This is a genomic window from Streptomyces sp. NPDC016851, assembly GCF_055562795.1.
The window spans coordinates 197,869-254,418 of sequence record NZ_JBVHEP010000008.1; the positions used below are offsets into that span (position 1 = coordinate 197,869).

At 71.9% G+C, this 56,550-nt stretch carries 51 protein-coding genes (2 of these 51 cut by a window edge); 25 read left to right on the forward strand and 26 right to left on the reverse strand.

The features are described 5' to 3' along the window. The 4 genes from rhaS to ACZ3I3_RS15465 form a co-directional block, all read right to left on the reverse strand. A protein-coding gene (gene rhaS / locus ACZ3I3_RS15450; RefSeq protein WP_467365287.1) for a rhamnose ABC transporter substrate-binding protein crosses the window boundary here: on the reverse strand, window positions 1-392 show its beginning. Its footprint begins 691 nt before the window's first position; only the first 392 of its 1,083 coding nucleotides appear in the window; it begins with the start codon at window positions 390-392; its stop codon lies beyond the left edge, outside the window. Between the two features lie 79 nt (window positions 393-471). Next, entirely contained in the window at window positions 472-1,446 is a 975-nt protein-coding gene (locus ACZ3I3_RS15455) for an ABC transporter permease (protein WP_467365289.1), read from the reverse strand. Further along, a complete protein-coding gene (locus ACZ3I3_RS15460; RefSeq protein ID WP_467365291.1) occupies window positions 1,439-2,479 on the reverse strand; it encodes an ABC transporter permease in 1,041 nt (346 codons plus the stop codon). The genes ACZ3I3_RS15455 and ACZ3I3_RS15460 overlap by 8 nt, the downstream gene beginning before the upstream one ends. Beyond that, the gene (locus ACZ3I3_RS15465; RefSeq protein WP_086846001.1) at window positions 2,476-3,993 is read right to left on the reverse strand and encodes an ATP-binding cassette domain-containing protein; all 1,518 of its coding nucleotides are present in this window, start codon (window positions 3,991-3,993) and stop codon (window positions 2,476-2,478) included. The genes ACZ3I3_RS15460 and ACZ3I3_RS15465 overlap by 4 nt, the downstream gene beginning before the upstream one ends. Before the next feature lie 270 nt (window positions 3,994-4,263). On the opposite strand from ACZ3I3_RS15465, the gene rhaI reads away from it, so the two are divergent. The 6 genes from rhaI (at window position 4,264) to ACZ3I3_RS15495 (ending at window position 11,966) form a co-directional block, all read left to right on the forward strand. Then, the gene (rhaI, locus tag ACZ3I3_RS15470; protein WP_467365293.1) at window positions 4,264-5,424 is read left to right on the forward strand and encodes an L-rhamnose isomerase; all 1,161 of its coding nucleotides are present in this window, start codon (window positions 4,264-4,266) and stop codon (window positions 5,422-5,424) included. A 111-nt stretch (window positions 5,425-5,535) separates the two neighbouring features. Next, window positions 5,536-7,575 (forward strand): bifunctional aldolase/short-chain dehydrogenase, encoded by a 2,040-nt coding sequence (locus tag ACZ3I3_RS15475; protein ID WP_467365295.1) that lies wholly within the window; start codon window positions 5,536-5,538, stop codon window positions 7,573-7,575. Then, window positions 7,572-9,020, forward strand: coding sequence for a rhamnulokinase (locus ACZ3I3_RS15480; RefSeq protein WP_467365297.1), 1,449 nt, complete (start codon window positions 7,572-7,574; stop codon window positions 9,018-9,020). Before ACZ3I3_RS15475 ends, ACZ3I3_RS15480 begins: the two co-directional genes overlap by 4 nt. 71 nt (window positions 9,021-9,091) lie before the next feature. Beyond that, the gene (locus tag ACZ3I3_RS15485; RefSeq protein ID WP_193507635.1) at window positions 9,092-9,847 is read left to right on the forward strand and encodes a (Fe-S)-binding protein; all 756 of its coding nucleotides are present in this window, start codon (window positions 9,092-9,094) and stop codon (window positions 9,845-9,847) included. After that, window positions 9,844-11,322: a LutB/LldF family L-lactate oxidation iron-sulfur protein gene (locus tag ACZ3I3_RS15490; protein WP_467365300.1), complete on the forward strand. Its 1,479-nt coding sequence runs from the start codon at window positions 9,844-9,846 to the stop codon at window positions 11,320-11,322. The genes ACZ3I3_RS15485 and ACZ3I3_RS15490 overlap by 4 nt, the downstream gene beginning before the upstream one ends. Further along, entirely contained in the window at window positions 11,319-11,966 is a 648-nt protein-coding gene (locus ACZ3I3_RS15495) for a LutC/YkgG family protein (RefSeq protein WP_467365302.1), read from the forward strand. The genes ACZ3I3_RS15490 and ACZ3I3_RS15495 overlap by 4 nt, the downstream gene beginning before the upstream one ends. 1 nt (window position 11,967) lies before the next feature. On the opposite strand, the gene ACZ3I3_RS15500 is transcribed toward ACZ3I3_RS15495, so the two are convergent. Further along, window positions 11,968-12,762 (reverse strand): SDR family NAD(P)-dependent oxidoreductase, encoded by a 795-nt coding sequence (locus ACZ3I3_RS15500; protein ID WP_467365304.1) that lies wholly within the window; start codon window positions 12,760-12,762, stop codon window positions 11,968-11,970. 274 nt (window positions 12,763-13,036) lie between these two features. On the opposite strand from ACZ3I3_RS15500, the gene ACZ3I3_RS15505 reads away from it, so the two are divergent. From ACZ3I3_RS15505 to ACZ3I3_RS15530, 6 genes are all read left to right on the forward strand, one after another. Then, entirely contained in the window at window positions 13,037-15,763 is a 2,727-nt protein-coding gene (locus tag ACZ3I3_RS15505; RefSeq protein ID WP_467365306.1) for a glycosyl hydrolase family 65 domain-containing protein, read from the forward strand. A 221-nt stretch (window positions 15,764-15,984) separates the two neighbouring features. Then, window positions 15,985-17,652 (forward strand): GMC oxidoreductase, encoded by a 1,668-nt coding sequence (locus tag ACZ3I3_RS15510; RefSeq protein WP_467365307.1) that lies wholly within the window; start codon window positions 15,985-15,987, stop codon window positions 17,650-17,652. A gap of 24 nt (window positions 17,653-17,676) precedes the next feature. Then, on the forward strand, window positions 17,677-18,597 hold the full coding sequence (gene iolE, locus ACZ3I3_RS15515) for a myo-inosose-2 dehydratase (protein ID WP_467365309.1): 921 nt from the start codon (window positions 17,677-17,679) through the stop codon (window positions 18,595-18,597). Then, a complete protein-coding gene (locus ACZ3I3_RS15520) occupies window positions 18,594-19,880 on the forward strand; it encodes an FG-GAP repeat domain-containing protein (RefSeq protein WP_467365311.1) in 1,287 nt (428 codons plus the stop codon). Before iolE ends, ACZ3I3_RS15520 begins: the two co-directional genes overlap by 4 nt. Before the next feature lie 153 nt (window positions 19,881-20,033). Next, window positions 20,034-20,891, forward strand: a complete 858-nt coding sequence (locus ACZ3I3_RS15525) for an AAA family ATPase (RefSeq protein ID WP_467365511.1) — start codon at window positions 20,034-20,036, stop codon at window positions 20,889-20,891. Next, window positions 20,888-22,246, forward strand: coding sequence for a vWA domain-containing protein (locus ACZ3I3_RS15530; protein ID WP_467365313.1), 1,359 nt, complete (start codon window positions 20,888-20,890; stop codon window positions 22,244-22,246). The genes ACZ3I3_RS15525 and ACZ3I3_RS15530 overlap by 4 nt, the downstream gene beginning before the upstream one ends. 30 nt (window positions 22,247-22,276) lie before the next feature. Here ACZ3I3_RS15530 and ACZ3I3_RS15535 read toward each other — a convergent pair whose 3' ends face one another. From ACZ3I3_RS15535 to ACZ3I3_RS15545, 3 genes are all read right to left on the reverse strand, one after another. Then, on the reverse strand, window positions 22,277-22,636 hold the full coding sequence (locus ACZ3I3_RS15535) for a cupin domain-containing protein (protein ID WP_356925741.1): 360 nt from the start codon (window positions 22,634-22,636) through the stop codon (window positions 22,277-22,279). A gap of 61 nt (window positions 22,637-22,697) precedes the next feature. Beyond that, window positions 22,698-23,678: a pyridoxal-phosphate dependent enzyme gene (locus ACZ3I3_RS15540; protein WP_467365316.1), complete on the reverse strand. Its 981-nt coding sequence runs from the start codon at window positions 23,676-23,678 to the stop codon at window positions 22,698-22,700. Beyond that, window positions 23,675-24,367 (reverse strand): helix-turn-helix transcriptional regulator, encoded by a 693-nt coding sequence (locus ACZ3I3_RS15545; protein WP_467365318.1) that lies wholly within the window; start codon window positions 24,365-24,367, stop codon window positions 23,675-23,677. The genes ACZ3I3_RS15540 and ACZ3I3_RS15545 overlap by 4 nt, the downstream gene beginning before the upstream one ends. A 172-nt stretch (window positions 24,368-24,539) precedes the next feature. On the opposite strand from ACZ3I3_RS15545, the gene ACZ3I3_RS15550 reads away from it, so the two are divergent. From ACZ3I3_RS15550 to ACZ3I3_RS15560, 3 genes are read left to right on the forward strand one after another with little or no spacing between them, the layout of a single operon-like run. Continuing rightward, window positions 24,540-25,460 (forward strand): metal ABC transporter solute-binding protein, Zn/Mn family, encoded by a 921-nt coding sequence (locus ACZ3I3_RS15550; protein ID WP_467365320.1) that lies wholly within the window; start codon window positions 24,540-24,542, stop codon window positions 25,458-25,460. Beyond that, a complete protein-coding gene (locus tag ACZ3I3_RS15555; RefSeq protein WP_467365322.1) occupies window positions 25,457-26,305 on the forward strand; it encodes a metal ABC transporter ATP-binding protein in 849 nt (282 codons plus the stop codon). Before ACZ3I3_RS15550 ends, ACZ3I3_RS15555 begins: the two co-directional genes overlap by 4 nt. Then, window positions 26,302-27,183: a metal ABC transporter permease gene (locus ACZ3I3_RS15560; RefSeq protein ID WP_467365324.1), complete on the forward strand. Its 882-nt coding sequence runs from the start codon at window positions 26,302-26,304 to the stop codon at window positions 27,181-27,183. The genes ACZ3I3_RS15555 and ACZ3I3_RS15560 overlap by 4 nt, the downstream gene beginning before the upstream one ends. Window positions 27,184-27,215: 32 nt before the next feature. Here the strand turns inward: ACZ3I3_RS15560 and ACZ3I3_RS15565 are convergent, their stop codons facing one another. The 4 genes from ACZ3I3_RS15565 to ACZ3I3_RS15580 are packed head-to-tail and all read right to left on the reverse strand — an operon-like array spanning window position 27,216 to window position 32,503. Continuing rightward, window positions 27,216-28,913, reverse strand: a complete 1,698-nt coding sequence (locus tag ACZ3I3_RS15565; RefSeq protein WP_467365326.1) for an amidohydrolase — start codon at window positions 28,911-28,913, stop codon at window positions 27,216-27,218. 34 nt (window positions 28,914-28,947) lie between these two features. After that, the gene (locus ACZ3I3_RS15570) at window positions 28,948-29,931 is read right to left on the reverse strand and encodes an ABC transporter permease (RefSeq protein ID WP_467365328.1); all 984 of its coding nucleotides are present in this window, start codon (window positions 29,929-29,931) and stop codon (window positions 28,948-28,950) included. Next, window positions 29,928-31,481 (reverse strand): sugar ABC transporter ATP-binding protein, encoded by a 1,554-nt coding sequence (locus tag ACZ3I3_RS15575; RefSeq protein WP_467365330.1) that lies wholly within the window; start codon window positions 31,479-31,481, stop codon window positions 29,928-29,930. The genes ACZ3I3_RS15570 and ACZ3I3_RS15575 overlap by 4 nt, the downstream gene beginning before the upstream one ends. An 11-nt stretch (window positions 31,482-31,492) precedes the next feature. After that, window positions 31,493-32,503, reverse strand: a complete 1,011-nt coding sequence (locus tag ACZ3I3_RS15580; protein WP_467365332.1) for a sugar ABC transporter substrate-binding protein — start codon at window positions 32,501-32,503, stop codon at window positions 31,493-31,495. A gap of 239 nt (window positions 32,504-32,742) precedes the next feature. On the opposite strand from ACZ3I3_RS15580, the gene ACZ3I3_RS15585 reads away from it, so the two are divergent. Continuing rightward, a complete protein-coding gene (locus tag ACZ3I3_RS15585; protein WP_467365334.1) occupies window positions 32,743-33,774 on the forward strand; it encodes a helix-turn-helix transcriptional regulator in 1,032 nt (343 codons plus the stop codon). 15 nt (window positions 33,775-33,789) lie between these two features. Here the strand turns inward: ACZ3I3_RS15585 and ACZ3I3_RS15590 are convergent, their stop codons facing one another. Beyond that, window positions 33,790-34,728 (reverse strand): TIGR03619 family F420-dependent LLM class oxidoreductase, encoded by a 939-nt coding sequence (locus ACZ3I3_RS15590; protein ID WP_467365335.1) that lies wholly within the window; start codon window positions 34,726-34,728, stop codon window positions 33,790-33,792. 103 nt (window positions 34,729-34,831) lie between these two features. Here ACZ3I3_RS15590 and ACZ3I3_RS15595 point away from each other — a divergent pair, with 103 nt between their 5' ends. After that, a complete protein-coding gene (locus ACZ3I3_RS15595; RefSeq protein WP_467365337.1) occupies window positions 34,832-35,404 on the forward strand; it encodes a MarR family winged helix-turn-helix transcriptional regulator in 573 nt (190 codons plus the stop codon). A gap of 14 nt (window positions 35,405-35,418) precedes the next feature. Here the strand turns inward: ACZ3I3_RS15595 and ACZ3I3_RS15600 are convergent, their stop codons facing one another. From ACZ3I3_RS15600 to ACZ3I3_RS15645, 10 genes are all read right to left on the reverse strand, one after another. Beyond that, on the reverse strand, window positions 35,419-36,111 hold the full coding sequence (locus tag ACZ3I3_RS15600) for a gamma-glutamyl-gamma-aminobutyrate hydrolase family protein (protein WP_467365339.1): 693 nt from the start codon (window positions 36,109-36,111) through the stop codon (window positions 35,419-35,421). Beyond that, window positions 36,108-37,598, reverse strand: coding sequence for an aldehyde dehydrogenase (locus ACZ3I3_RS15605; RefSeq protein WP_467365341.1), 1,491 nt, complete (start codon window positions 37,596-37,598; stop codon window positions 36,108-36,110). The genes ACZ3I3_RS15600 and ACZ3I3_RS15605 overlap by 4 nt, the downstream gene beginning before the upstream one ends. Before the next feature lie 91 nt (window positions 37,599-37,689). Next, on the reverse strand, window positions 37,690-39,150 hold the full coding sequence (locus ACZ3I3_RS15610) for an APC family permease (RefSeq protein WP_467365343.1): 1,461 nt from the start codon (window positions 39,148-39,150) through the stop codon (window positions 37,690-37,692). A 144-nt stretch (window positions 39,151-39,294) separates the two neighbouring features. Beyond that, window positions 39,295-39,897, reverse strand: coding sequence for a TetR/AcrR family transcriptional regulator (locus ACZ3I3_RS15615; RefSeq protein ID WP_467365345.1), 603 nt, complete (start codon window positions 39,895-39,897; stop codon window positions 39,295-39,297). Between the two features lie 55 nt (window positions 39,898-39,952). Then, a complete protein-coding gene (locus ACZ3I3_RS15620) occupies window positions 39,953-40,798 on the reverse strand; it encodes a fumarylacetoacetate hydrolase family protein (protein ID WP_467365347.1) in 846 nt (281 codons plus the stop codon). Further along, window positions 40,791-41,711 (reverse strand): 3,4-dihydroxyphenylacetate 2,3-dioxygenase, encoded by a 921-nt coding sequence (locus ACZ3I3_RS15625; protein ID WP_467365349.1) that lies wholly within the window; start codon window positions 41,709-41,711, stop codon window positions 40,791-40,793. Before ACZ3I3_RS15625 ends, ACZ3I3_RS15620 begins: the two co-directional genes overlap by 8 nt. After that, window positions 41,704-43,164 (reverse strand): aldehyde dehydrogenase, encoded by a 1,461-nt coding sequence (locus ACZ3I3_RS15630; RefSeq protein WP_467365351.1) that lies wholly within the window; start codon window positions 43,162-43,164, stop codon window positions 41,704-41,706. Before ACZ3I3_RS15630 ends, ACZ3I3_RS15625 begins: the two co-directional genes overlap by 8 nt. A 96-nt stretch (window positions 43,165-43,260) precedes the next feature. Then, window positions 43,261-44,073, reverse strand: coding sequence for an acetoacetate decarboxylase family protein (locus ACZ3I3_RS15635; RefSeq protein ID WP_467365353.1), 813 nt, complete (start codon window positions 44,071-44,073; stop codon window positions 43,261-43,263). Then, on the reverse strand, window positions 44,070-45,281 hold the full coding sequence (locus tag ACZ3I3_RS15640; protein ID WP_467365355.1) for an NAD(P)/FAD-dependent oxidoreductase: 1,212 nt from the start codon (window positions 45,279-45,281) through the stop codon (window positions 44,070-44,072). Before ACZ3I3_RS15640 ends, ACZ3I3_RS15635 begins: the two co-directional genes overlap by 4 nt. Window position 45,282: 1 nt before the next feature. Then, the gene (locus ACZ3I3_RS15645) at window positions 45,283-45,471 is read right to left on the reverse strand and encodes a ferredoxin (RefSeq protein WP_059420853.1); all 189 of its coding nucleotides are present in this window, start codon (window positions 45,469-45,471) and stop codon (window positions 45,283-45,285) included. A 340-nt stretch (window positions 45,472-45,811) separates the two neighbouring features. Between ACZ3I3_RS15645 and ACZ3I3_RS15650 the strand changes: the two genes are divergently transcribed. Continuing rightward, window positions 45,812-47,161, forward strand: coding sequence for a glutamine synthetase family protein (locus ACZ3I3_RS15650; protein ID WP_467365356.1), 1,350 nt, complete (start codon window positions 45,812-45,814; stop codon window positions 47,159-47,161). Window positions 47,162-47,180: 19 nt separating this feature from the next. After that, the gene (locus ACZ3I3_RS15655) at window positions 47,181-48,467 is read left to right on the forward strand and encodes a cytochrome P450 (RefSeq protein WP_467365358.1); all 1,287 of its coding nucleotides are present in this window, start codon (window positions 47,181-47,183) and stop codon (window positions 48,465-48,467) included. A 280-nt stretch (window positions 48,468-48,747) separates the two neighbouring features. On the opposite strand, the gene ACZ3I3_RS15660 is transcribed toward ACZ3I3_RS15655, so the two are convergent. Together ACZ3I3_RS15660 and ACZ3I3_RS15665 are read right to left on the reverse strand one after the other, a co-directional pair. Continuing rightward, complete coding sequence (locus ACZ3I3_RS15660) at window positions 48,748-49,383, reverse strand: sigma-70 family RNA polymerase sigma factor (RefSeq protein ID WP_467365360.1); 636 nt, start codon at window positions 49,381-49,383, stop codon at window positions 48,748-48,750. A 174-nt stretch (window positions 49,384-49,557) separates the two neighbouring features. After that, a complete protein-coding gene (locus ACZ3I3_RS15665; RefSeq protein ID WP_467365362.1) occupies window positions 49,558-50,250 on the reverse strand; it encodes a hypothetical protein in 693 nt (230 codons plus the stop codon). A gap of 161 nt (window positions 50,251-50,411) precedes the next feature. Here ACZ3I3_RS15665 and ACZ3I3_RS15670 point away from each other — a divergent pair, with 161 nt between their 5' ends. Next, on the forward strand, window positions 50,412-51,209 hold the full coding sequence (locus ACZ3I3_RS15670) for an SDR family NAD(P)-dependent oxidoreductase (RefSeq protein WP_467365364.1): 798 nt from the start codon (window positions 50,412-50,414) through the stop codon (window positions 51,207-51,209). 24 nt (window positions 51,210-51,233) lie between these two features. On the opposite strand, the gene ACZ3I3_RS15675 is transcribed toward ACZ3I3_RS15670, so the two are convergent. Further along, entirely contained in the window at window positions 51,234-52,082 is an 849-nt protein-coding gene (locus ACZ3I3_RS15675) for a class I SAM-dependent methyltransferase (RefSeq protein WP_467365513.1), read from the reverse strand. 190 nt (window positions 52,083-52,272) lie between these two features. Between ACZ3I3_RS15675 and ACZ3I3_RS15680 the strand changes: the two genes are divergently transcribed. The 5 genes in view from ACZ3I3_RS15680 to ACZ3I3_RS15700 are tightly spaced (at most 42 nt apart) and all read left to right on the forward strand, a layout consistent with a single transcriptional unit that may run on beyond the window. Next, window positions 52,273-53,070: a VOC family protein gene (locus tag ACZ3I3_RS15680; protein ID WP_467365366.1), complete on the forward strand. Its 798-nt coding sequence runs from the start codon at window positions 52,273-52,275 to the stop codon at window positions 53,068-53,070. Window positions 53,071-53,112: 42 nt separating this feature from the next. Further along, on the forward strand, window positions 53,113-53,535 hold the full coding sequence (locus tag ACZ3I3_RS15685; RefSeq protein ID WP_467365368.1) for a nuclear transport factor 2 family protein: 423 nt from the start codon (window positions 53,113-53,115) through the stop codon (window positions 53,533-53,535). Window positions 53,536-53,555: 20 nt separating this feature from the next. Continuing rightward, window positions 53,556-54,092, forward strand: a complete 537-nt coding sequence (locus ACZ3I3_RS15690; RefSeq protein ID WP_467365370.1) for a GNAT family N-acetyltransferase — start codon at window positions 53,556-53,558, stop codon at window positions 54,090-54,092. Between the two features lie 26 nt (window positions 54,093-54,118). Further along, window positions 54,119-56,005 carry an ABC transporter permease subunit gene (locus ACZ3I3_RS15695; RefSeq protein WP_467365371.1) on the forward strand — a complete coding sequence of 629 codons (1,887 nt, stop codon included), beginning with the start codon at window positions 54,119-54,121 and terminating at the stop codon, window positions 56,003-56,005. Further along, window positions 56,002-56,550 carry the 5' portion of an MDR family MFS transporter gene (locus ACZ3I3_RS15700; RefSeq protein ID WP_467365373.1) on the forward strand. Its footprint extends 780 nt past the window's final position, so 549 of the gene's 1,329 nt are visible here — the first part of the coding sequence; the start codon lies at window positions 56,002-56,004; its stop codon lies off the right edge, out of view. Before ACZ3I3_RS15695 ends, ACZ3I3_RS15700 begins: the two co-directional genes overlap by 4 nt.

Genomic DNA, 56,550 nt, shown 5'->3' on the forward strand with positions numbered 1-56,550 from the left:
GCGGTGCACAGGGCGCCCGGGTCCTGCGCGGAGACGGCCATCGCGTCGACCTGCTGCTGGGTGAGCGTGTTGACGTAGCTGACCTGCCCGGAGGTGTCGGTCGCGCTGGACGGACCGACCTCCTTGTAGCTGGAGCCGAGCTCCTTCAGCGCCTTCTCGCCGCCCTTGTCGGCGGAGGTGAAGTACGGGTTGTTGACCTGCTTGGGCAGGAACCCGACGGTCAGCCCCTTCTTCAGCTCGGCGTTCGGGTCGGCCTTGCCGGCGGTGGCGGCGGAGCCGCCCTCGTTGGCGACGTCCTTCTTGGTGGTGCCGCCGCAGGCGGTGAGCGCCAGCGCGAGAGAGGTGGCGGTGGCGAGCGCCGCGCAGCTGCGGCGGAGGGTTGACTTACGCATGACGGTTTCCTTTGACGAGGTGAGTGTGGTGCGCCCCTCTAGGGGCGCGGGGAACTGCGCGACCAGCCACAGACAACGGTCAGCCGGCAGATTGAGCACGCAAGACGGCGATCTGCCGAGCCACCCGAGGCCCGAGCACGGAAAGAACGAGCAACACACCGGTGACGACGATCTGCGACTGCGCGGAAACGTCCTGGAGGCTCATGACGTTCTGCAAGGCCCCCAGCAGGAACACCCCGGCGATGGCGCCACCGAGCGTGCCCTTGCCACCGTCGAAGTCGATCCCCCCGAGCAACACCGCGGCCACAACCGACAGTTCGAGCCCCATCGCGTTGTCGTACCGCGCACTCGCGAAGTGCAGCGCCCAGAAGATGCCGGTGAGCGACGCCATCAGGCCCGTCACCGTGAACAGGATCAGCTTCTGGCGCTTGACCCGGATGCCGGCGAACCGCGCCGCCTCCTCACTCGCCCCGATCGCGAACAGCGACCGCCCGAACGGGGTGGCGTGCAGCGCGACCACCGCGACGGCGAGCAGGACGAGGAACGGCAGGAAGGCGTACGGGATGAACGTGTCACCGATGCGCCCGGCCGCGAACTCCAGGTACTGGGTGGGGAAGTCGGTCACCGCGTCCGACCCGAGCACGATCTGCGCGACACCCCGGTACGCGGCGAGCGTGCCGATGGTGACGGCGAGGGACGGCAGTCCCAGCCTGGTCACCAGCAGGCCGTTGATCAGCCCGCACACCACGCCCAGCAGCAGGCAGATCGGGATGATCGTCTCGATGGCCATGCCCTGGTTCCACAGGGCGCCCATCACGGCACCGGACAGACCCGCCGTGGACGCCACCGACAGGTCGATCTCCCCGGAGACGACCAGCAGGGTCATCGGCAAGGCGATCAGCGCGATCGGCAGCGTGTTGCCGATGAGGAACGACAGGTTGAGCGCGTTGCCGAACCCGTCGACGAAGCCGAAGGAGAACAGCAGGACGACGATGAGGAGTGCGCCGACGACCGTGTCCCAGCGGACCGCTCGGCTCAGGGAGATGTCAGCCATGGCGGGCGTTCCTCTTCTTCAGGGCGGAGGCCACGCGCAGCGCGACGATCCGGTCGACCGCGATGGCGAGGATGAGCAGGATGCCGTTGATGGCGAGCACCCAGACGGAGCTGACGCCGAGGGCGGGCAGCACGCTGTTGATGGAGGTCAGTAGCAGCGCGCCGAGGGCCGCGCCGTAGACGCTGCCGGAGCCGCCGGTGAAGACGACACCGCCGACCACGACCGCGCTGACGACGGTCAGTTCGTAGCCGTTGCCGGTGCCGGAGTCGACGTTGCCGAACCGGGCGAGGTACATCGCGCCGGCGAGTCCGGCGAGGGCGCCGCAGAAGGTGTACGCGGCGAGGATCCGCTTGCGCACGGGAATGCCGGCGAGGCGGGCGGCCTCGGGGTTGGAGCCCAGCGCGTACAGCTCGCGGCCGCTGGCGAAGTGCTTGAGGTAGTAGGCGGTGGCGATGAGGACCGCGACGGCGATCAGCGCCAGGTACGGCACCGCCGAGATGCCGCCGGAGCCGAAGTCGACGAACCCGCCGGGCAGATCGGCCGCGGTGATCTGGCTGGAGCCGACCCAGATCGAGTCGATGCCCCGGATGATGTAGAGCGTGCCCAGGGTGACGACGAGGGCGGGCACCTGGCCGAGGCTGACGAGCAGGCCGTTGAGCAGTCCGAAGCCGATGCCGAGCAGGACCGCCAGCGCGATCGCCACGACCGGGTTGCCGCCGCCCTGGAGATACGTTCCGGCGGCGAAGGCGCTGATGCCGAGCGTGGACCCGACCGACAGGTCGACGTTGCGGGTGATGACGACGAGGGACTGGCCGGTGGCGACCAGCACGAGGATCGTCGCGTTCAGCAGCAGGTCCTTGATGCCCTGTTCGGACAGGAACTGGCTGTTGCCGGCCTGGGTGACGGCGATCATCACCAGGAAGACGACGAGGATGGCGAGTTCGCGCATCTTGAAGACGCGGTCGACGAGGCGGGTGCCGCTCGACTTGGGCACGTCGGCCACGGGGGCCTCTTGTGGGGTGACGACCGTCATGCGGCGGCCCTCCCGGTGGCTGCGGCCATCACGGTTTCCTCGGTGGCGTCGGAGCGTGGGATCTCGGCGGTGAGCCGGCCCTCGTGCATGACCAGCACGCGGTCGGCCATGCCGAGGATCTCGGGCAGGTCGGAGGAGATCATCAGGACGGCCACGCCGTCGGCGGCCAGCTGGGACAGCAGCCGGTGCACCTCTGCCTTGGTGCCGACGTCGATGCCGCGGGTCGGCTCGTCGACGATCAGCACCCGGGGCGCGGTGGCGAGCCACTTGGCGAGCACGACCTTCTGCTGGTTGCCGCCCGAGAGGGTGTTGACGGTGTCGGCGATCCGGGCGTACTTGACCTGGAGCTTGACGGCCCAGTCGAGGGAGCGGCTGCGCTCGGCGCCGCGGTCCATCAGGCCCGCCTTCACGGTCGTGCGCAGCCCGGTGAGCCCGATGTTCCGCTCGATGGACATGTCCATCACCAGGCCCTGGGCGCGCCGGTCCTCGGGGACCAGGGCGAGTCCGGCGGACATCGCGGTGGACGGGGCGCCGTTGACCAGGGCCTTGCCGTCGACGGTGACCTCGCCGGCGTCCCAGCGGTCGATGCCGAACACGGCCCGGGCGACCTCCGTACGCCCGGCGCCGACGAGTCCGGCGAGGCCGACGATCTCGCCGTGCCGTACGTCGAAGGAGACGTCGGTGAACACGCCTTCGCGGGTCAGGCGGCGCACGCTCAGGGCGACTTCGCCCGGCTGCACGTCCTGCTTGGGGTAGAGCTCGTCGAGGTCACGGCCGACCATGCGACGCACGAGGTCGTCCTCGGTCATGCCCTCCAGCGGCTCGCTGCCGACCAGGGCGCCGTCGCGCAGGGTGGTGACCCGCCGGCAGATCTCGAAGATCTCCTCCAGCCGATGGGAGATGAACAGTACGGCGGCCCCCTGGTCGCGCAGGGTGCGTACGACGCCGAAGAGGCGGGCGACCTCGCTGCCGGTGAGCGCGGCGGTCGGCTCGTCCATGATCAGGACGCGGGCGTCGAAGGAGAGGGCCTTGGCGATCTCGACGATCTGCTGGTCGGCGATGGACAGGCCGCGGGCGGGCCGGTCGGGGTCGAGTTCGACACCGAGGCGCTCCATGAGGGCGGCGGTCGCGTTGTGCGTGGCCTTGTGGTCGATCCGGCCGAGGGCGCGCCGGGGCTGGCGGCCCATGTAGATGTTCTCGGCGATCGACAGGTCGGGGAAGAGCGTGGGCTCCTGATAGATCACGGCGATGCCGGCGTCGCGGGCGTCGCCGGGGCCGTGAAAGGTGACGGGCGCACCGTCGAGCAGCACCTGGCCGGCGTCCGGCCGGTGCACTCCGGCGAGTGCCTTGATGAGGGTGGACTTGCCGGCACCGTTCTCACCGGCGAGCGCGTGCACCTCCCCGGGGAACAGCTCCAGGGAGACGTCCCGCAGTGCGCGGACCGCGCCGAAGGACTTGGAGACGTCCTTCAGTGCCAGAACCGGGGCCGGACCCGTGGTGGACGGGTGGGTCATGGGGGCTCCTCGACGACGCCGGCGTGGCCGCCTCTCGGCGTCGTGGGCGTCGTGAAAGGTTTCAACTGGGTTGCCGGGACGTTAGGCGGGTCGCGCATGTCACGTCAATGGGTTCCGGTCGAAAATGTTTCGAGGACAGAAGGTCACGCCCTGGTCACGAGTAACCGTGTCGACCGGAGGGGTTGACACCCCTTCGGGGGGCCCATAACTTCGCGTCCTGAATCGTTTCATTCGGTGGTCGATACGACCCGATGCCTCAGGAGCCCTGACGTGACCGAGCTCGCCGCGGTGAAGGCCGCTCTCAAGACCCAGGCCGTCGAGACGCCGTCGTGGGCGTACGGGAACTCGGGCACACGCTTCAAGGTGTTCGCGCAAGCCGGTGTGCCGCGCAATCCGTACGAGAAACTGGACGACGCGGCGAAGGTGCACGAGTTCACGGGGGTCGCCCCGACGGTTGCCCTGCACATTCCGTGGGACAAGGTCGACGACTACGCGGCGCTGGCGAAGCACGCGGAGCAGCGGGGCGTGAGGTTGGGGGCGATCAACTCCAACACGTTCCAGGACGACGACTACAAGCTCGGGAGCATCTGCCACCCGGAGGCTTCTGTGCGCCGGAAGGCCGTCGATCACCTGCTGGAGTGTGTCGACATCATGGATGCGACGGGTTCGACGGACCTGAAGCTGTGGTTCGCCGACGGGACGAACTATCCCGGGCAGGACGACATCCGGGCCCGGCAGGACCGGCTCGCCGAGGGGCTCGCGGAGGTCTACGAGCGGCTGGGCGACGGGCAGCGGATGCTGCTGGAGTACAAGTTCTTCGAGCCGGCCTTCTACTCGACCGATGTGCCGGACTGGGGCACGGCGTACGCCCACTGCCTGAAGCTCGGGCCGAAGGCTCAGGTCGTCGTCGACACGGGGCATCACGCGCCGGGGACCAACATCGAGTTCATCGTCGCCACGCTGCTGCGGGAGGGGAAGCTCGGGGGGTTCGACTTCAACTCGCGGTTCTACGCGGATGACGACCTGATGGTGGGTGCGGCGGACCCCTTCCAGCTGTTCCGGATCATGTACGAGGTGATCCGGGGCGGGGGGTTCTCGGCCGAGGTCGCGTTCATGCTCGACCAGTGCCACAACATCGAGGCGAAGATCCCGGCGATCATTCGGTCGGTGATGAATGTGCAGGAGGCGACGGCGAAGGCGTTGCTGGTCGACCGGGAGGCGCTGGGTGAGGCGCAGAGGTCGGGGGACGTGCTCGGGGCGAATGCGGTGGTGATGGACGCGTACAACACCGATGTCCGGCCTCTTCTTGCCGAGGTGCGGGAGGAAATGGGGCTCGACGCGGATCCGATCGGTGCGTATCGCCGTTCCGGGTGGGCGGAGAAGATCGTTTCTGAGCGGGTTGGTGGGGAGCAGGCGGGGTGGGGTGCGTAAGCGTCTGCCGAGATCTGTTGTCTGCGGGGTGCGGGCCGAGTGTGGCTGGTCGCGCAGTTCCCCGCGCCCCTGAGTAAGTCACCCACCGTCCCTTGAGAGGAACACGTATCCATGGCAACCCATCCCGAAGCTGCCGCCCTGCTCGCTCGGTCGCATCGGCTCGGCTCCGATCCCCGTAACACCAACTACGCCGGCGGCAACGCCTCCGCCAAGGGCACCGAGACCGACCCCGTCACCGGTGGTGACGTCGAGCTGATGTGGGTGAAGGGGTCCGGCGGTGACCTCGGCACGCTCACCGAGGCGGGACTCGCCGTGCTGCGGCTGGACCGGATGCGGGCGCTCGTCGACGTGTATCCGGGTGTCGAGCGCGAGGACGAGATGGTCGCCGCGTTCGACTACTGCCTGCACGGGAAGGGCGGTGCGGCTCCCTCCATCGACACCGCGATGCACGGGCTGGTCGAGGCGGCGCACGTCGACCACCTTCACCCCGACTCCGGTATCGCGCTGGCCTGTGCCGCCGACGGGGAGAAGCTGACCGCCGAGTGTTTCGGGGACAGCGTCGTGTGGGTGCCGTGGCGGCGGCCCGGGTTCCAGCTGGGGCTGGACATCGCGGCCGTGAAGGAGGCCAACCCGCAGGCCATCGGGTGCGTTCTGGGCGGGCACGGGATCACGGCCTGGGGTGACACGTCCGAGGAGTGCGAGCGGAACTCGCTGCACATCATCCGGACCGCGGAGAAGTTCCTCGCCGAGCGGGGCAAGGAGGAGCCCTTCGGGCCGGTGATCGAGGGGTACGCCGCGCTGGGTGCCGGGGAGCGCCGGGAGCGGGCCGCCGCGCTCGCGCCGTACGTCCGTGCCCTCGCGTCCCAGGACCGGCCCCAGGTCGGGCACTTCAACGACTCCGAGGTGGTTCTCGACTTCCTCGCGAGCGCCGAGCATCCGCGGCTGGCCGCGCTGGGCACCTCCTGCCCGGACCACTTCCTGCGGACCAAGGTGCGGCCGCTGGTCCTCGACCTGCCGCCCACCGCTCCGCTCGACGAGGCCATCGCCCGGCTGAAGGAGCTGCACGCCGAGTACCGCGAGGAGTACGCCGCCTACTACCAGCGGCACGCCGAGCCGGACTCCCCCGCCATGCGCGGCGCCGACCCGGCGATCGTGCTGGTCCCGGGCGTGGGCATGTTCAGCTTCGGCAAGGACAAGCAGACCGCCCGGGTGGCCGGCGAGTTCTACGTCAACGCCATCAATGTGATGCGCGGGGCGGAGGCCGTGTCCACGTACGCGCCCATCGAGGAGTCGGAGAAGTTCCGCATCGAGTACTGGGCGCTGGAGGAGGCCAAGCTCCAGCGGATGCCGAAGCCCAAGGCGCTCGCGACGCGGGTCGCGCTGGTCACGGGTGCGGGCAGCGGCATCGGCAAGGCGATCGCGCACCGGCTGGCCGCCGAGGGCGCCTGTGTCGTCGTGGCCGATCTGAACGGGGAGAACGCGGCCGCGGTCGCCGAGGAGCTGGGCGGTCCGGACAAGGCCGTCGCCGTGACCGTGGACGTGACGAGCGAGGAGCAGATCGCCGAGGCGTTCCGGGCGGCCGTGCTGGCGTTCGGCGGTGTCGATCTGGTCGTCAACAACGCCGGTATCTCGATCTCCAAGCCGCTGCTGGAGACCTCGGCCAAGGACTGGGACCTCCAGCACGACATCATGGCGCGCGGGTCCTTCCTGGTGTCGCGGGAAGCGGCGCGGGTGATGATCGCGCAGGAGCTGGGCGGCGACATCGTCTACATCGCCTCGAAGAACGCCGTGTTCGCCGGGCCCAACAACATCGCCTACTCGGCCACCAAGGCCGACCAGGCCCACCAGGTGCGGCTGCTCGCCGCCGAGCTGGGCGAGCACGGCATCCGCGTCAACGGGGTCAACCCCGACGGTGTCGTGCGCGGCTCCGGGATCTTCGCCGGCGGGTGGGGCGCCAAGCGGGCCGCCGTGTACGGGGTCGAGGAGGAGAAACTCGGCGAGTTCTACGCCCAGCGGACCATCCTCAAGCGTGAGGTGCTGCCCGAGCATGTCGCCAACGCGGTCTTCGCCCTCACCGGCGGCGACCTGACCCACACCACCGGGCTGCACGTCCCGGTCGACGCCGGCGTCGCGGCCGCCTTCCTGCGGTGAGCGCGGCCGTGAAGTCGTACGCCGCGGTCGACCTCGGCGCGTCCAGCGGGCGCGTCATGGTCGGCCGCGTCGGCCCCGACAGCCTGGAGCTGACCGAGGCGCACCGCTTCCCGAACCGGCCCGTGCGCGTGCCCGAGGGGCTGCGCTGGGACGTGCTCGGTCTGTACGCGGGAGTGCTGGAGGGGCTGAAGGCGGCCGGGCAGGTCGACTCCGTCGGGATCGACAGCTGGGCCGTGGACTACGGGCTGCTCGACGCGGACGGGGCGCTGCTCGGCAATCCCGTGCACTACCGGGACTCCCGGACGGAGGGGGTCGCGGAGAAGGTGTGGGCGACCGTCCCGGCGGAGGAGCTGTACGCGGCGACAGGGTTGCAGTACGCGCCCTTCAACACCCTGTACCAGCTGACGGCCGCCCGGTCCTCGGCCCAGCTGTCCTCCGCCGAGCGGCTGCTGCTCATCCCCGACCTGCTGACGTACTGGCTCACCGGTGAGCAGGGCACCGAGCTCACCAACGCCTCGACGACCCAGCTGATCGACCCCCGGACGCGCGACTGGGCGTATGACATCGCCTCGCGGCTGGGTGTCGACCTGAGCCTGTTCGCGCCGCTGCGGCAGCCCGGTGATCCGGCGGGTGTGCTGCGGGACGCGGTGCTGGAGGAGACCGGGCTGACCGGTCCCGTGCCCGTGACGGCGGTCGGGTCGCACGACACCGCGTCGGCGGTGGCCGCCGTACCCGCCGGGCAGGAGCGGTTCGCGTACATCTGCACCGGCACCTGGTCCCTGGCCGGACTTGAGCTGGACGCGCCGGTGCTGACCGAGGAGAGCCGCGCGGCCAACTTCACCAACGAGCTGGGGCTGGACGGCACCGTCCGGTACCTGCGCAACATCATGGGGCTGTGGCTGCTCCAGGAGTGCGTGCGGGCCTGGGGCGAGCCGGACCTGGGCGCGCTGCTGCTGGAGGCCTCCAAGGTGGAGGCACTGCGGTCCGTGGTGGACGCGGGCGACGCGGCGTTCCTCGCGCCGGGGCGGATGCCGGAGCGGATCGCCGAGGCGTGCCGGGTCTCGGGGCAGCCCGTGCCCGAGTCGCCGGCCGAGGTGACGCGCTGCATCCTCGACTCCCTCGCCCTCGCCCACCGCAAGGCCGTCCAGGACGCGCAGCGGCTCGCCGGGCATCCGGTGGACGTGGTGCACGTGGTGGGCGGCGGTACGCGCAACGCTCTGCTGTGCCAGCTGACCGCCGACGCCTGCGGGCTGCCGGTGGTGGCGGGGCCGACGGAGGCCGCCGCCCTCGGGAACGTGCTCGTGCAGGCGCGGGCCCACGGTCTCGCCGGTGACCTGGCGGGGATGCGGCGGCTGCTCGTCCGCACCCAGCCGCTCACGCGGTACGAGCCGCGCGGCGGGACCGAGCGGTGGCGCGCCGCGCAAGACCGGCTCGCCGAGGGCTGACGGGGTCTCCCCCGGGCCCCGTCCCCGGACTACGCTGCAACTCATCCGATGATCGACCACAAGGAGCCGCGATGCGTGTCGCCCTGTTCCTGACCTGCGTCAACGACACGCTGTATCCGGACACCGGGCGCGCCGTGGTGAAACTGCTGACCAGACTGGGCGTCGACGTCGACTTCCCGATGGCGCAGACCTGCTGCGGCCAGGCGCACTACAACACCGGATACCGTCACGAGGCCGAACCGCTCGCCCGGCACTTCTCCGATGTCTTCGGCGAGTACGAGGCGATCGTGACGCCGTCCGGGTCGTGCGGGGCGATGGTCCGGGAGCTGTATCCGCGGATGGGCGAGCGGGCCCGGGCCGAGGGGCGCGGGGACACCCTCGCGGCCACGCTGGCGCCGGTGGTGCCGAAGACGTACGAGCTCACCGAGTTCCTCGTGGACGTGCTGGGCGTGACGGACGTCGGGGCGTACTACCCGCACAAGGTGACGTACCACCCGACCTGTCACGGACTGCGGGGACTCGGGCTCGGCGACCGGCCGCGGCGGCTGCTCCAGGCCGTGAAGGGGCTGGAGCTGGCCGAGCTGCCGGGGGCCGACGAGTGCTGCGGGTTCGGCGGCACCTTCGCCGTGAAGAACGCCGACGTCTCGGCGGCCATGGGCGCCGACAAGGTGCGCAACGCCGAGTCGACGGGCGCCGAGGTGCTGTGCGCGGCCGACAACTCCTGCCTGATGCACATCGGAGGGACGATGACCCGGCTGCGGACCGGCATGCGGCCGGTGCACATCGCGGAGATCCTGGCGAGCACGGAGGAGGAACCGGCCGTATGAGCGGGACGTTCGTCGGGATGCCGGCGTTTCCGGATGCCGCGCGGGAGGCCGTGGGCAACAAGACCCTGCGCGGCAACCTGCGGCACGCCACGCACACCATCCGCGCCAAGCGGGCCAAGGCCGTCACGGAGGTGTCCGACTGGGCCGAGCTGCGCGAGGCGGGCAAGCGGATCAAGGACCACACGCTGCGTCACCTCGACCGCTACCTCGAGCAGTTGGAGGAGGCGGTGACGGCGTCCGGCGGCATCGTCCACTGGGCCGCCGACGCGGCCGAGGCCAACGAGATCGTCACCCAGCTCGTGAAGATGACGGGCGAGTCGGAGGTCGTCAAGGTCAAGTCGATGGCCACGCAGGAGATCGGGCTCAACGAGGCGCTGGAGGCCGAGGGCATCCGCGCCTACGAGACCGATCTCGCCGAGCTGATCGTGCAGTTGGGCAAGGACCGCCCCTCGCACATTCTCGTCCCGGCCATCCACCGCAACCGCGGCGAGATCCGCGACATCTTCTCCCGGGAGATGAGCGAGTGGGGCCGCCCGGCACCCGAGGGGCTCACGGACACGCCCGCCGAACTCGCCGAGGCGGCCCGGCTGCACCTGCGGGAGAAGTTCCTGCGCGCCAAGGTCGGCATCTCCGGCGCCAACTTCATGGTCGCCGAGACGGGCACGCTGGTGGTGGTGGAGTCGGAGGGCAACGGCCGGATGTGCCTGACGCTGCCCGAGACGCTGATCTCGGTCGTCGGCATCGAGAAGATCGTGCCGACGTGGCGGGACCTGGAGGTGTTCCTCCAGACCCTCCCCCGCTCCTCGACGGCGGAGCGCATGAACCCGTACACGTCGACGTGGACCGGGACGACCGACGGGGACGGGCCGAGCACCTTCCACCTGGTGCTGTTGGACAACGGCCGCACCGACACCCTGGCCGACGAGGTGGGCCGGCAGGCGCTGCGCTGCATCCGCTGCTCGGCGTGCCTCAACGTGTGCCCGGTGTACGAACGGGCCGGGGGCCATGCCTACGGCTCGGTGTACCCGGGGCCGATCGGCGCGATCCTCAGTCCCCAACTGCGGGGCACGGGCAGTGAGATCGACGCCTCGCTGCCGTACGCGTCCTCGCTGTGCGGCGCGTGCTACGAGGTGTGCCCGGTCGCCATCGACATCCCCGAGGTGCTGGTGCATCTGCGGGAACGGGTCGTGGAGGGCGGGGAGGTCACCCGCGAGGGCAACAGGGTGGTGCTGCGGCCGGCGAAGGGGCATGCCGCCGAGCGGGCGGCGATGCGCGCGGCCCGCTGGGCCTTCACGCACCCGGGCGCGCTGCGCACCGGCCAGCGCGCCGCCTCCCGGACCCGGCGCTTCCATCCCCGGACGCTGCCCGGGCCCGGGCGGGCCTGGAGCGGGACCCGGGATCTGCCGCCGGTGCCCGCCGAGCCGTTCCGGGACTGGTGGCAGCGGACTCGTGGTGGGAAGGACGGGGACAGGTGAACAGCAGGGAGCGGATTCTCGGGCGGGTGCGGCGCGCCCTGGCGGACGTGCCACGCGATGACGTGCCGTACGAACAGGCCGTCGCCCGCGACTATCTGCGGGAGCACGGGGACCGGAGCGTCTCGGAGACGGTGGAGCTGCTCGCCGAGAACCTGGCGGACTACCGGGCGATCGTGCACCGCACGGACACCGAGGGGCTGGCCGGGCTGATCGCGGGGCTGCTGGAGAAGCGGGGGTCGGCTTCGGTGCTCGTGCCGTCCGGGCTGGACGAGGGGTGGCTCTCGCAGACCGGTGTGACGCGGGTGGCGGACCGGGCGGACAGCACGCCGCACGAACTCGACCGGGTGGACAGCGTGGTAACGGCCTGTGCGGTCGCGATCGCGGAGACCGGGACGATCGTGCTGGACGGCTCACCCGACCAGGGGCGGCGCCGGATCACTCTCGTCCCCGACCACCACGTCTGTGTGGTGCGCGTCCCCGGCCAGGTCGTGTCGTCCGTGCCGCAGGGTCTGGAACGCCTCGACCCGGCACGTCCGTTGACGTGGATCTCCGGGCCGTCGGCGACCAGTGACATCGAGCTGGACCGGGTCGAGGGGGTGCACGGGCCGCGCACGCTGGAGGTGATCCTGGTGGGGGACGCCTGACTCAGGGCAGGATCGAGTCGACGTAGCCGCCGTCGACGCGCAGGGCGCCGCCCGTGGTCGCCGAGGCCTGGTCGGAAGCGAGGTAGACGACCATGTTGGCGATCTCCTCCGGCTCGATCAGCCGCTGGAGGAGGGACTGCGGCCGGTGCTGCCGCATGAAGGCGCGCTGGGCCTCGTCCCAGGGCAGGTCGCGGTCGACGAGCTGGTAGACGAAGTCCTCGACACCGCCGGTGTGGGTCGGGCCGGCGATGACGGAGTTCACCGTGACGCCGGTGCCGGCCGCCTGCTTGGCGAAGCCCCGGCTCACCGCCAGCAGGGCGGTCTTCGACATGCCGTAGTGGATCATCTCGGCGGGGATGACGACCGCCGAGTCGCTGGCGATGTACTGGACGCGCCCCCAGCCTCGCTCGGTCATGCCGGGCAGGACGAGGCGGGTGAGGCGCACGGCGGACAGGACGTTCACCTCGAAGTAGCGCCGCCACTCCTCGTCGCTGATCTCCAGCGGGTCGGCGGACTCGAAGACGCCGAGGTTGTTGACGAGGATGTCCACCTGGCCCAGCGCGTCCAGCGCCTGCCGGGCGCCCTCGTCGGTGGTGACGTCGGCGGCCACGGGCACCAGGTCGGCGCCGGGGGCCTCGCCCTGCATCCGGTCCACGGCCTCCTGCACCCGCTGGGGCGAGCGGCCGTTGACGCCCACCCTGGCCCCTGCCCGGCCCAGGCCCGCGGCGATCGCGGCGCCGATGCCCTGCGTGGAACCGGTCACCAGAGCGGTGCGGCCCTTCAGATCGATCTGCATGCCTCAACCCTTTCCGTGCTGGAGTGATCGAGTACCCGCGGCCGGTGCCCGGGCATCCCCCCAAGTCATACCGAAGGAGGTGCGCCGGGAGGCCGGTACGCGCCGGGGGCTCGGGTGCGCGAGCGACGGCGCCGGAGCACCTGGGGGCGCACTGGAGCTGTATCTACTACTCAGGGTTACGGAACCTGCGCGCTGGGTAGCGACGTCCGCATCGGCGTCCCTTCTGTCTGTGTCCTGGCGCGCCGGCCTCTCACCGATCACGCGGAGACCCCTCATGCTGCACGCGCGAAGGCGGCCCGTACCGCCCTTACGCCGGTCACGTCGCACCCGGCTGACCGTCCCTCTCCTCCTCGGCACCCTCCTCACCACCGCGTCGCTCACCGGGGCCGCTCCCCCGGCGGAACGCGCCGCGAGACTCTGCCCCGACGAGGGGCACTCCGCGCCGGCCGACTGGGCACTCACGTCCACGGATCCGGCCAACGACCACCACGCCTATGTGGCCAACGGCTACCTCGGGCAGAGCCTGCCGCCCGCCGGGTCCGGCTACTCCGTGTCGGAGCGGGACACCGGCTGGCCCCTCAAGACGCCCCGCTACGACGGGGCGTTCGTGTCGGGCCTCTACGCGCACAACAAACAGACCGCCGACGACCGGCATGTCATCGCCGCCCTCCCCACGTGGTCGGGGCTGACCGTCACCGTCGGGGACGAGACCTTCGGCCCCTCGACGCCCGCCGGCCGGATCTCCGGCTACCGGCAGACCGTCTTCCTGCGCTGCGGCCTGGTGCGCACGTCCCTGACGTGGACCACCGGCGAGGGCCGGGCCACCGACTTGGTCTACGACGTCGTCGCCGACCGCAAGTACCGTCACGTCGGGGCCGTACGGCTCCGCGTGACCCCGCGGTGGGGCGGCAGCGCGAGCGTCACCGACGTGCTCGACGGCCGTGGGGCGCGGCGGGTCTCCGCCACCGCCGACGGGCCTGGCGGGTCGGTGGAGGACCGGATCGCCGTGGCGTTCCGCACCGACGGCACCGGTGTCGGCGGGGCGGTCGTGTCGACGCTGCGCCCGGACGAGGGTGTGCCGGTGCGCGGCTGGACCCGGGGCGGCGAGGGACTGACCGCGCGCCAGTCGGCGACGGTGCCCGTGCGGGCCGGGCGCAGTTACGCGTTCACCAAGTTCGTCGGCGTCGACACCGAGCTGACCTCCGCCGAGCCCGCGCGGCACGCCGCCGACGAGTCGCTGCGGGCCGCGGACCGTGGCTGGGAGCGGCTGTTCGGGCGGCACGCCGCCGAGTGGGACCAGTTGTGGAGCGGTGACATCGAGGTGGGCGGGCAGCCGGAGTTGCAACGCTGGCTGCGCTCCAGCCTCTACGGGCTGCTGGCCAACACGCGGGCCGGTTCGCCCGACAGCATCGCGCCGGCCGGTCTGACCAGTGACGACTACGCGGGCCTGAAGTTCTGGGACGCGGAGACGTGGATGTTCCCGGGCCTGCTGGCCTTCCGGCCCGAACTCGCCCGGCCGGTCCTGGAGTACCGCCACCGGACCATGCCGGCCGCCCGGCGCAACGCCGCCGCGCTCGGCCGTCGCGGTCTGTTCTTCCCCTGGACGAGCGCCGACCGGGGCGATCTGACCTCCGAGTGCCACAGCGTGGAGCCGGATCACTGCCGCACCCAGATCCACCTCCAGTCCGACATCGCCCTCGCTGCCTGGCAGTTCTACCAGCAGACCGGTGACGAGGAGTGGCTGCGACAGCGGGGCTGGCCGCTGCTCAAGGGCATCGCCGAGTTCTGGGAGAGCCGGGTGACCCGCAACGGCGACGGCAGCTACTCGATCAGGAACGTCTCCGGGCCCGACGAGTACAGCAACTACAAGAACGACGCGGTCTTCACGAACGCCGGCGCCGCGACCACGCTGCACAACGCCGCCAAGGCGGCCGGCGTCCTCGACGAGCGGGCCCCGGCCGCCTGGACGGCTGTCGCCGACGGGCTGCGCATCCCGTACGACAAGGAGACCAAGGTCTTCCGGCAGTACGACGGCTACGACGGGGCGCCCATCAAGCAGGCGGACACCGTGCTGCTGATGTATCCGCTGGAGTGGCCCATGCCGGACGAGGCGGCGGCCAGCACGCTCGATTACTACGCCGCACGCTCCGATCCGGACGGCCCTGCCATGACGGACTCCGTGCACGCGGTGGACGCGGCGGCGATCGGCAAGCCCGGCTGTGTCACGCACACTTATCTGATGCGGTCGATCCGGCCGTTCGTACGGGGGCCGTTCGCGCTGTTCTCCGAGGCGCGCGGGGAGCGTGCGGCCGGGGCCGGCGACCCGCACGCGGGGTTCCCCGCCGAGGACTTCCTGACCGGGAAGGGCGGCTTCGTGCAGGTCTTCACGCACGGGCTGACCGGGCTGCGCACCCGCGCGGGCAAGGTGCGTCTGGACCCGGTGCTCCCGCCGCAGCTGTCGCAGGGTGTCACGCTCAAGGGGCTGCGGGCGCACGGCAGGACGTACGAGGTTGCCATCGGCGCCGAGGAGACGACGGTGCGGCTGGTCCAGGGGGAGCCGTTCGAGCTGGAGACCCCGCAGGGCTCGCAGATCGTCAGCTCCGCGGCGCCGGCGGTCCTCAAGACCCGTCGCCCCGACCGGGTGCCGACGCAGAACGTGGCCCGCTGCCGCCCGGCCGAGGCCACGTCGGAGCAGCCCGGCCTGTACGCGTACGCGGCGGTGGACGGGGACCGGACGACGATCTGGTCGCCCAAGGCGGCCGAAGCACGGCTGACCGTGGACCTCGGGCGCGCGGCGCGGGTCTCGGAGGCGGCGGTGGAGTGGTCGGACGTCCGTCCGGGCTCGCACCGGCTGCTCGCCTCCGCCGACGGCGAGCGCTGGAGCGAGGTGACGCCCGGTGTCACCGCCCGCTTCGTCCGGGCGGAGGTGCGCGCGGCGGACCCGAGCGACAAGGGAAAGCGCCCGGGAATCAAGGAATTGAGGATCACCGAGGGGCGGTAATTCCCAGTAATTCCCGGTAATCCCCTGGGACAACACATGACTGCGAACCCCGGCTTTTCGAGTCGGGGTTCACAGCCATTCCCTTTTCCGGAACAGGCGGAATATTTGTCGGTTCATCACAGGAATACCCCCTTCAGGGGAACCTGGCAGCCCGCTATTTACGGAATTTCCGACCGGCTCCTCAATGGGAAGGACCCCATTCCCCGAAAGGGAGGCCGCACATGAGCAAGTACGACGTCGATGTACTCATCGTCGGAAGTGGCCCGGTCGGCGCCACATTCGCGCGGAAACTCGTGGAAGCGGGACACCACGTCCTGATGATCGACGCCGGTGCGCAACTCTCCGGGAATTACGGAGAGCACCTCAAGAACAGCTTTCTGTACCAGAAGAACGTGGATCTTTTCGCGTCCGTGATCCGCGGTCATCTGCATCCGATGTCCATCGCCTCGGACGACTCCCCCGTGGTCACTCTCGACCCGTCCTCCTTCTCGTACAACCCCGAGGAGTGGCCGGGATTCGTCCTCAACAACCAGAACCCGGAGCAGAAGAAGCGCGACAACCTCGCCGCGTGCGCGTCCACGTACGCCGTCGGCGGCATGGCGACCCACTGGACCTGCGCCGTCCCGGAGTTCCACGCCACGCTGGAGCGCACGTACAACGGCGAGGGCTACCCCATCGACGCTCCCGTGATGGACAAGCTCTACAAGGAGGCCGCCGCGCTCCTGCACAAGTCGGAGACGGTGTTCGCCGCCTCGGCCCGCCATCTCCTCGTCCGGGAGGTGCTGCACCGGGCCCAGTTCACCAACGTGCGGGAACTGCCGCTCGCCGTGCGCCCCCGCCCTGACCAGGCGAAGTCCGACGCCGTGCACTGGAGCGCCGCGGACACCGTCCTGGGCGACCTCGCCAACCCGCGCCACACGCCGACCAGGGGCTCCTTCCGGCTGCTGGCCGAGCACCAGTGCACCAGGCTGGAGTTCTCCGACGCAGGTGGCGGCGACCAGCGCGTGACGGGCGTGAAGGTCCGCAACCTGCGCGACCTCGACGAGAAGGTGACGATCAACGCCGAGGTGTTCGTCGTCGCCTGCAACCCGGTGCTCACCCCGCAGTTGCTGTTCGCCTCGGGCCTGCAGTCCGAGTCGCTCGGCCGGTACATGACCGAGCAGCCGATGGCGTTCTGCCAGACGGTGCTCAAGCAGTCGCTCATCGACGACGTCGTCAGCCTGCTGGGCAAGTACCCCGACGCGCAGCAGCGGGTGAAGGAGTACATCGAGAAGCAGAAGCAGAAGCAGGAGGAGAAGACCCCGGGCGCGGACCCCGTGCCGTTCCCCAAGGGTGAGCTCGAACCCAACCTGTGGATCCCGGCCGTCCCGGGGCAGCCCTGGCACTGTCAGATCCACCGCGACGCCTTCAGCTACGGCGAGGTGCCGCCCAACATCGACAGCCGGCTCATCGTCGACCTGCGGTGGTTCGGGATGTCCCGGCCGCGCCGCAGCAACCGCATCACCTTCAGCAGCCACATCAAGGACACCTTCGGCATGCCCCAGCCGACGTTCCACTTCCAGCTCACCCGGGAGGAACGGGCCGACTGCGGCCGGATGATGGACCACATGATGCGGGTCGCCGCCCAGCTCGGCGGATTCATGCCCGGTTCCGAGCCCCAGTTCCTCACCCCGGGCCTGCCGCTGCACATCGCCGGCACCACGCGGATGGGCAAGGTCCGCAAGACCAGTGTCGTCGACCCCAACTCGCAGGTGTGGGGCGTCAAGAACCTCTTCCTCGGCGGCAACGGCCTGCACCCGTTCGGCAACGCCGCCAACCCGACGCTGACCAGTTGTGCCATGGCACTCCAGTCGGTCGAGCAGATCAAGCGCATCCTGCCCAGCGCCTGAACACGTCACGGAGGGACGACGACCATGACCCAGATCAGGCTGCCCGACACCCACATCGGCATCACCCCGACCGGCTGGACCAACGACGACTTCCCGCTGCTGGGCGACGACCTCACCTTCGAACAGTGCGTCAGCGAGATCGCGTTAGCGGGCTTCGAGGGGTGCAGCATCGGCCACAAGTTCCCGACCGACGTGAACGCGCTGAACGAGGCCCTCGGCCTGCGCGGGCTCAGCGTCACCGAGCCCTGGGTGAGCACCTTCTTCACGGTGCCCGGCATGCACCGGCGGACGATCGCCGCCTTCGAGGAGCGGATGGACTTCCTCGACGCGATCAAGGGGCCGGTGAAGACCAGGAGCATCGGCGTGGCCGAGTTCGGCAACTCCATCCACCTGATGCCCATCAGCCTCAGCGCCTCCAAGCCCGTGTTCACCGAGGACCACTGGAAGGCGCTGGCCGAAGGCCTCGACGAGGCCGGCAAGCTCGCCCGGGAGCGCGACTTCCAGCTGGTCTACCACCCGCACATGGGCACCGGGGTGCAGACCCAGGGCGAGGTGGACACGCTGATGCAGCGCACCAACCCCGAGTACGTCCATCTGCTGCTGGACACCGGCCATCTCTACTGGGCCGGCGGCGACCCGGTGGCGGTGGTCGAGGCGCACGCGAGCCGGATCCGGCACGTACACCTGAAGAACATCCGCAAGGCCGTGCGCGACCGGCCCCAACTGGCCTCGGCCGGCTTCGAGGAGTTCGTCCGGGCCGGGATCTTCACGGTGCCGGGCGACCGGTCCGGCGGGGTTCCCTTCCCGGCCGTCCTCACCGCCCTGGAGTCCAAGCAGTACAAGGGCTGGCTGGTCGTCGAGGCGGAGCAGGACCCGCACGGGCCGCGCCCGCCCCTGTACTACGCCAAGCTGGCCCGTGAGTACCTGAGGGGGCTGGGGCTGTGAGCACGTACGCCACCCCGAAGTTCACCGAGTCGGTCATCGACGCCGACCCCCGTGACGGCTACTTCCTCCAGGCCGTCGACATCGACGGCGACGGACGTCCCGACCTGGTCGCCTCCGGGCTCAGCCAGGGCCAGGTCGTCTGGTACCAGAACCCGTCCTGGACCAAGCGGACCATCGGGGACTTCGGCGGCCACAAGCCGGTCGCCCTGGACGCGGCCGACCTCACCGGCGACGGCCTGCCGGACCTGGTCCTCAGCCACGACTACGGCAACTGCATGTTCGACTGCGGCCCCCAGGACGGCAAGATCTCCTGGCTCCAGAACCCGGGCACGGGCCGTCCCGACGGGCCGTGGCAGCGCCGACACGTCGCCGACCTGGTCTCCACCCACCGGGTGCGGCTCGGCCACTTCACCACCGACCGGCGTCTCCAGCTCGCCGCGTTCCCGGTGGTCGGGCCGCAGGGCGGCGAAGCCGGCGTCCGCTCGCCCGTGCACATCATGGTGTACGACCTGCCCGACGACGTGCTGAGCGCCGAGGGCTGGACGGGCCGGGCCGTGGACACCTCGCACTTCACCGTGGTGCACGGCGTGGTGGCGGCCCGCTTCCCCGGCACCCCGCGACCGGACCGGGAGTCGTTCCTGCTGGCCGGCGGCGAGGGAATCAGCTGGCTGGGCCCCGGCCCCGGAGCGAACGGCCCCTGGCAGCACGTCACCCTCGGTACGGGTGTGCCGCCGCAGAAGTCGCCGGAGCTGGGCCGGTACTTCCAGGGCAGCGGGAACCTCGCGGTCGGGCGGATCGGCGGCCGGTCCTGCGCGGTGATCGTCACACTGGAGCCGTTCCACGGGAACACCGTCGCGGCCTACGTACGGCCCGACAGCACGGCCTCGCCGTTCGCCGAACCGTGGCGGCGCAACGTGCTGAAGGTGTTCGCCCACCCCGAGCCGAAGCTGGACGCAGCCGGGCACCATGTGGTCGTCGCGGACTTCGACAACGACGGGGACGACGAGTTCCTGATCGGCATGCGGGGGCCCGCGCCGGCGCAGGGTGTCTGGTACCTCAAGCTCGACGCGCAGGGGAACACGCTCCTCGAAGAGCAGGTGAGCACCCAGTCCACGGCCAGGATCGCCGTCGCGGACTTCAACGGTGACGGCAGGCTGGACTTCGCCATCACCGCCTACGACACCGTCGGCTACTACCGTGCCAAGGACCCGAAGGTGCGCCTCTACACCAACGCCTTCGCCTGGCCCTCCGCGGTCACCCCGCCGCCGGGCGGCGACGGCTGACCTCGCACGGCCGGTACGGTCCCGTATCGCGGGGTGTCGCCCAGCACACCCCGCGATACGGGTTCTGCACGCGGGGCCCTCGTGACATCATCGGTGAGCAAGCGCTTGGACACCCAGTCCGCCCTGACCGCTGCCGCCGAGCTGGAGGCCCCGTTGTTCACATCCGTCGACGACGTCTCCGCGCGTCTGGCCGAGACCGGCTATCTCGCCTCGCCCGCCGTCGCCACGACCGTCTTCCTCGCCGACCGCCTCGGCAAGCCGCTGCTGGTGGAGGGCCCGGCGGGCGTCGGCAAGACGGAGCTCGCCAAGGCCGTGGCCGAGGTGGCGGGGGCGCGCCTGGTGCGTCTGCAGTGCTACGAGGGGGTCGACGAGTCCCGCGCGCTGTACGAGTGGAACCACGCCAAGCAGCTCCTGCGCATCAGCGCCGGCCGCGACGAGACGTGGGACGAGACGCGCACGGACATCTTCAGCGAGGAGTTCCTGCTCACGCGGCCGCTGCTGACCGCCATCCGGGGTGACGACCCGAAGGTGCTGCTGATCGACGAGACCGACAAGGCGGACGTCGAGGTGGAGGGCCTGCTCCTGGAGGTGCTCAGCGACTTCCAGGTGACCGTGCCGGAGCTGGGCACCATCACCGCGACGCGCCGCCCCTTCGTCGTCCTCACGTCCAACGCGAGCCGGGAGCTGTCCGAGGCGCTGCGCCGCCGCTGTCTCTTCCTCCACATCGGCTTCCCCGAGGAGGAGTTGGAGCGCCGCATCGTACGGCTGAAGGTGCCGGGGCTCGACGAGGCGCTGGCCCGCTCGGTCGTCCGGGTCGTGGGCGCGCTGCGGGCGATGGACCTGCGCAAGGTGCCGTCGGTCGCCGAGACCATCGACTGGGCGCGCACGCTGCTCGCCCTCGGCGCGGACACCCTGGACGAGACGGTGGTGCGGGCCACGCTCGGTGTGCTCCTCAAGCACCAGGACGACGTGCTCAAGGCGAGCGCCAAGCTCGACCTGGACGCCCTGTGACCGTGCCGGCGGGCGTCGCGGAGCGACTGACCTCCCTGGTCGGGGCGCTGCGCGCGCACGGCCTGCGGATCGGCACCGGCGAGACGGTCGACGCGGCGCGGGCGGTCGAGGCGCTCGGCCTCGCGGACCGGGAGCTGCTGCGGGAAGGGCTCGCGGCGACTCTGCTGCACGGCACCGGTGGGCGGCAGGTGTTCGACCCGGTCTTCGACCTGTACTTCCCGCGCGGTGTCGGCGGCCCGCAGGAGAAGGCCGCGGGCCGGGACGATCTGCGCGACCGGCTGGCGGCCGCACTCGCCGCCGACGACCGGGCGCTGCTGTCCCGGCTGGCGGTCGAGGCCGTCGACGGTTTCGGCGGGTACGGTTCCGCGCCGGAGTCGGACGGCTGGTCGTCGTACCAGACGCTGGAACGGCTGCGTCCGCAGACGCTGCTCGCCCGGGTCCGCGACGACGTGCGCGGCCGGGGCGGGAGCGAGGGGTTCACGGACCGGCTGCTGGAGGACGAGATCCGGCGGCGCATCGAGAGCTTCCGCGCGCTGGTGGCGGCGGAGGCGCGGCGCCGGGTCGCCGAGCGGCGCGGCCGGGACGAGATCGCCCGGCGGGCGGTGGCCCCGACCGCCGACCAGGTCGAGTTCCTGTTCGCCGGAAGGGCGCGGCTGGCCGAGCTGCGCCGGACGGTTCAGCCGCTCGCCCGCAAGCTCGCGACCCGGCTCGCGGCCCGCCGCCGCCGTGCCTCCCGGGGCGCGATCGACCTGCGGCGGACTCTGCGCGGTTCGCTGTCGACGGGCGGTGTGCCGGTGAAGCCGGTGCTGCGCAGGCGGCGTCCCGTCCGCCCCGAACTGGTGCTGCTGTGCGATGTGTCGGGGTCGGTGTCGGGCTTCTCCGACTTCACGATGCTGCTGGTGCAGGCGCTGCACGACCAGTTCAGCAAGGTGCGGGTGTTCGCCTTCGTCAACCGGATCGACGAGGTGACCGGACTCCTGCGACACGGCACCGCGGACCCGGAGGGGCTCAGCGCCCGTATCCAGGCGGAGGCCACGCTCACGGGCTGGCACGGCAGCAGCGACTACGGCATGGCACTGGGCGAGTTCGCGGAGCGCTACGGCGACGCGGTCGGCCCGCGCACGACCGTGTTCGTCCTCGGTGACGCCCGCACGAACATGAGCGACCCGAACCTGCCGGCCGTACGGCAGATCGCCGAACGGGCCCGCCGCGTCTACTGGCTGAACCCCGAGCAGCGCTCGCGCTGGGGCACGGGCGATTCCGCCGCGCCGGCCTACGCCGAGCTGGTCGAGATGCACGAGTGCCGCACCGTCCGGCAGTTGAGCACCCTGGTGGGACGGCTGCTGCCGGTGTGATCAGGCGGCCCCGTACGAAGCACGGTGCGGCTAGTCCTTCTTGGCGTACTCCTTGGCCATGCTGCCCGCGAAGTCGTAGACCACGCACTGCTCGTCGCCGACGACCCAGGCGTCGTGGCCGGGCGGGCAGACGAACACGTCGCCGGGTCCCACTTCGCCTTCCGCTCCGTCGTTCATGCGGATGCGCATACGGCCCGATACGACGTAGCCGTTGTGGTGGATCTGGCAGCTGTCGGTCCCGGCGATCGGAGCCACGGACTCGGACCAGCGCCAGCCCGGTTCGAACGTGGCCACGGCGAAGTCCAGACCCGTCATGTGGACGGCTTCCAGATGGCCTCGGGGGTAGTCGCGCCGCTCGTCCGGCTTGTCGATCGTCTTCACCTCAAGCATGACGCTCCTCCTCCGTGAAGGCTGTGCTTCCATCGTCCGCCCGTGGAGCGGGCCGCGCCATTCAGCGGGTGCCGGTGCCGCAGAGCCGGGCGAAGCGCTCGGCGTCGATGTTGCCGCCGGAGAGGATGACGCCGACACGGCGCGGGAGAGGGCCCGCGCGGCCGATGAGCAGGGCGGCCAGCGGGGTGGCGCCGCTCGGCTCGATGACGATCTTCAGGCGTTCGAAGGCGAACCGCATCGCGTCCCGGATCTCGTCGTCGGTGACCAGGACGACGTCGTCGACGAGCCGCCGGTTGACGGAGAAAGTCAGCTCCCCGGGGGTGTGCAGGGCCTGGCCGTCGGCGATGGTGTGCGGCACCGGGATGCTGATGCGCCGGCCCGCCTCCAGCGAGCGCTTGGTGTCGTCCCCGGCCTCCGGTTCGACGCCGATCATGCGGATGTCCGGGTGCAGGCCCTTGGCCACCGTGGCACTGCCGGCCATCAGCCCTCCGCCGCCGACCGGTGTCAGTATCGCCCCCAATTCCCCCACTTCTTCGAGGAGTTCCAGTGCGGCCGTGCCCTGTCCGGCCATGATGTGCGGATGCTCGTACGGCGGGATGACGGCGAGACCCCGCTCGGCGGCCAGGGCCTCGGCGATGGCGACGCGGTCGCCGGTGTAGCGGTCGTAGGTGACGATCTCGGCGCCGTAGCCGGCGGTGGCCGCCCGCTTCGACGGCGGGGCGTCCTCCGGCATGACGATCACGGCGGTGGTGCCGAGCTCGCGGGCGGCCAGGGCGACGGCCTGGGCGTGGTTGCCGGAGGAGTAGGCGGCGATGCCCCGGGACAGCTGGTCGGGGCTGAGGCGGGAGGCGGCGTTGTAGGCGCCGCGGAACTTGAAGGCGCCGACGCGCTGGAAGTTCTCGCACTTGAGGTGGATCTCGGCGCCGGCGAGTGCGTCGAGGGTGCGGGAGCGCAGGACGGGCGTGCGGTGGGCGACGCCCCGGAGCCGGGCGGCGGCGTCCCGCACGTCGTCGAGGGTGACCGGTGGGGTGGTGGTCGTCACGCGGATCCTCCAGCGGATGTGCCGGACGCCGCACCGCGGGCGGCCCGGGCCTGGGAGAGGTAGTTGTAGGCGGAGGCGCGGGAGATGCCGAGCCGGGCGGCGACCTGCTCGACCGCGCCGCGCACGGCGAAGACTCCGCGCGTGTCGAGCCCGCCGAACAGCTCAAGGCGCTCGGCGCGGTCGAGCTCCGCCCAGCTGCCCCGCTGTTTCGACTGGTGAGCGTCGACGAGGGCATCGACGACGGAGTCGATGTCGTTGCCGAAGGTGGTGGTCGGCAGCTCCGCGGGGGCCGCGCCGACCCCGGCGAGGGCGCCGAGCAGGTCGTGGACCTGGCTGACGGCGCTGATGTCCACGTTGACGCAGAGCGCGCCGAAGACGGCTCCCGTGGAGTCCCGCAGGACCATCGTGGAGGACTTCACCAGCGTCCCGCCGCGGGTGCGGGTGACGTAGTTCAGTTCGTCGGCCGCCTCGTCCCCGTGGGACAGGACGCGCATGCCGATCTCGCTCATCGCGCCGCCCACCGTCCGCCCGGTCACGGATCCGGCCACGGCGACGACCGACTTCTCCGGGTTCCGGTAGTCGTGCAGCACCACTTCGCAGAGCGGTCCGAAGGTCGCGGCGATCCCGTCGACGACAGGTTTCAGCGCGTCGAGGATCGCGTCCCGTTCCGCGGTCAGGGTCTCTCGCATGAATCTAGACTACAGATCCAACCACTGGACCACCAGTCCAGACATTCCCCAACAATCGGCAATGGTTTTCACATGACTTCGGCCAGAAGCCGCTCTTGACATTCATTTCCACCTAGCGTGGCGCCTGCCGAACACCCCGGCACCCCCTCTGCACATCCGTCCTGGAGGAGCCATGCCCCTGTCCACGTCCCGCCGCCTGGCGCTGCTGACCAGCGCGTCACTGGCCCTTCTCGCGGGCTGCGGCAGCTCGTCGGACTCCGCCGACGCCAAGAGCGCCTCGGCCAAAGTGCCCGTGGTCGCCTCCACGAACGTCTACGGCGACATCGTCCGCAGCGTCGGCGCCGACAAGGTCGACGTCACGTCGGTCATCAGCGACCCCGACCAGGACCCCCACTCCTACGAGGCCGACACCCAGAACCAGCTGGCCCTGTCCAAGGCGAAGGTCGTCGTCGAGAACGGCGGCGGCTACGACGACTTCGTCGACCGCATGCTCAAGAGCGGCCACAACGACTCCGCCCAGGTGATCAACGCCGTGCGGGTGTCCGGCAGGACCGCGCCGAAGGGCGGCGAGCTGAACGAGCACGTCTGGTACGACTTCCCCACCGTCGCCCGCGTCGCCGACCGCATATCCGCGGCCCTCGCCAAGGCCGACCCCGCCGACGCGGCCGCCTTCGCGAAGAACGCCACCGCTTTCAAGGCGAAACTCGCCCCGCTGGAGGCCAAGGAAGCGCAGATCAAGAAGGAGCACGGCGGCGAGGGCGTGGCCATCACCGAGCCCGTGCCGCTGTACATGACCGAGGCCAGCGGGCTGGTCGACAAGACGCCGGCGGCGTTCAGCGAGGCGATCGAGGAAGGCGACGACGTCTCCCCGCGGGTCCTCCAGGAGAGCCTGGCGCTGTTCAGTGGCGGGAAGGTCGAGGTGCTCGTCTACAACGAGCAGACCTCCGGCCCGCAGACCGAGAAGTCCGAGGCCGCGGCCAAGGCGGCCGGCATCCCCGTCGTGCCCGTGACCGAGACCCTGCCGACGGGCAAGGACTACCTCGGCTGGATGACCGGCAACGTAGACGCGCTCGCGAGCGCGCTGGCCAAGTGACCCCCGTGTCCGGGCAGGACGGCACCCCCGTCGTCAGTCTGCGCGGTGCGGCCCTGTCCTACGGCGACCGCACGGTGTGGAGCGGCCTCGACCTCGACGTACGGCCCGGGGAGTTCCTGGCCGTGCTGGGGCCGAACGGAGCGGGCAAGACCAGTTTCGTGCGGGCGCTGCTGGGCCGTCGGCCGCTGTCCGCCGGAACGCTGACCGTCCTCGGCCGGCCCGCTCGCGACGCCGCCCGGCACATCGGCTACGTCCCGCAGCAGGCGGCGCTGTCCGCGCAGGCCATGCTGCGCGCCCGGGACCTCGTACGGTTCGGCATCGACGGGCACCGCTTCGGGCCGCGCCTGCGCACCGGTCCGGTCCGCCGCCGGGTGGACGAGATCCTGGAGTCGGTGGGGGCCGCGGCCTACGCCGACGTCCCGCTCGGGATGCTGTCCGGCGGCGAACGGCAACGCGTGCGCATCGGCCAGGCCCTGGCGACCGACCCGCGCATCCTGCTGTGCGACGAGCCGCTGCTGTCGCTCGACCTGCACCACCAGCGGGCCGTCACCGGGCTGATCGACGCCCGGCGCCGCGCCCACGGCACGGCGGTGGTCTTCGTGACGCACGAGATCAACCCGGTGCTGGGCATGGTCGACCGGGTGCTGTACCTGGCCCCCGGCGGCCACCGCGTCGGCACGCCGGACGAGGTGCTGACCTCCGAGTCGCTGTCCCGGCTCTACGGCACGCAGGTCGACGTGGTGCGCGTGCGGGGGCGGGTCGTCGTCGCCGGGGTCCCCGACGAGCCGGCCGCGCCGCCGCACCACGCCGGGCCGGTTCACGACACGGACGGAGTGCGCGCATGACGCTCGCCGACGGGGTCTGGCAGCAGATCTTCGACTTCACGGACTACGGCGAACTCCTGGGCCTGGTCCGCAACTCGCTCATCGCGGGCGTGGCACTGGGGCTCGTGGGCGGGCTGGCCGGCGTCTTCGTCCTGATGCGGGACCTGCCGTTCGCGGTGCACGGCATCAGCGAGCTGTCCTTCGCGGGAGCGTCGGCCGCGCTGCTGCTGGGCGCGAACATCGTGGCCGGCTCGATCGCCGGTTCGCTCCTCGCGGCCGGGGCCATCGGGGTGCTGGGGACACGGGCCCGGGACCGCAACTCGGTGATCGGCATCATCATGCCGTTCGGGCTGGGGCTCGGGGTGCTCTTCCTCGCCCTCTACAAGGGCCGGGCGGCCAACAAGTTCGGGCTGCTCACCGGTCAGATCGTCGCCGTGGACACCCCGCAGATGTCGTGGCTGCTCGGCACGTCCGTGCTGGTGCTGATCGCCCTGGCGGTCATGTGGCGGCCGCTCACCTTCGCCAGCACCGACCCGGACGTCGCGGAGGCACGCGGGGTGCCGGTGCGCACGCTGTCCTTCGCTTTCATGCTGGTACTCGGCCTCGCGGTCGCCCTGTCGGTGCAGGTCGTCGGGGCGCTGCTGGTGCTCACGCTGGTCGTCACCCCGGCCGCGGCCGCCGCCCGGGTCACCGCGTCACCGGTGCTGCTGCCCGTGCTGAGCGTGCTGTTCGCCGTCGCCTCGATCGAGGGCGGCATCCTGCTCGCACTGGGCAGCAGCATTCCCATCAGCCCCTACGTCACGACGATCTCGTTCGGCATCTACGCGGGGTGCCGGGTGGCCGGGACGTACCGGACGCGGCGGTGGGGATCGCGGGGGACGCCGGTGGGAGCGACGTGACGCGGTGATCGCTCCTCTGTGCCAGAGTCGGCTCAGCGTTCGAAGACCACTCGCCCGTCGAACACGGTGAGGTCCACTTGGACCTTGGTGATGTCGTGCGGGTCGAGGCCCAGCAGTGGTCGGTCCAGGACGCACAGGTCTGCGGCCCTGCCCGGCTCGACGGTGCCCTTCCAGTCGTCGGCGAAGTCCTGCCAGGCCGGGGTGGCCGTGTAGGCGCGCAGGGCGTCGGCGAGCGGCACACACTGTTCGGGGCCGCTGGCGCGGCCGCTGGCCTTGGACTCGCGGAGCATCATCGAGGCCACGCCCTGTCGCCAGTCGGGTTCGGTGATCGGCGCGTCGGAGCTGGCGCAGACCCGTACTCCGGTGTCGAGCGCGGAGCGCACCGGCCACTGGTAGGCGGAGCGTTCGGGGCCCACGACCTCGTCCATCAGGTCGGAGATGGTCCACTTGATGGCGGGGTTCATGTTGACGCCGTAGCCGTGCGCGGCGAGCTTCACCAGACTGCCGGGGCTGATGAAGTCGCCGTGGATGACGTAGTGCCGGGCGTCGGGACGGGGCGCGGCCCTGTTCGCGGCGACGAAGGCGTCCACCACCGTGTCGATGGCCCGGTCCCCGGTGACGTGCACACCGAGCTGGAAACCGGCCTCGTGGGCGACCCGGATCATCTCGCGCAGTTCGTCGGCCTGGAGTGCGGGGGTGTCACCGTGGACGCACAAGGCGCCGTGACCGCCCTCCGGGTAGGGCTCGTTCATCCACGCCGTGCGGTTGGGCGGCACGCCGTCGCCGAAGATCTTGACGCCGATGGCCCGCAGCAGCCGGGGGTCGGCGGACTCGGGGCGGCGCAGCTCGGCCAGCCCCTCGCGGACGTCGGCGGCGGAGCCGCCCATGGGGGCGGGCAGCAGCAGGACGCTGACGCGCGCCCGGAGTTCGCCGCTCGCCGCGAGGTCCGCGTACGCGGTCCAGTTGTCGGTGCTCAGGCCGCCGAAGAGGGTGCCGGAGCCGCCGGGGCCGAGGCCGGGCTCGGTGTAGCTGGTGATGCCGCGGGTGTGCAGTTCGCGGATCACGTTCTGGATGGCCTGGCGACGCTGGGCGGGCGTGGGAGCGGGCAGGGCGGTCTGGACGAGCCGCCCGGCGGCCTCGCGCAGGATGCCGGTCGGCCGGCCGTCGGGGTCGTGGTCGATGACGCCACCGGGCGGGGGTGTGGTGTCCGCGTCGATGCCGCAGCGGCGCAGCGCCTCGGAGTTGGCCCACACCATGTGCGAGGAGAAGTCGGTCAGGCAGACCGGGTGGCCCGGCGCCACCGCGTCCAGGTCCCGGCGGTGCGGGAAGCGGCCCGGGTCGGCCAGGCACTCGGCGAGGTAGCCGGGATCCCAGCCCAGGCCGACGATCCACGCCCCGTCCGGGACGTCCCGTGCCGCCCGGGCCACGGCCGCGGCGATGTCGGCGAGGGATCCCACCGCCGGATGGCCGACGTCGATGGCGAACGGCGGTTTCGTCATCCCGTAGGCGGCCCCGTGCAGATGCGAGTCGTTGATGCCGGGCAGCACGGTCCGGCCGCCCAGTTCGACGATCCGGGTGCCGGGCCCGGCCAGGGCGCGCATCTCCGCGTCGCTGCCGACGGCCAGGATGTCCCGGCCGCGTACGGCGACGCCTTCGGCGACGGTGAAGCCGGGGTCGACGGTAAGGACCTGGCCGCCGGTCAGGACGAGGGTGGGAGCGGTGTCGCTCACGGTGACCTCTTTCTTTTCTCGGGGGGGAGGGGGATCAGCGCCCCGTGCGGGGTCCGAAGTACGCCAGGGCCGCGCCGGCCACCAGCGCGACGCCCTGGGCCATCTGCTGCCAGAACGTCGGCACGTCCAGCAGGGTCAGGCCGTTCTGCAGGCCGCCGAGGAACAGCACGCCGAGCAGGACGCCGAGGATCGAGCCGGAGCCGCCGGTGAGGGCCACTCCGCCGACCAGCACGGCGGTGAGGACGGCCAGCTCGAAACCGGCTCCCGAGGTCCCGGCCACCACGCTGTCCAGGACCGACGCCTTGACGGCGCCGGCCAGCGCGGCGGCCACGCCGGTGACGACGAACAGCGCGAAGGGGGTGCGGCGCACCGGGATGCCGGAGAGGTGGGCGGCCTCCCGGTTGACGCCGATGGCGAAGACGTGCCGTCCGGCCGGCGTGACCGCGAGGAAGAGCGCACCCGCCGCCAGCACCATCGCGGCGATGACGACCGGCGCCGCGATCCCGGCGATCCGCGCCCCGCCGATCCAGGCGAACCCGGAACCGAAGCCACTCAGCGGCAGCGGGAACAACTGCTGCGCCAGACCGCGTACGGCGGTCAGCATGCCGAGGGTCACGATGAACGCGGACAGGCCGAAGTAGCAGCACAGGACACCGTTCACGGCGCCGACCACCGCGCCGGCCGCGAGCGCCCCGAGCAGGGCCACGGCGGGCGACTGGTGGTGCTGCCCGGCCAGCCAGCCCGCGACAAGACCGCCGAGGGCGAGCGTGGAGCCGACCGACAGGTCGAGGTATCCGCTGATGACGAGCAGGGCCAGCGGGACGGCGACGATGGCCAGGGTGGCGGCGTCGGTGGCGATGCCGCCGAGGTTGGCCGGGTCGAGGAAGCTGTCCGTGGTCAACTGGAAGACCAGCACCATCGCGACGAGGACGAGAAGGAGCGGGTTGCGGCGTACGGTGGCAAGCCCGCCCGTGGCGAGCAGACGCGGGCGGGTGAGGACGCGGTCGGCGGTGGTCATGCTGCTCCTTCTGCGGGCAGGGGATCGGGGTCGGCGTCGTGGACCGCCGAGAGCAGGGCCTGTTCGGTGAGTCCGGCGCCGGAGAGTTCGCCGACGATCCGTCCCCGGGCGACGATCAGGCAGCGGTCGGCCAGCGCCACGACCTCCTCCGGGTCGCTGGAGGCGAACAGCACTGCGGTGCCACGCTCGGCGGCGAGCCCGGACACCACCCGGTAGATCTCCTGACGGGCCCCCACGTCGACTCCCTGGGTCGGCTCGTCCAGCAGCAGCACGTCCACGTGCCGCGCCTCGTTGATCCACCGGCCCAGGACGAGCTTCTGCTGGTTGCCTCCGGAGAACGCGCTCGCCGGCAGTCCGGGCCGGGCCGGGCGCAGCCCGATCGCCGTGGCCAGTTCGTCGAACACCCGTCGTTCGGTGCGCAATGCCCGTACGTGGCACCGGGCCAGGGCCCTGACGGCCGGCAGCAGCGTGTTGTCCTGCGCGGACAGTGACGGGAACATGCCCTGTGCGCGCCGGTCCGCCGGTACCAGCGCGATGCCGGCGCCGAGCGCGTCGGCGGGCCGGGCGGGGCTGACGGTGCGTGCGCCGACGCGGATGGTTCCGGCGGTGGCCCGGCGCCGGCCGTAGAGCGTCTCCAGGATGCGGGTGCGGCCGGAGCCGATGAGCCCGAACAGACCGACGCGTTCGCCCTCCGCGACGGTGAGACCGACGGGCCCGAAGCCGGGGCCGCGCAGGGCTTCGACGACCAGCCGGGGCGCGGACGGTGTGCGCTGCGGCTCCGGCGCTGCCACATCCGCAGCGCGCCGAGGCCCCCGCTCGGCCTCCGTCGGCCTGCCCGCGATCGCCTCGACCAGGTCGCGCCGCGTCTGTCCCGCCACCGTGGCCTGGTGTGTCACCCGGCCGTCGCGCAGTACCGTCACCGCGTCCGCGAGCCGCTCCACCTCCGACAGCAGGTGCGTGACGTAGACGATGGCGAGGCCCTGCGCGCGGAGATCCTCGAGGCGTTCGGTCAGGGCGTCGGTCTCCGCGCCCGACAGAGCCGCGGTCGGCTCGTCGAGGACGAGGACGGCGGCGCTGCGGCTGAGGGCCTTGGCGATCTCCACCAACTGTCGCTGGGCCATGGGCAGATCGCCGACCCGGTCGCGCGGAGAGCACCGGGCCGCGACCCGCTGAAGCAGCCCGGCGGCGACCTCCTCCTGCGCGCGCCGGTCGACGCGGCCGTACCGGGTCCACTCCTGGCCGAGGAAGATGTTCTCCGCCACGGTCAGAGCGTCGACCACGCTCAGCGTCTGGAAGATGATCGCCACGCCGGCCGCGATCGACTCGCGCGGGGTGAGACGGGTGTACGACGCGCCGCCCACCTCGATCGTGCCGGCGTCGGGCGGATAGGCGCCGCCGAGGCACTTGATGAGGGTGGACTTGCCGGCGCCGTTGTGGCCGAGCAGGGCGTGCACCTGCCCGGCGGGCACGGTGAGGTCCACGCCGTCGAGGGCCCGGACGCCGCCGAAGGACTTGGTCAGGCCGCTGATGCGGAGGTTCGTGGTCGTCATGGCGGCGGGCCTCAGGCGTTCTGCGCGAGCAGGGCGTCGATCGCGGCGGTGTCGGTGTGCCGGACGAGCGCGACCGGCACCTGGGCGCTGGGATTCGCCTTGCCCGCTGCGACGGCGCGCGGCACGTCGACGATGGCGGCGGCGATGTCCTTGGGGGCCAGCGCGGCCGAGGCCCGGTAGAAGGTGCCCTGCTTGACGGCGAGGAGGGAGGGTGCGGAGCCGTCCTGACCGCCGACGAAAGTCCTGGCGTCGTCGGCGGCACGGCCCGTCTGCTGGAGGGCCTTGAACCCGCCGTACGCGGCGGCGTCCGTGACGCCGAGGACGAGGTTGAGGTCGGGGTGCTTGGCGAGGATCGCCTTGGTCTTCGACAGGCCCGTGTCCGGGTCGATGGCCTGTTCCCGCGCCACCACGTCGACGCCGGGCGCCATCCTGGTGAAGGCGTCGATCATGCCCTTGGTGCGTTCACGGCCCAGCTCGATGGTGCTGTCGGTGAGAAAAGCGATCTTGCCCTTGCCGCCGAGGTGCTCCTCGGCCCACCGCGCCGCGGCCTCGCCGAGCAGGGTGCCGCCCTTGCGGAAGCTGAACTGGATGTCGGCGCTCTGGTGTTGCAGGGAGCCGCCGTAGGTGACCCAGATCAGTCCCGCGTCCAGGGCCGCCTTGGCGACGGGCTCGGCGGCCTCGAAGACCATCGGGAAGGACACGATCGCCGGGACCTTGCGGGCGACCCAGGTGGTGAGGTTGCTCGCCTGGGTGTCGGCGCTGGCGTTGTCACTCGTCGTGAGAAGCGAGATGCCGCGCCGCTCGGCCTGGGCGGTGGAGAGCTTGACCAGCGTGGAGTAGAGCGGGAGCTGGGTGAAGGGGTAGTCGAGTCCGATCTTCGCCAGGCGGGTGCCGCCGGAGGGGGCCGGCTCGGCCGACGCGGCCGTGTTCTGCGGCGCCGAACATCCGGCGGCCGCCAGCGCGGTGGCGGCGGAGAGACTGAGGAAGTGCCGGCGTGAGGGTGTAGACGGGGAAGGAGTCATGGCGGTGGCTCTCCGAGAGGCGGGCCCGACTGGAGCGGGCGTCCGGGTGTGCCGAACAGGAAAGCCCCGCCGGGCCCGCCGCACCATCCGTACAAATACCGACTGGAAACGGCAGCCGGCGGATCCCGGTTCCCTTCGCACGACGACTCCGCGACAGGTGGACACCTTGCCGGACCCGGGTCCGCCCTTTATCGTTAGGCCCCAAACGATATCGCGCCCGAGCCGCCCGGAGGCTCGCCATGCCCAGTCATCACCAGATCGCGGCAGCAGCACGCATCGGCATGCTCACCCGCGAGCGTGACACCACGTCGGCCTCCGCACAGGCCCTGCGCGAACTCGCCCGTGCCATGCCGCTGGACGCGGCGACCCTGCTCACGATCGATCCGCTGACCGGCTCCCACGTCCAGGTCGCGAGCATCGGCTACACCGCTGCGGCCTCGCAGGCCCTGGCCGAGGAGTTCGTCGCGACGCCGTGGTACGGCAACGTCGTACGGCGGGAGCTGCCACCGTCCATCTCCGAGGACGCGGAGGACACCGACGACGCCGGGCCGCGCTTCCGGCACGGCTGGTTCTACGCCGAGCGGGTCCGTCCGGCCGGTTTCCGGGACGGCGTCACGGGAGCGCTGCGGCACGAGGGCCGGCTGGTGGGCCTGGTCCACCTCTCCACCGAAAGCCCGGACGCCTACGACACCGACGCCCGCCGCCTCCTCGCCTCCGTGATGCCCGCCCTGGCCGCGCTCGCCGACCCGCTGGCCCACGCCGGCGACCTGCACGGCCTGGCGGCCGAGGATGCGGCGAGCCTGGTCACCGGCGACGGCGGGGTGATCGACCTGCCGGGCCGGGACCGGCCGCGGGTGCTGCGGGAGGCAGGCGGGTTCCGCGCACTGCTCGACGCCTTCACCTGCACGGGCGGCCGGCGGCTGCGCCTGCTGTGGCCGGCCGGCGGCGGCTGGCAGCGGGTCGTGCTGCACCGGCACACCGCCGGTCCCGGCCTCGCGTCCGAGGCCGTGCTGGTGCACGAGACGCCCACGGAACTGCCGTACGGGCTGAGCCCCCGGGAGCTGGACGTGCTCACCCGGGCGGCCACGGGGCAGACCAACCAGGCCATCGCGCAGGCGCTGTTCCTGTCCCCGCGGACCGTGCACAGCCATGTCGAGCATCTGCTGCGCAAGACCGGCTGTGCCTCCCGTGCGCAGGCGACCGCACTCGCGGTCCGGGACGGGCTGCTGCGGCCGGACCCGGATCAGCTGACCCGGTTCGTCGAGCGGTGATCGGGGCCGTGGCGGTCAGGACGTCAGGTTCTCCACACGCCGCATGACGTCCCGGCAGAACTCCCCCACCCCGTCGGGGTCGTCGATGAACTGGTTCGGCTTGACGCAGAACGTGGTGAAGCCCTGCTCCAGTTGCTCGGGGATGACGGCGAGCGCCGCACCGAGGTCGGCCGGTGAGCGGTCGTCGGGGAAGACGGCCCGGGTGCCGCCGATCATCTCCAGGTCGGCGACGTCCCGCCCGGCGGCGGTCATCGCCTCCTTGAGCGCCTGGAGGTCCTCGGGCGCGGGCCGGCCGAGCGGGTGGAAACCATGGCCGTACCGCACGAGGCGGCGCAGGACGGGGCCGTGCAGCCGCTGTCCGCCGAACCACAGCCGGGGGCCGTCCGGGCGGTGCGCCTTGGGCTCGAAGTAGACGCCCTGGAAGGGGTGGTGCGGCCCGTCGTGGGAGAACGGCGACGGGCCCCAGGCCTTCGACCAGACCTCCAGATGCTCGTCGAGGAGGCGCCCGCGCCGGGCGAACGGCACGCCGAGGGCGTCGTACTCGTCCTTGCTCCAGCTGACCGTGGGCTGCACGACGAGGCGCCCCTGGCTGAGGAGGTCCAAGGTGCCGAGCTCGCGGGCGAGCAGCAGAGGGTGGCGCAACGGGGCGAGGACGGCCGCGGCGGCCAGGCGCAGCCGGGAGGTGACGGAGGCGATGGCGGCGAGCAGCAGCAGGGAGTTGGGCCAGGGGGTGAACGGGTCCTGGTTGCCCGGGAGGGCGTAGTCGCGGGGGTTGCCCATGATTCCGGCGGCCGCCGCGTCGGGGCCGAGGACGATGTGCTCGCTGACCATGACGGCGTCAAAGCCGGCGTCCTCGGCCTCGCGGGCCCAGCGGACGGCGGCGGGCAGGTCGGCCCGGCCGCCGGTCAGCGTCCAGTTCTCGCTGAGGACGAGGAGCATGCGAGGAGTGGGCATGTCGGGTTCCCTTTCATCTCCGTACAATTTGAGTCCGAACGACCGGACGGCGAGGATGCGCCGCCCGGGTGTGACGCCTCGCGACCAGACGAAGGAGCCGCCCGTGCCGGGCCACCGATCCATCACCGAGGCCGAGAAGCTCGCAGCGGCGAAGCTCGGCGGTGTTCCGATCCGCCAGGAGCAGATGGCGGCGGTGGCGAACATCTACCGGGCCGCTTCCGCCGTGCGGCAGCACCTGGAGAACTCCGTGCTGCGCGGCTCGGACCTGACCTGGACGGCCTTCGTCGTGCTGTGGGTGGTCTGGGTGTGGGGCGAGTCGGAGACCCGGCACGTGGCGGAGGAGGCGGGGATCTCCAAGGGCACGCTGACGGGTGTGGCGCGCACACTGGAGTCGCGGGGGCTGTTGCGGCGGGCGGACCATCCGAGCGACGGACGGCTGGTGCTGCTGAGCCTCACCGAGGAGGGCGACGCGTTCATGCAGCGGGTCTTTCCGGCGTTCAACGAGGAGGAGGCGTTCGTGACGGCCCGGCTCAGCGACGCGGAGTGCCGCAGCCTCGCCGAGGGGCTGCGGAGTGTCGTGCTCCAGGTCGAGGAGCGGGGTGAGGAGCGGCGGCAGTCCCTGCTGGGCGGCGCCGAGCCCGCGCCGCGGCGCAGCGGGCGGCGGCCCCGGGCCTGACTCCCCGCTGCGGCTCACCGGGCCGCGGCCCGGACGAGCGCGTCGAACAGGCCCTGCTGGGCGGGGTCCTCGTGGGCGGTGTCCTCCGGGTGCCACTGGACGGCGGTGAACCAGCCCTTGGCTCCCGGGAGTTCGACGGCCTCCACAGTGCCGTCCACTGCCCGGGCCGTGACGCGGAGGCCCGCACCCAGGCGGTCGACGCGCTGGTGGTGGTAGCAGGACGCGTCGGTCTTCTCGACGCCGGCGGCCCGGGCGACGACCGAGCCCGGTTCCAGGATGACGGGGTGCATGAGGTGCCGGTGCTCGCGCTGCGGGCCGCCCATGTCCTGCTCCAGAGTGCCGCCGAGAGCCACGTTGACCGCCTGCAGGCCGCGGCAGACCGCGAGCAGGGGCAGGCCCGACTCCAGAGCGTGCCGGGCGACGTCGAGGTCGAAGGTGTCCTGGAGGGTGTCGACGTCGTAGACGGTGCCGTGGGTGTCGGTGGCGCCGTAGCGGGAGGGAGCGAGGTCGCCGCCGCCGGGGAGCAGGACACCGTCGAAGCGGGCCAGCCGGGCGGCGGTTGCGGTGTCCGCCGGGTGGATGCTCGCGGGTTCGCCGCCGGCCCGCCAGACGGCCTCGATCAGGGCACGGGCGTTGACCTCGGCGGCGTACCGGAGTGCGGAGGTCCGCGCGGAGAACCGGGCGGGGATCGCGATCAGCGGCCTCACAGCCGGATCCAGGTGGTCTTGAGCTCGGTGTACTTCTCCAGCGCGTGGACGGACTTGTCGCGCCCGTTGCCGGACTGCTTCATGCCACCGAAGGGCACCGTCAGGTCGCCCTCCTCGTAGCAGTTGATCCAGACCGTCCCGGCCTTCAGCGCGCGGGAGACCCGGTGGGCGGTGGTCAGGTCGGAGGTCCACAGGCCGGCGGCGAGGCCGTACTCGGTGGCGTTGGCCAGGCGGACGGCCTCGTCGAGGTCGTCGAAGGAGAGCACCGCCAGGACCGGGCCGAAGATCTCCTCCCGGGCCAGGCGCGAGCCGGGGTCCACCCGGTCGAAGACGGTCGGCTCCAGATACGTCCCGCCCGTCTCGGCGAGCAGGCGCGCGCCGCCGGTGCGCAGCCGGGCGCCCTCGTCGACGCCGTGCCGGACGTGGTCCCGTACGCGGTCCAGGTGCACCCGGCCGGCGAGGGCGCCCATCTCCGTCTCCGGGTCGAGCGGGTCGCCCACCCTCAGCTCGAGGGCCCGCCGGACCACGGCCTCGGTGACGCGCTCGGCGATCGAGGCGTGCACGAGCAGCCGCGAAGGCGCCGTGCACATCTCGCCCTGGTTGAAGAAGATGCCCCAGGCGGCCGTGGCGGCGGCCTGGTCCAGGTCCGGGGCGTCGGGCAGGACGATGTTGGGCGACTTGCCGCCGAGCTCCAGCCAGACGCGTTTGAGGTTGGAGTCGGCGGCGTAGCGCAGGAAGTGGCGGCCGACGGTGGTGGAGCCGGTGAACGCGAGGACGTCGACGCCGGGGTGGAGACCCAGGGCCCGGCCTGCGGTGGAGCCATCGCCGGTGACGACGTTGAGCACGCCGGGCGGGATTCCGGCCTCGGTGGCGAGGCGGCCGAGGAGCAGGGCGGAGAGGGGGGAGTTCTCCGAGGGCTTGAGGACGACGGTGCAGCCGGCGGCCAGTGCCGGGGCGATCTTCCAGCCGGCCAGGGTCAGCGGGAAGTTCCAGGGGACGACCGCCCCGACCACGCCGGCGGGTTCCCGGGTGACCAGTGCGAGGGCGTCCGGGGCCGTGTGCGGGGCGGAGTCGGTGAGCTTGTCCGCGAGCTGCCCGTACCAGCGGAAGGTGCTGATGACGGCGCGCAGTTCGATGCCGTAGGCGTCCGTGATCGGTTTGCCCATCTCCAGGCTGACCGTGAGGGCGAGTTCCTCGCGTCGCGTTTCCAGCAGGTCGGCGAGGCGGAGCAGGGCCCGGCCGCGCTCGGCGGGTGCCAGGCGCGGCCACGGGCCGGTGTCGAAGGCCCGCCGGGCGGCGGCGACGGCCGCGTCCACCTCGGCGGGGCCCGCGTCCGGGACCTCGGCGAGAACCCGGCCGTCACGCGGTGACACGACCGGGAACGTCGCCCCGCTCCCGGGCTCGTCGGCGCCGTCGATGTGGTGGGCGCCGGAGAGCTGGAACGCCTTGGCGCGGCGCAGCCACTCGTCGTGGGTGACGGCCGGCATGGGGGACCTCCTTCGGTCTGAAGCTTTCAGCCTTGATTTTTTGGTCTCAAACGACATGGGTGCGGCTGTCCGCTGCCTGCGACGAGCGCGGTCACCCGTCGGCGACGGCCACGGTCCTGCCTCGCACCTGCGCGGTGACGACGCCCAGCGCCATGACCACCGGTACGGACAGCGTGAGCCACAGGGCGGTGGTGCGTTCGCCGCCTATGAGGGTGGTGAAGTTGGCGAGGATGAGCCAGATCGCGCCCGCGATGCCGAGTGCGCCCAGGGCGGGAGCGATCAGCGTGTTCCAGGGGTGGGCGTCGAGGCGCTCGCGGCGGAAGAAGACGATGACGGACACCGAGGTCAGCAGGTACAGCAGCATCATCGCCAGGACGGCGACCCCGCTGAACCAGGAGAACAGCGTCAGTACCGGGTCCTTGCCCGCCAGTGCGAAGGGCGTCACCAGCAGCACGGCCAGGACCGTCTGGACGCATCCGGCCGTCCAGGGCGCGTGCCGGCGGTTCAGCAGGCACAGCCGGCGCGGCAGAAGACGGTCACGGCCGAGGGAGAACAGATAGCGGTTGGCCGAATTGTGGAAGGTGAGGATGCCGGCGAAGAGGGACGTGGCGAGCAGGACCGGCAGCACGTCGCCCGCCCAGCCGCCGAAGTCCGCCGCGATGGGCGCGAACACGAAGCCGGCCCCGTCACCGCTCCCCAGGGCCTTGCCCGCCGCCGCGGTGGCCTCGGACGCGCCGTAGGAGGAGATGAGCATCCAGGAGACCAGGGCGAAGAAGCCGGTGACCACGACGACCGCGAGATACGTGGCCCTCGGCACGGTCTTCCTGGGCTCGCGGGCCTCCTCGCCGTAGATGGCGGTGGCCTCGAAACCGAACATGGACGCCACGGCGAACATCACGGCCACGCCCGGGGCGCCGTCCAGGGCGGCGGCCGGGGAGAAGCTGTCGGCGAGGCCCAGCCCTTCGGGTCCGCCGCCCTTGACGAGGGTGACCAGGGCGAAGACCGACAGGATGCTGAATTCCGCGAGGACGAAGACGGCCAGCACCTTGGCCCCCATCTCCACGCCGGCCGCCCCGAGCGCCTGCACGACGGCCATGGTGGCCAGCGTCCAGACCCACCACGGCAGATCGAGGCCGGTGTGGCTCGCGACCAGGCCGCTCACGATGGAGCCGTAGAGGCCGTACATGGCGGCCTGGATGGTGCAGTACGCGAAGAGCGCGAGGCCCGCGCTGCCGGTGCCGGTGGTCCGGCCGAGGCCCGTGCCGATGTAGGTGTAGAAGGCGCCCGCGTCCACGACGTGGCGCCCCATGGCGACGAAGCCCACCGAGAACAGCAGGATCACCAGGCCCGCCACGAGATAGGCGGCGGGCACGCCGGGCCCGTTGCCGAGCGCCACGGCGATGGGGGCCGCGCCGGCGATGCCGGTCAGCGGGGCCTGGGCGGACAGGACGAAGAAGAGGATGCCCAGTACGCCGAGGGCGTTGGGCTTGAGCGTGCCTGCGGTGGGCGTGTCCGGGGCCGCCGTGTGCCGGGAGACCGTCTGACTGTCCACTCGGATCACCTGCCTGAGGGAGGGCGGATCGTTTCAGGCCAAACGAGTTGCCTCATCGTGGGGCGGAACTATCCGTTTGGCAAGGGGTGCGGGGTGAGGAATTCCAGGGCTTCGGGCGGGAGGATCAGGCGGCGGCCGGGAAGGTCAGGCGTCGCCGTCGCGCTTCTCGGCGAGCAGCCGCAGCACCGAGCGCAGTTCGTCGAGGGCGTCCTCGATGACCTCGCGCTCGCCGAAGACCAGCTGGTGCAGGACGAGTCCCTCCAGCGTGGCGAAGACCATCCGGGACAGGCCCTCGTCCACCGGGCGGGGCAGCATATGGGTGAGCTCGCGCCGGGTCGCATCGAAGTACTCGGCGTACAGCGACCTCAGGTGGGCCAGGAGCTCGGGGCGGCGCCGGGACTCCAGCAGCAGTTCGTACTGGAACGCCTGGAGGTCGGGGCCTGACTCCACCATGTCCGTCAGGCCCACCGAGAAGTCGGCGGCCTCGCCCGTGCCCGGTTCGAGTGCGCTGCTGCTCAGGGAGGACCGGATGGCGTGGGTGAGGGCCGCTTCGATCAGGGCGTCACGGGAACCGAAGTGGTGCACGACCAGTCCGTGGGTGACCCCGGCCTCCTCCGCGACGGCCCGGTAGGTGAGCCGGCGCAGTCCGCCCCGGGCCACGACACGCACGGCGGCCTCCAGCAGGGCCTCGCGGCCCGTGCCGTAGTGCACGCGCTTGCGGGGGCGGCGGCCGGCGGGCTCGGTCATGCCCGTGACCCTACCGGGGGCGCTCCGCTCCCCCGGCAGGCGGCCGGAGTCCGCGTCAGCGACGCGGCGGCCGGATGCCACGGAACTCCCAGTCGCCGCCGAGCGCGGTCGACAGCACCTCCTCCGACTCGGTCGGCTGGGCGCCCACGTCCGTACGGATGGCGGTCGGCCCGGTCACGATGTGGTTGGTGAGCCGCCCGAGCCCCTCGACCTCCACCTCCACGACGTCCCCGGGCTGGACGGGACGCGAGTTGGCGGGTGTGCCGGACAGCAGTACGTCTCCTGGGCACAGCGTGATGGTGCGGGCGATGTCGGCGACGAGGTAGTGCATGTCCCACGTCATCTCGTCGGTCGAACCGTCCTGCACGACCTGTCCGTTGACGTAGGTCCGCAGCCGCTTGCCGTGGAAGTCCCAGTCGGTGACCAGGCCCGGGCCGAGCGGGCAGAGGGTGTCGGACCCCTTGACGCGGAGCATGGAGCCGGCGTCGGTGTCGCGGAAGTCGTGCAGGCCGTAGTCGTTGGCGACGGTGTAGCCGGCGATGTGGTCGCCTGCCTCGGCCGGGGAGATATTCCGTGCCGTCCTGCCGATGACGATGGCGACCTCGCCCTCGTAGTTGAGCCACTTGCAGCCCTCGGGCCGGACGATCGCGCCCTGGTGGGCATTGAGGGCGGAGGTCGGCTTGTGGAAATAGGTCGGCGTGTCGGGGAGCCCGATCCGGAACTCGTCCACCCGGCTGCGGTGATTGAGATGAACGGCGATGACCTTGGACGGCGCGACCGGCGGCAGGTGCTGCGCGTCCTCGGTCTTGACGCGGCGGCCGTCCCCGGCGACGAGTTCGTCACCGTCGACGGTGACCTGGACGGCGGCGCCGTCGAGGAGGATACGGCGGTACTCAGGCATGGGCGGACTCCTGCGCGGGGGTGTGGTCTGCGGTCCAGCCGTCGGCGGGTCGGTCGAACCAGAGGTGGGCCTGGCCGGTGCCGATGGAGTTCTCGTACTCGCCGTACTGGCGGGCCCGGGCGACGCAGCGCTGCTCTCCGAGGGCACCGGCCATCATCAGGTAGTGGAAGAACTTCGCCTCGGGCTTGAACTTCCAGAAGTCGTCCATGGTGTCGAGGACCTTGTCGTGGCGGCCCTCCCTGAACCAGGCGATGCGTTCCAGGTCGGCCTGGCGGGCCTCTGGCGTACGGATGTGCACCGGGTCGCCGGCCTCGTGGTCGCGCAGTTCGCGCAGTGGCCAGAAGGTGTGCGAGAGGGCGCCGGAGGCGATGAGCAGCACCCGGCGTCCCGGGGTGGCGGCGATGCCGTCGGCGAGCGCCCGTCCGAGCCGCAGATGGTCCTCCATGTCACCGGTCTGGCAGACCCCGATGGTGACCCACCGCTTGTCGGGGAGACCCTCACCCAGGTACTTCCAGAGGTTGGTGGTGGCGTAGTAGATCGGCAGGTACTCGTCGTCGATCGGAGTGATCCAGGTGCCGTGCTTGTCCGCGAACTTCGCCACGTTCTGGGCGAGTTCGGGGTCGCCGGGGAAGTCGTACGGCATCCGGCACATGCCGCGCGGCAGCTCCTCGGAGGTGAACAGGCCCGCGCGCCGCTGCTGCGCGGTCACGACGAACTCGACGGTGGTCGCCCAGTGGGAGTCGAGCACGACCACCGTGTCGTAGCCGGCACGCTCGAAGACGTCCCTGCGGAGCTCCCGGAGCCCGGTGACGAGGGTGATCTCCTTGCCCTCGTTCAGCTCCAGCCGCTCCTTCTCGGGCAGCACGATGGTGGGGACATGGGCGAGCAGCCCGGCCCCGACGATCTCACCCATGGTCCTTCCATCCCTTCGGGGCGGTGACGGTGTTCTTCAGATCGCAGTAGAAGTCGAAGCTCCAGGTGCCGCCCTCACGTCCGACGCCGGACTGCCGGGAGCCGCCGAAGGGCGCCTGCAGGTCGCGGACGAAGAAGCAGTTGACCCAGACGGTTCCCGCGACCAGCTGTCCGCCGACCCGTTCGGCGCGGTCGCGGGCGCCGGTGGCGACGGTGGCCGCCAGCCCGAAGCGGGTGCCGTTGGCGAGCCGGACGGCTTCGTCCTCGCCGTCGAACGTCTGGAGGGTCAGGACCGGACCGAACACCTCCTCCTGCACGATCTCGGAGTCCTGGGCGACGTCGGTGAGCAGGGTCGGCGCGTAGTACTGCCCGTCCTTGCAATGCCCCCCGATGACCGCCCGCGCCCCGGCCGCGAGGGCCCGCTGCACGAACCCGTCGATCTTCTCCAGCTGGCGGGGATGGATGGTGGGCCCGATGTCGGTGGCCTCGTCGCGGGGATCGCCCTGGGTGAGGGCGGACGCCCGCGCCACGAACCGGCGGGTGAACTCCTCGGCGACCGGCTCCTCGACGAGCAGCCGAGTGCCCGCGAGACACACCTGCCCGGCGTTGTCGTACTGCTCGACGGCGAGATCGACGGCCAGGTCGAGATCAGCATCGGCGAAGACCAGCAGCGGGGATTTCCCGCCGAGTTCGAGACTCAGCGGGGTGAGGTTCGCCGCTGCCGACGCGGCGATGCGCCGGGCCGTCGGCACCGAGCCGGTGAAGCTGATGCGGCGCACGTCCGGATGTGCGGTGAGGGCGTCACCGATCTCGGAGCCGTAGCCCTGGACGACGTTGAGGACACCGGCCGGCAGCCCGGCCTCGGCGGCGATGTCGGCCAGCAGGGAAGCGGTCAGCGGGGACCACTCGGCGGGCTTGAGGACGACGGTGTCGCCCGCGGCGAGGGCGGGGGCGACCTTCCAGGTGGCCAGCATCAGGGGCGCGTTCCACGGGGTGATCAGCACGCAGGGGCCGGCAGGGTCCCATGAGACGTGATTCCTGTGCCCGCGCGTCTCGAAGTCCTCGTGGCCGAGGGTGAGCAACCAGTCGGCGAAGAAGCGGAAGTTGTGGGCGACACGGGGCATCACGCCCCGCCGATGCGACCGCAGCAGCGCACCGTTGTCGGTGGTCTCGACGATCGCCAGCTCCTCGATCCGCTTCTCGACGCCGTCGGCGATGGCGTGCAGGATGCGGGCCCGTTCGCTGCGCGAAGTGGCGGCCCAGGCGGGAAAAGCGTCCCGGGCGGCGGCGACAGCGGCCTCGGCCTCGGCCGGGCCACCCCGGGCGATCTCGCCCAGCTCGCTGCCGTCGATCGGCGAGTGATCGGTGAAGGTACCGGCGGATGCAACGCGCCGGCCGCCGATCCAGTGCCGGGTGTCGACGGCAACGCCGGCGACGGTGATGTTGTCAGGCATAGGAAGAGTTCCATTCGAACGAGGGGAATTGCACGTCCTCAGGGGCGCGGGGACCTGCGCGACAAGCCACACACGACCCGCACCCACCCACAGACCTCACTCGGCAGCCGCTCCGGACATCCCGACCTCCAGTACCTGCCCGCCGTCCCAAACCACCCCGACCTGGCGGTAATACGCAGCGATCGGCTCCCGGATCTCCAGCCGGGCCAACTCCTCGGTCGGCGCCTCGAACAACTCCAACTCCGCTTCCCCGACCCACGGCTGTCCGCCCTCGAAGGAAGCCGCCCCCGACTCGATCAACTCATCGAGCGCCAGCCCGTTCCCCTTCTCGATCGACGGCAGCCACCGGTGATGCGCCATCGGATGGGCATTGACGAACCCGCCGCTCCCGGAAGGCTCCCGCAGGGTCACCACGGCCTGCGCAAGCCGCCGGTCCGCAGCCGCCAGCGTCGCCCCGAACCGCGCCCCGGCCTCGATCCGCGGCGCGGGCCCATACGGATGCGGGCGCGTCTGATGAATGGAGCCGAGCTTCTTCGGATACCCCTGGTGCAGCCCGCGCGCGATCGCGAAGTCCTTGTCCACCCAGATGTACACGCACCGCGAGTACGTCCGGCCCCGGTACCGGCACCGCACCACCGCGAACGCCTCCTTGTACTGCGCCCGCACCGGATCCAGCAGCTCCTCCCCCGCCCCCGAGCAGGACTGCCAGTCCGCCCAGATCAGGGCAACCGCACCGGGATCCTCCTCGGCCAACTCCAGCGGCTCGGGAAGCAGTTCACGCACGCGCGCCGGGTCGGTCCGGTACTCGACCGTCAACAGGTCACCGGAGTACCGCCAGGGCGGGGAGGGAATCAGCGACGAGGCACCCGTCGCCGTCTTGGGGTGGAAGTAACCACGAAGAGCGGTCACGAGAGGGCTCCTTGCGAGGTGAGGGCGGGCTGCTTCAGCAGTTCGGCGCGGTACCGGGCAGCGGAACGGGCGGCGGAAGGCCCGCCGAGCGCCACGACGCCGACCAGCCGTCCGTCGCGGTGGTAACCGACCAGCACGTCCCCCGAGATGTCACCGTCCAGGACCCGGACGTCACCGAGTCCCAGGACGGGCGCGCCGAAGGACTGCAACCGGAAGTCGTGCTGGTCGCTCCAGAAGGTGGGCAGCGGCGCGAAAGGTGCCAGGCCACTCTCGCCACCGACCAGTACCTTCGCGGCGTGCCTGGCCGAGTCGGCCGGCACTGACCAGTGCTCGACCCGCCGCGGCACACCGTCGTAGCGGGCGTTCGGGAAGCGGGCGACATCCCCGACCGCGACGACCTCCGGCCGGCCTGCGACCCGCAGGTGCTGATCGGTGAGGACCCCGTCGCTCAGATCCAGCCCATTGCCGTCCAGCCACTCGGTGCTTGCGACCGAGCCCACGGACTCCACCACCACGTCGGCGGGCAGCACGGACCCGTCGCTCAGCACGACACCGGTGACGCGGTCGTCGCCCTCGAACCCGGTCACACCCGAACCCAGCACGAAACGGACCCCGCGCTCCTGGTGCCGCGTGAGCAGCGCACGCGCGAGCAGCTCCCCGAGCGGCCCCACCATAGGCAGCGGCAGCGGATCGACGACGGTCACCTCGGCCGCACCGAGCCCGACGGCCGTCGCTGCGACCTCGCAGCCGATGAACCCGGCGCCGACCACGACCACGCGCACGCCGGGCCGGGTCAGCTCGGCCCGCAGGGTCTCGGCGTCGTCGATCGTCCGGACCGTGTGACGGCCCTCGACCGGCCCGGGGCAGCGCAGCCGCCGGGGCCGCATTCCGGTGGCGACGACCAGGCCGTCGTAGGAGAGCACCGAGCCGTCGTGGAGCTCGACGGTCCGCTCGGCGAGCCGGGCCGCGGTGACACGCGTGCCCAGCCGCCACTCCACATCGGCCACGGACGGTTTTGGTGTGAAGGCGAGTGACGCGAAGGACGCCTTGCCCGCGAGGACCTCCTTGGACAGCGGGGGCCGGCTGTACGGCCGGTGCGGCTCGTCGCCGATCACCGTGATGCCGCCGGCCCAGCCCGCGGCGCGCAACTGCTCGGCCGCCCGGAGTCCGCCGAGGGAGGCGCCGGCGACGACGATGCGCCCGCTCAACTCAGTCCTCGATCCGGATGGCCTGGAGCGGGCAGACGTCCGCTGCCTCCTCGACCTCGTCGCGCAGGGCGTCGTCGGGGTCGGGCACGTAGGCCAGGCGGCCGTCGTCGTCCATCCGGAAGACGTCGGGGGCCGCGAAGACGCACTGGCCGTGGTCCTGGCATTTGTTCATGTCGACGACGACCTTCATGGCCGGTCCTCCTGAATGTGAGGGCGTCGAAGCGGGGTGAATGGGGCCCGGCCGGAAAGGGCCGGGCCCCGGCCAACGGGGCCCGGTCACCGCGACCCCGAACTCGTTTGGCTTCAAACAAGGTAGGCAGAGGCGGGGGTCTGGTCAATAGCTATCCGGATGGATAAATTCTTGCCCCCGCCCCCTTGCGGCACCTCCCGTCCACTCCTACCGTTTGGCATCAAACAAAGGTCCGGGCGGTCCCTGGCTCCGCCGCGCCCGGCCGCTCGTTCCCCCACGCCACCCGCCTCCCCGGCCCCCTGGTCCCGGAGGTGTCCCGACGTCCGCCGAGGAGACAACGGTGAGCGCACACGACCTTGAAGAAGTCCGTCGCCACATGGAGCGGCTCGCCGCCGACGGCATCGACGTGGTCCGGGTGACCTATCCCGACCTCATCGGCACCGACCGGGCGCGTGACGTGCTGCTGGAGGAGCTGCCCCGGGCCTGCGAGCACGGGCTCGCGTTCTGCCGGGCCGTTTACCACACCAGCCCGCAGGGCGACGTGGTCCCGGTCAGCGGTGGCCTCGACGCGGGGCTGCCCGACATCTGCGTACGCCCGGACCTCGACACGCTGGTGCCGCTGCCCTGGGAGCCGGGGGTGGCCGTCTGTCTGGGTGAGGTCGTCGACCCGGCGGCCGGCGCACCCGCGCCGGAGTCACCCCGCGACCTGCTCCGCGCCGTCCTCGCCCGGTGCGCCGAGCACGGGCTGCGGCCGGTGGTCGGACCCGAGCTGGAGTACTTCCTGTGCGACCCGGACCCGGCCGGCGGCTGGCGCCGCTACGCATCCGACCCCGGCGTCGTCTACACCGCCGGGCTGCGCGCCGACCCGGACAACCACCTGCTGCGCACCCTGCGCCACGTGCGCGACCTGGGAGTCGGGGCGATCAGCGGCAACCATGAGTTCGACGGCAGCCAGATCGAGATCAACCTGGCGCACTCCGACGCCGCGTCGGCCGCCGACCGGTCCTTCCGCTTCAAGGCCGCGATCAAGGAACTGGCCCGCAAGGAAGGCAGACTGGCCACCTTCATGGCGAAACCCTTCAACGACGCGGGCGGCTCAGGCTTCCATCTCCACCTGTCCTGCGACGACACCGAGGGGCGCAACACCTTCGACGACCCGTCGGGCCCCTACGGCCTGTCCGCCACCGCCCGGCACGCCGTCGCCGGCATCCTCGCCCACGCGCCCGCCCTGGCCGCGCTCCTCAACCCCACCGTGAACTCGTACAAACGCTTCGGCCCGGACACGCTCGCGCCGTGGCTGATTGACTGGGGGCTGGACAACCGCAGCGCCATGGTGCGCATCCCGCCGGAGCGCGGCTCCGGCGCCCGGCTCGAACTGCGGCTGGGCGACGCGAGCGCCAACCCCTATCTGGCGATCGCCGGGACGACGGCCGCCGCCCTGCTGGGCGTCCTGGCCGGCGAGGAACCGCCCGCGCCGCTGGAGGGCTACGGCTACGACACCGCCCGCTCCGCCGTCCTGCCGCAGACCCTGTCCGCCGCGCTCGACGCGCTGGAGGCGGACACCGGCCTGACCGGTCTGCTCGGCAAGGGCTTCACCACGTCCTTCCTCTCCTACAAGCGCGACGAGGTCGAACGCTTCCACCGGCACGTCACCGACTGGGAGTTCACCGAGTACGCCTACCACCTGTGACGCCGAGGAGCTTTGCCCGATGACTGCCGAGACCCTGCCCGACGCCGTGCGCGAGCCGCTGCCCCTGGCCGAGGTGGACCTCGCCGACCTGGACCGCTTCACGGACGGCGTCACGCCCTGGCGGATGTTCCACACCCTGCGCCACGAGGACCCGGTGCACTGGCAGCCCGAAGAGGCGCCCAACTCCGGTTTCTGGGCGGTGACCCGGCACCGGGACATCGTCCGGGTCGACCGTGACTCCGAGACCTTCACGTCCACGAAGTTCGTCAACCTGGAAGAGGTCGACGACGACCAGATCAAGAAACGGGCCTCGATCCTCGAACTGGACGGGGTCCGGCACCGGGCTCTGCGCAGCCTGATCCAGCGGCAGTTCGGCGCGAACGTGATCAGCGGCTACACCGACTTCCTGCGCGGCCTGACCGCGCGGACCCTGGACGCCGCCCTCGCCAAGGGCCGTTTCGACTTCGTGGCGGACGTGTCGGCGGACTTCCCGATCAACGTCCTCGCCCGGCTGCTGGACGTCCCCCCGGAGGACAACCAGAAGCTCATCGACTGGGGCAACCGCATCATCGGCCACACCGATCCCGACTACGCGGACGTCCTGCTGCACAGCGAGGAGAGCGAGCAGTTCCGCGACCTGCCCTTCCGCTCCCCCGCGTCGCTGGAGGTCTTCGAGTACGGGCGGGAGCTGGCGCGGCAGCGTAGGGGCGGCGACGGCACGGACCTGATCTCCCGCCTGGTCAACACCACCCCCCGGGACGGAGTTCCGCTCTCCCCGCAGGACTTCGACAACTACTTCCTGCTCCTGGTCGTCGCCGGCAACGAGACGACCCGCCACACCATCTCCCACTCCATGCTGGCCCTCATCCAGCACCCCGAGCAGCTGGCCCGTCTCCAGGAGGACCCCGCGCTGATCCCGGGCGCGGTGGAGGAGTTCCTGCGCTGGGCCTCCCCCGTCTACCACTTCCGCCGCACCGCCACGCGCGACGTCGAGCTGGGCGGCAAGCGGATCAGGGAGGGCGACAAGGTGGTGATGTGGTTCGCCTCCGGCAACCGCGACGAGGAGGTCTTCGACGCCCCCTACGACTTCGACGTCACACGGACGGACAACGACCACGTCACCTTCGGCAAGGGCAGCCCGCATCTGTGCCTGGGCAACCTCCTCGCACGCACCGAGATCCGCATCATGTTCGAGGAACTGATCCCGCGTCTGGCGGACATCCGACTGGCGGGCGGGGTGCCGCGGGTGCGCTCCAACTTCGTCAACGGCATCAAGAAGCTGCCGGTCGAGGTCACACAGGCCTGACATGGTCCGCCCAGTCGCCGAGGTCCACACCAGCAATCCGGGCGGGGCGATGGGCCGAAGGCAGCGGCGAAGACCGCTGCGGCTCGGGTGCCGTTGGCTCGGGACATCCCGCTGTTCGAGCGCGTCCTCCGCACCCAGCTGGGTGAACCGCTCCCGGCCGAGCTGGGCGCCCGTCGCGACGGCGCCGCCCTCATGGAGTACCCGTGCGCCGACCGGGCCGGGGCCCGCTCGCACGCGGCCCTGTGCCCGCCGGAGAGACCCGGCGGGCACTCACGGGGTGTCAGGCCGCGGCCAGGGCGGGTGATGACGCGGCCGGAGCCGGTTGCTCCGCCTCGGCGAGCAGAGCCATCAACGTCGCCCGGGCGCGGGCCACGCGGGAGCGGACGGTGCCGACCGGGCAGTCGCTCAGCTCGGCGGCCTCCGCGTAGGGCAGGCCCAGCATCTGGGTGAGGACGAACGCCTCACGGCGCTCGTCCGGCAGTGAGGCCAGCAGTTCCAGCAGCGCCACACCGTCCTCGAAGCCCGGCAGTCCGCGCGGCTGGGCGAGCTCGGCCGCCGGCTCCCAGTCGGGCAGGTCGGCCGGGCGGGGGCGGACGGCGGTGTGGCGGAGGCTGTCGGCCACCGCGCGCCGGGCGATCGCCAGCAGCCAGGTACGGGCCGAGGAGCGGCCTTCGAACCGGTGCAGGCTGCCGAGCGCCCGCAGGAACGTGTCCTGCGCCAGATCGTCGACGGCCTGCGGATCGGCGCACAGATGGGCGACGTAGCGGATGACGTCGCGGTGCAGGGCCCGCACGAAGTGGTCGACGGCGACGGCGTCACCGCCGCGGGCGGCCAGCGCCCAGGCGGTCACCGACTCGTCGGCCGACGCCGGGGGCTCTCTTCTCTCGTGCGAAACGGGCAGGGCAGGAGTGATCACCTGGTGTCCTTCTCGGGATTCCGGGACCGCGGGAGGGCGGGCACGGGGCCTGCGTGAGGCCGGGCGTGCGCGCACGGCCGCGGTCCCGTGAGTGAGGGACGGGCCGGACCCGATGGGCCGGACCCGTACGGCACCGGGGCGCGCAGGGGCCGCCCCGGGACTCACCGGCTGCCGTCAGACGGCAGCGGTCCCCACGGGTGGCCCTCGAGAGGTGATCGCGTGGACGAGCAGGAGGAGGCGCGGCGCCCGGTCCGAGGATCGCCGCCGTACGCGCACGGGCGGGGGCGGCGGTGCGGGCAGGGCGAGCAGCAGCCGCAGCGGCGCGGCCAGCCGGCCGCCCACGGCGCGCAGGAGACGGAAGACGGCCCGCTCCCCGTGCCCCAGCCACAGGCCGCACAGCAGGGCGGCGAGCAGGTGGGCGGCGAGCATGCCGAGGGACGAGTCACCACCGGTGGTGTGTCCCGCATGCCCCATGTGCTCGGACATGGACGTCGGCATGGACGGGGACATGGGTGTGGACGGGGACATGTGCATGGGCATGGACTCCGTGGATCCCATGCCGTGCCCGGTCGATCCCGTACCGCCGGTCCCCATGTCCATGGAGTCCGGCGCTCCCGGCGACGCGAGGGAGAACGCCGAGTGCAGGGCCGTCTGGACGGCCACGGCGACGGTGACGACCAGCCGGAGTCCGCGCTCGCGGCCCGCCAGGCACCAGCCCGCCACGCCCGTCACGGCCCAGCCGGCCAGCAGCGTCCGGAGGGGCACGTGGTCGCCGGACATCATGACGTGCCCCAGGGCGGCGAGCACGACACAGACGGCCGCGAACACCGCGGCCCGTATCGTGCGAGCCCACCGCCCAGCTGTCATGGCGCCTCATCCTCGCATCCGGCACCGCTCCGTCACCCGTGGGTACGGACACCGCCCGGGCAGGGCACTCAATCCACGCCATGTGATCCAGAGCACTGCCCGTGTGCCGCGGGTCGCACGCGGCCACCGGTGCTGCGGACAGCCGTTCTAGAGTGCTCGTCATGTCGACAGCAGCCACGCCGGCCACCCAGGCTTATCTCTCCGAGTTGTTCTCCCTGCACGGCCGGACCGCGGTGGTCACGGGCGGCAGTTCCGGCATCGGCCGCGCCATCGCCGGTGCCCTCGCGCGCGCCGGGGCGAGCGTGGTGGTCGTGGCCCGTGGCGAGGCCGGACTGACCGCGACGGTCGAGGAACTGACGGCGGAGGGCTGCCGTGCCGCGTGGGTCGGCGCGGACCTGAGTACGCGCGAGGGTGTGCGGACGGCCGCCGAGCGGGCCGTCGAGGCGTTCGGGGAACCGGACATCCTCGTCAACAGCGCCGGGATCAACGTGCGCCCGCCCATGGACGAACTCACCGAGGACGTCTGGGACCTGACGATGGCCGTCAACCTGGACGCGCCGTTCCTGCTGGGCCAGCGCTTCGGCCCGGGCATGGCGGAGCGCGGCTACGGGCGGATCCTGCACGTCAGTTCGCAGCAGGCACACCGGGCCTTCGTCCAGAGCGGTGCCTACGGCGCCTCCAAGGGCGGCCTGGAGTCGCTGGCCCGGTCGCAGGCCGAGGCGTGGTCGCCGCGCGGCGTCACGTGCAACGTGCTGGTGCCGGGGTTCGTCATGACACCGCTCAACGCGCGGCTGTCGTCGGATCCGGAGAAGGTGGCCGCCCTCGCCGAACGCACGCTGATCGGGCGGAACGGACTGGCCGAGGACTTCGCGGGAGCGGCGGTGTTCCTGGCGAGCCCGGCGTCCGCCTACATCACCGGACAGGCGGTCTTCGTCGACGGCGGCATGTCGGTGCACTGATGCGGTCCCCGGCGCCTCCCGGGGTCAGCGCCCGGAGGGGTCCTTCCGCCAGACGAACACCTCCGTGCTCGGCCCGCGTTCGCAGAAGCGACCCTCCGGAGAGGCCTCCCGCAGCAGCCGTCGCAGGTCCCCTTCGAAGTCGTCCCGGCGCCCTCCGAACAGATGCGGCGCCGAGAACGACATGGAGAACACCCAGGCGACGACATCGTCGAAGGTCCGCTCCAGCGCCTGCCCGCCGGGGACGACCAGACGCCGGGGGCCGGAGAATCCCGCCCGGGCGAACACCTCGGCCTCTCCGCCCGGCGTGCCCTGCGGCAGCACTCCGCGGCCCGCTCGCCGCACTGGTCCCAGATACCGCTTGACCAGCTCGTCCACCGCCGCGTAGGGGACCGGCGGGTACGGCAGGCCGTCGAGGGCGCGGTGTTCCGTCTTCAGGTCCGAGATGTGCACCAGGGCGCCGCCCGGCCGGAGCATGTCCCTGGCGGTCGCCGCGACCAGGTCGCGGTCCATCCAGTGGAAGGACTGCGCGAAGGCGGCTACGTCGAACGTGCCGAGCCCCGCGGGCAGATCCTCGGCCCGGGCCCGCACCCACCGGGTCTTCTCCCCCACTCCCCGGTCGGCGGCCCGGCGCCCGGCTTCGGCGATCATCCCGTGGTCGGGGTCCACGCCGACGATCTCGCCGAACAGATGCGCGAGGCTCAGGGCGACGGTCCCGGGCCCGCAGCCCACGTCGACGAGGCGTCCCTTCCCGTCGGGCCGCAGCGCCCCGGCGAGTGCGTCCGCCAGGCCGGGGGCGTACGGCAGCCGTCCCCGCTCGTAGTAGGGGGCGGTCCCCGAGAACAGCATGTCGTCCCACTCCCAGCCGGCCACCACGCCGCCCACCACCTCACCGCACGGGATTCCGCGATCACCCGACCGGGCGATGGCGCCGATGATTCCACGGCCGTACGAGCCGACAGGGGCGGACGGCCCGGGGATCCGCCGACCGGGCCCGGCCGACAGGCGGTTGTCAGTGCCCGGTGTCACGCTGAGCACACCGAATCTGCGGAAGGGAAGCATCGTCATGATCACCACGGAGTTCGCCCCCGGTTCCCCCTGCTGGCTCGACCTCGGCACTCCGGACGTGCGGACCGCCGCGGCCTTCTACGGTGCCGTGCTCGGGTGGGACTACGAGTCCATGGGCGGGAGCGAGGACTTCGAAGGCGGCATGTTCCGGAAGGACGGCAAGACCGTCGCCGGTCTCGGCAAGCTCACGGAGGAGGGCGCGCGCTCGGCCTGGATGCTCTACTTCGGCGTCACCGACGCGGACGCCACGACGGAGGCCGTGCAGCAGGCGGGCGGCACCGTCCGGGTGGCGCCGATGGACCTCGACGACTGGGGCCGGATGGCGCAGTACAGCGACCCGCTGGGCGGCCAGTTCGCCGTCTGGCAGCCGGGGACGAACAAGGGCGTCGACCTGGTCGACCAGCCGGGCTCGCTGTCGTGGACCGAACTGCTCACGAGCGACGCGACGGCCGCGAGGGAGTTCTACGGCGGCCTGTTCGGCTGGCAGTTCAGCGACATGGAGCTGCCGGGCGGCGGAGGCACGTACACCCTCATCACTCCCGCGGGGCTGCCCGAGGAGCGCATGCACGGCGGTCTCATGGAGATGGGCAGGGAGAACCTCTCGCTGACGAACGGCCGGCCGTACTGGCACCCGGTCTTCGCCGTGGAGGACTGCGACGCCGCGGTGGCCAAGGTGACCGAGAACGGCGGCAGTGTGCAGATGGGGCCCGAGGACGCGGAGGGCGTCGGCCGCCTGGCCGTCTGCCTCGACCCGGCGAACGCGGACTTCGTGGTGCTCACCCCGGCCGAGAGCTGAGCGCGGCCCGCCCTGTCCGGCATCTCAGGCTCTGGTCACGATATGAACGACAGTCCCGAAGCAGCAGCGCAGGAACCCGGTGACGAATCAGCGGACGTCCTCGGCTTCGTCGATCTGGCGAAGGAGTGGGCCGCCGCGATCGTCGCCAACGACCCCACCAGGATCGCGCGCTTCATGGCGGACGAGTGGGTGATCGTCTCCGAGTCGGGGATCGACCCGAAGGAGAAGTTTCTCTCCCTCGTGCGCTCCGGAGACCTCACCCACTCGGCGATGGACCTCAGGACCCGCCCCAGGGTCCGCGTCTACGGCGACACGGCCCTGGTCACCGGGCGCGTGACGAACACGGCCCACTTCCGGGGCGAGCGGTACGACGCCGACGAGTGGACGACCGACGTGTTCGTGAAGCGGGACGGTCGCTGGCTGTGTGTGCTGAGCCACGTCACCTCGGCATTCTCGGCCGCATAGCTATTGCATATGATGTGCAAATGCACGACTACAGCATCAGGGCGGCCACGGCGGAGGACATCGGCGGGGCTCGGGCGGTGATGCTCGACGCGGTATACCACGACTTCGGGACGGGGTACGTGCCGGGCTGGCACGCCGACATCATCGATCCCGCGTCCTTCTACCTCGCACCGCCGCGGCACACGCTCCTGGTCGCCGTGGACGAGCGGGACGGGACGGTGGCGGCCACGGCGGCGCTGGACGCGCGCGGCCCGGCGCATCCGCCGAACCCGCGCTGGCTGGCTGAGCGATTCCCCTCGGGCGAGACGGCACAGCTCCGGCGGGTGTACGTGCGCCCCGAGCACCGGCGGCGGGGCCTGGCCCGGCGGCTGGTGGAGGGTCTGCTGGACTTCGCGCGGGCCGACGGTGGTTACCGGTCCGTGTATCTGCACACGTATCCGCACTCGCCCGGCGCGTTGGGCCTGTGGCGGACCCTGGGCAAGGTCGTGTGCGACGAGCGGGAAGAAGTGCCCGGCGGCGGCAGCGGCGTGGTGCACTTCGAGATCCCCTTCGCCTGAGCGACACGACGACGCTGGACGCCTCGATGTCATCCCTGTCCAAGGCCCTGGCCGCCCTGCGCGTGCTCGCGCGCGGCGGCGGCCCGACGCTGCTGTGGCGGGTCGTGCTCACAGCCGGCCTGGTGGGCGCGATCGGCCTGCTGCCGTGGCTGTCGCGCACCGATCCGGCGCTGACCATCCTCAAGTCCCGCTCGGCGGACCGCGACCCGACACCCGAGACGCTGGCCGCCATCCGCGACGAACTCGGGCTCGGCGACGGCCCGTCGGCCCTGCTCGGCCACTGGCTGGGCGGGCTGCTGCACGGGGACGCGGGCACCTCGTGGGTGTCCGGCGCCCCGGTGCTGCCCTCCGTCGCGCCGGCGCTCGGCGTGTCGTTGCTGCTGATGTCCGGCGCCCTCGTCGTCGCCGCGGTCACGGTGAGCGCCGTGTGCGCCCGTACGCTCCGGCTCGGCGCGCGGGGCCGGCTCGGCGCGCGCGGGGCCGGAGGCACGGCGACCGCGGTGCTGGCCGCGCTGCCCGAGTTCCTCGTCGCCTCGGTGCTCGCCGCGGTGATCGGCGTGCACCTGGGCTGGCTGCCGGCCCTGGGCTGGTACGGGCCGCAGTGGATGGTGCTGCCCTCGCTGGCCCTCGGTCTGCCCGCCGGCGCGGTCCTCGGGCGGATGCTGGACGACCTGCTGCCCGGCGCGTTCGCCGAACCCTGGGCGCCGGCCGCCGCGGCCCGCGGGGTCCCGCCGAAGTCCGTGGCACGGCAGGCCCTGCGCCGCTGTGTGCCCGGACTGCTGCCCAACCTCGGCCTGTTCGTGGTCGGTCTGACCGGCGGATCCGTCGCCGTCGAGCAGATCTTCGACATCCCCGGCCTGGGCCGGTTCACCCTGCAGGCCGCGCTCGCCCAGGACCTGCCAGCGCTGCAGACCGGCACGCTCGCCCTCGTCCTGCTCGCGGCCACCGCCGGCGCCCTCGCCCGGCTCGCGGCCCGGCTGCTGATCGGGCCCGCGCTGCGCGACGGTGCCCTGCGCTCCCTGCACCGGCCGGCCGCACCCGCGCCCCGCGCCCAGCCCCTGCTGTACGGGGCGCTGCTCGCCACCGTCATCGGCCTCGGCCTGCCGCGTGACGCGCTCGCCCTGGACACCCTCGCCCGGCTGCAAGGCCCCTCCCCGGCACACCCGTTCGGGACGGACGCGCTGGGCCGGGACGTCCTCGCCCGGGTCGCCCACGGCGCGCTGAACACCCTCGGCACGGCGCTCGCGGTGAGCGCCGCGGCCCTGGTCGCCGGGCTGCTGCTGGGGCTGCTGCCGCGGCTGTCCGGGCCGCTGGTCGACACCGTCAGCGCCGTACCGCCCGTCCTGGCCGGGCTCCTCGTCACGGGCATCACGGGCAGCGGCCCCTGGGCGCCCGCCCTCGCCGTCGGCGTCGTGGCCTGGTCCCCGCTGGCCGCGCACACGTCCTCCCTGCTGCGTCAGGAGCGTGCGACCACCCACCTGGCCGCCACCCGTGCGCTCGGCGCCGGGCGGTGGTACCTCCTCCGGCACGAACTGCTGCCCGCCGTCCTGCCGCCGGTGGCCCGGCACGCCCTGCTCCGGCTGCCCGGCGTCGCGCTGGGCCTCGCCGCGCTCGGCTTCCTCGGTCTGGGCGCGCAGCCGCCGTCCCCCGAGTGGGGTCTGCTGCTCGCCGAGAACCAACCGTACGCCGAGCGCGCCCCCTGGGCCGTCCTCTTCCCCGCCGCCGTACTCGCCCTGCTCGGTGCCCTCGCGGTGACGGCCGCCGGCGGCGTGCGACTGCCCCGGCGGCGCGGGCGGGCCGGCAGCCCGGAGCAGCCGCCCGGCGACCTGGTCGTGCCCGCCCCGCGGCAGCGGCCGGACCCCGACGACGCCCTCCCGACCCCCGTGTCCCTCTCACCGAGAGAAGAACGATGACAGGCCTCATATCCCGCGCCCTGACCCGCCGGGCCGCCCCCGCAAACGGCGACAAGACACCCGACGGCTCGACGCCCGGGGCCCCACGCGAGAGCACTTGGCGGCTCTGGCGGGACCTGTCCCCGCTGCTGCGGCTGCTGATCGTGACCCAACTCGCCTTCAACGTCGGCTTCTTCGCCGTGCTGCCGTTCCTCGCCGAGCACCTCGGCACCGCGATCGGCATGGCGGGCTGGCTGGTCGGCTTCGTGCTCGGGCTGCGCACCTTCAGCCAGCAGGGCCTGTTCGTGGTCGGGGGCGCGCTCGTCGACCGTTACGGCGTACGCCCGGTCGTGCTGGCCGGCTGCGTCCTGCGGATCGCCGGGTTCGCGTGGCTCGGGTACGCGCAGGCGACCTGGGCCGTGATCGGGGCGGTTCTGGTGATCGGCTTCGCCGCAGCGCTGTTCTCCCCCGCCGTGGAGTCCGAGGTGGCCCGCCAGGCGGTGGTCTGGGAGGAGGCGGGACACGGCTCACGCACCCGTCTGCTGGCCCTGTTCAGCGTGGCCGGC

Coding starts and splice junctions, on each gene's coding strand:
- ACZ3I3_RS15500 (WP_467365304.1), bottom strand. CDS start 12,762: ATGCAGATCGATCTGAAGGGCCGCACCGCTCTGGTGACCGGTTCCACG.
- ACZ3I3_RS15695 (WP_467365371.1), top strand. CDS start 54,119: ATGTCATCCCTGTCCAAGGCCCTGGCCGCCCTGCGCGTGCTCGCGCGC.
- ACZ3I3_RS15630 (WP_467365351.1), bottom strand. CDS start 43,164: ATGCCTGACAACATCACCGTCGCCGGCGTTGCCGTCGACACCCGGCAC.
- ACZ3I3_RS15625 (WP_467365349.1), bottom strand. CDS start 41,711: ATGGGTGAGATCGTCGGGGCCGGGCTGCTCGCCCATGTCCCCACCATC.
- ACZ3I3_RS15510 (WP_467365307.1), top strand. CDS start 15,985: ATGAGCAAGTACGACGTCGATGTACTCATCGTCGGAAGTGGCCCGGTC.
- ACZ3I3_RS15585 (WP_467365334.1), top strand. CDS start 32,743: ATGCCCAGTCATCACCAGATCGCGGCAGCAGCACGCATCGGCATGCTC.
- ACZ3I3_RS15575 (WP_467365330.1), bottom strand. CDS start 31,481: ATGACGACCACGAACCTCCGCATCAGCGGCCTGACCAAGTCCTTCGGC.
- ACZ3I3_RS15455 (WP_467365289.1), bottom strand. CDS start 1,446: ATGGCTGACATCTCCCTGAGCCGAGCGGTCCGCTGGGACACGGTCGTC.
- ACZ3I3_RS15670 (WP_467365364.1), top strand. CDS start 50,412: ATGTCGACAGCAGCCACGCCGGCCACCCAGGCTTATCTCTCCGAGTTG.
- ACZ3I3_RS15545 (WP_467365318.1), bottom strand. CDS start 24,367: ATGCGAGAGACCCTGACCGCGGAACGGGACGCGATCCTCGACGCGCTG.
- ACZ3I3_RS15485 (WP_193507635.1), top strand. CDS start 9,092: ATGCGTGTCGCCCTGTTCCTGACCTGCGTCAACGACACGCTGTATCCG.
- ACZ3I3_RS15490 (WP_467365300.1), top strand. CDS start 9,844: ATGAGCGGGACGTTCGTCGGGATGCCGGCGTTTCCGGATGCCGCGCGG.
- ACZ3I3_RS15605 (WP_467365341.1), bottom strand. CDS start 37,598: ATGCCGGCCGTCACCCACGACGAGTGGCTGCGCCGCGCCAAGGCGTTC.
- iolE (WP_467365309.1), top strand. CDS start 17,677: ATGACCCAGATCAGGCTGCCCGACACCCACATCGGCATCACCCCGACC.
- ACZ3I3_RS15685 (WP_467365368.1), top strand. CDS start 53,113: ATGAACGACAGTCCCGAAGCAGCAGCGCAGGAACCCGGTGACGAATCA.
- ACZ3I3_RS15475 (WP_467365295.1), top strand. CDS start 5,536: ATGGCAACCCATCCCGAAGCTGCCGCCCTGCTCGCTCGGTCGCATCGG.
- ACZ3I3_RS15690 (WP_467365370.1), top strand. CDS start 53,556: ATGCACGACTACAGCATCAGGGCGGCCACGGCGGAGGACATCGGCGGG.
- ACZ3I3_RS15645 (WP_059420853.1), bottom strand. CDS start 45,471: ATGAAGGTCGTCGTCGACATGAACAAATGCCAGGACCACGGCCAGTGC.
- ACZ3I3_RS15615 (WP_467365345.1), bottom strand. CDS start 39,897: ATGACCGAGCCCGCCGGCCGCCGCCCCCGCAAGCGCGTGCACTACGGC.
- ACZ3I3_RS15550 (WP_467365320.1), top strand. CDS start 24,540: ATGCCCCTGTCCACGTCCCGCCGCCTGGCGCTGCTGACCAGCGCGTCA.
- ACZ3I3_RS15505 (WP_467365306.1), top strand. CDS start 13,037: ATGCTGCACGCGCGAAGGCGGCCCGTACCGCCCTTACGCCGGTCACGT.
- ACZ3I3_RS15535 (WP_356925741.1), bottom strand. CDS start 22,636: ATGCTTGAGGTGAAGACGATCGACAAGCCGGACGAGCGGCGCGACTAC.
- ACZ3I3_RS15460 (WP_467365291.1), bottom strand. CDS start 2,479: ATGACGGTCGTCACCCCACAAGAGGCCCCCGTGGCCGACGTGCCCAAG.
- ACZ3I3_RS15665 (WP_467365362.1), bottom strand. CDS start 50,250: ATGACAGCTGGGCGGTGGGCTCGCACGATACGGGCCGCGGTGTTCGCG.
- ACZ3I3_RS15655 (WP_467365358.1), top strand. CDS start 47,181: ATGACTGCCGAGACCCTGCCCGACGCCGTGCGCGAGCCGCTGCCCCTG.
- ACZ3I3_RS15465 (WP_086846001.1), bottom strand. CDS start 3,993: ATGACCCACCCGTCCACCACGGGTCCGGCCCCGGTTCTGGCACTGAAG.
- ACZ3I3_RS15570 (WP_467365328.1), bottom strand. CDS start 29,931: ATGACCACCGCCGACCGCGTCCTCACCCGCCCGCGTCTGCTCGCCACG.
- ACZ3I3_RS15590 (WP_467365335.1), bottom strand. CDS start 34,728: ATGCCCACTCCTCGCATGCTCCTCGTCCTCAGCGAGAACTGGACGCTG.
- ACZ3I3_RS15620 (WP_467365347.1), bottom strand. CDS start 40,798: ATGCCTGAGTACCGCCGTATCCTCCTCGACGGCGCCGCCGTCCAGGTC.
- ACZ3I3_RS15680 (WP_467365366.1), top strand. CDS start 52,273: ATGATCACCACGGAGTTCGCCCCCGGTTCCCCCTGCTGGCTCGACCTC.
- ACZ3I3_RS15580 (WP_467365332.1), bottom strand. CDS start 32,503: ATGACTCCTTCCCCGTCTACACCCTCACGCCGGCACTTCCTCAGTCTC.
- ACZ3I3_RS15560 (WP_467365324.1), top strand. CDS start 26,302: ATGACGCTCGCCGACGGGGTCTGGCAGCAGATCTTCGACTTCACGGAC.